Source organism: Bacillus sp. AMCV2 (genome assembly GCF_056033925.1).
Genome location: NZ_JBVYIB010000002.1, coordinates 2210005 through 2267675, shown reverse-complemented (window position 1 = coordinate 2267675; position 57671 = coordinate 2210005). Strand labels below are relative to the sequence as shown.

The following is a 57671-nucleotide window of genomic DNA, read 5'->3' as shown; positions in this document are numbered from 1 at the left end:
AAGCGCATTGTATTTCTGAATGGGGACACGACTTCAGGCCTGATTATTCAAAGCTCGGACAGCTGAGAAAAAAACTTGGACACCCGCCCGTTCTGGCATTGACCGCCACGGCTACAAAGGAAACGCTGCAAGATGTCATGAACCTGCTGGATCTGCAGCATGCTGTACGCCATCTCAACTCAGTCAACCGCCCAAACATCGCACTGAGGGTTGAAAATGCGGCGGACACTGCCGAAAAAATAGATAGGGTCATTCAGCTGGTTGAAAACCTGCAAGGCCCGGGAATTGTTTATTGTCCGACACGGAAATGGGCTGAGGAATTAGCGGGTGAAATTAAAAGCAAAACGAGCAGCAGAGCCGACTTTTACCATGGCGGTTTGGAGTCAGGGGACAGGATTTTAATTCAGCAGCAGTTTATTCATAACCAGCTTGATGTGATATGTTGTACGAATGCGTTTGGAATGGGTGTCGATAAACCCGATATCAGATATGTGATTCATTTTCACCTCCCGCAGACGGCAGAAGCTTTTATGCAGGAAATCGGTAGAGCGGGCCGCGATGGAAAGCCGAGTGTCAGCATTTTGCTGCGGGCGCCAGGGGATTTTGAATTGCAGGAACAGATTATCCAGATGGAGAGTGTCACAGCTGAAGAAATCGCCGACGTGATCCGTGTGCTAGAGAAGACGGAGGAGCGGGATGAGAGAAGGCTGCGTGACGTATTACTTCAGTATGGCGTCGGAGAGACACAGGCCCGTATGATGATTCATCTCTTTATGCAGGGAAAAACATCAGTTGAACTGATGAAGAAAGAAATTTCATATCGCATGGAGCTGAAGCTGGAAAAAATGCACCGTGTATCATTTTTGCTTCAGCGTGACGGCTGTTTAAGGCAGGCACTGTTAACCTACTTTGATGAATCATACGAGCCTGATGACGGAAACCACCCGTGCTGTTCACATTGCGGTTTTGATTTATCCTTGTATGAACAAAAAGGGGAACGGAGTAAAATGGCGCCATTAGACAGCTGGAGTTCGGAATTGCACCGGATATTCAGCTTGCAGACTGTAGGTGAGCTGAACTGAAACAGCAAAAAGATTATATTCAGCATATGTCTGACCGTGATATGCTGAAGCAGTTATATTTGACGCAGCTACTCATCATCTTTGCCGCTGCTGCAGCAGGACTGTTCTTTTTTGAGGATGTACGGGACGTATTAAAGCTCTGGGACATTCGCGATATGCGAATCATCTGGTATGGTGTTTCTATAGCTGTTATTGTTATTTTAGCCGATATGGCAGTAATGAAATGGTTTCCGTCTCATTTATATGATGACGGCGGAATCAATAAAAAAATATTCAGTAAGAGGTCAATCCCTCATATTATATTTTTAACGCTTCTGATTGCTTTCGCGGAAGAAATGTTATTCAGAGGAGTGCTGCAGACTCATATCGGTTTATGGGCGGCCAGCCTTATATTTGCCGCTCTGCACTTTCGGTATTTGTCAAAATGGCTGTTATTTATTATGGTGACAGCAATCAGCTTTTTGCTCGGTCTGATGTATGAATGGACCGGCAACTTATTTGTTCCGATGACGGCGCATTTTATCATTGATGCCGTGTTTGCCTGTCAGATTCGTTTTGAACATGTGAGGAGGGATAAACATGACGAACATGTCGAGAGTAGAGAGAAGAAAGGCCCAGAATCTTTATGAAGATCAAAACGCCGCATTGGCGGACGATTATGTCGATGATGGAGAAAGCCTTCCGACAAGACAATCTGTAAAAAATCAAAGAGAACAGAAAAAAAAGCAAGGCAAAACAAAAACGCCATTATTCACAGTGCTCGCAGTAATATTTGTATTTGTGCCGGTTATCGTTTTAGTCACCTTATTTTATCTAAAGAGCCACCCGGATAATCATGACGATTATGAAGATGTCTTTATTGACAGCAGCCAAAGCAAATATGAGGTTGTCCCGAAATCAGAGGATAAAAACGATACCGCAGACACTAAAGAAACCGCACTGCAGAAGGAGTCAAAAAAAGAGCCAGAAGATTCCAAGCCAAAAGAGCCGGCAAAAACAGCTGCTGATAAGAAACAGACTGCTGTAGCGAAAAAAGAAGACTCGGCAAATAAGGAGGAAGCAACCGCCGCGGCTGCTTCCTCTTCCCAATCAACAGTACAACAGCAAGAACAGCAACAGCAGCCGGCTGAGCCAGTTCAAAATGTGCCGAATCGCGTTGTCAAGCACACCGTCCAAAAGAAAGAAACGCTATACCGCATTTCCATGAAGTATTATAAAAGCCGGACAGGAGAAGAAAAAATTCGAGCGTATAATCATCTGAATGGAAATGATGTTTACACCGGACAAGTTTTGGACATCCCCTTAATGGATGAATAGGGTATTATTTTTATTTTACGTTCATATATTGTAGCAATGAAAATGGACAAGGTGTGAAGCGTATGGAATCCTTATGGAATCAGCTGGATCAGTTTACAGACGCGCCGACCAAACAGATGCTCCAAGCGCTGGTAAAACGAAAACAAAAATTCGAAAATTATGCAGCACAATGCCGCAGATGGCGATGGGCTTCACTTATCTGCCTAGGCTTATTATGTGTTATGATCATGATCAAAAGCCCGGAGCCTCAGCTTATACTTCAAGAAATACTTAGCCATACCTTTTATTTATTTTGGATGCTGGCAACCGCTTTTGCCTACTGCACTTCATATTATTTCAAGAAAAAGGAAGAAAAATCCGAGATTGATTTCCATAAACTGAGATGTGAAATTATTCAGAAAAGCACTGATCTCTGGCCGCAGCCTGATAAATGGAAGGCGAGAGAGTCTGTTTTTCACATGATGAAGCACAAATATGACATTAATCTATATTTTGAAAGTAAATAAAATGGGGCGTTTTCTCAAACGATAGAAACGTCTTTTTTTTTATTGTCCGTCTTATTGATAAGTTCTAAAAAGAATGGAGAGTTTTTATGAAGCTATCAGTGAAAATTGCCGGTGTTCTAACTGTTGCGGCAGCGGCAATGACGGCAAAAATGTATGCAACAGCAAAAGGCAATCATTTGAAGACACATACGTTTCCTTTATCAAAGATGAAGGGCAAGCCGCCTCTGACAATCTTTTTTATTTCAGACATTCACAAACGTCTCATCGATCAAGACCTTTTAGAAAAAGCGCGAAGCCATGCCCCCCACTTGGTTATAATCGGCGGTGATTTAGCTGAGGGCGGGGTGCCCAGTGCGAGAATCGAGGAAAACATCAAAAGGCTCGTACATTTCGGGGTCCCTATCGTGTTTGTGTGGGGGAATAATGATTATGAAGTCAGGCAGCATAAGCTGTATTCCATATTTAAAGCGCACGGCGTCATCACTCTGAGAAATGAGTCAGTCCCGTTTTCATACAATGGACATACGATTGCGATTGCGGGGGTGGATGATATCAGGATGGAGATGGATCATTATGAGGAAGCCATCAAAGAACTTGATGAAAACCAGCTGAATATTCTGGTTTGCCATAATCCGGAGATTCATGAACAAATCAATGAAGATGACGGTATTGATGTGATATTCAGCGGACATACCCATGGAGGCCAGATTAGGTTTGGAAAATTCGGCCCTTATGAACTGGGGAAAACAGGTATTGTTAAAAATGCGGCATATCTGATCAGCAACGGCTACGGCACGACAAAAGTGCCTCTTCGTTTAGGTGCTGAGCCTGAAACACACATTGTGACTCTTTGCGCGCCAGAATAACTTCTAAAAAGCAAAAATCCATATGGCAATAAAAACTGCATTGTGCTTGTCTTACTAGTGAACTCAGTGTAAACTGATAACAATTAAGAACCTATGACTCATCATCTCATATAATGTGTTATATGATTTGTGTGCAAGTAGAGGCAGGAGGGAACGTTATGCGGCTTGAGCGTCTGAATTATAATAAGATCAAAATCTTTTTAACCCTCGATGATTTGACAGACCGGGGATTGACAAAAGAAGACCTCTGGAAGGACTCATTTAAAGTCCACCAGTTATTTAAAGATATGATGAATGAAGCAAATACAGAGCTCGGCTTTGAAGCGAATGGACCGATTGCAGTGGAAGTGTATTCTCTCCAAGCACAAGGGATGGTCGTGATTGTAACAAAGAACCAAGACGCCGATTCAGAAGACGATGAGTATGATGATGATTACATCGAAATGCAAGTCAAGCTTGATGAAAGCGCGGACATCATATATCAATTCCATTCCTTTGAAGATATCATTCAGCTTTCAGAAAGCTTACAGCGAATCGGTATCACAGGGGGAACTGTCTACCACTATGACGGGCAGTACTTTTTAAGCCTTGAAGATCTAGGGTCACATACGGCTGAAGGGGTTGTGGCGGTTCTGGCTGAATACGGCAATCCGACAACTTTAACGATTTATCGCCTGCAAGAGTATGGTAAGCTCATTATGGACGGTAATGCCGTAGAGACGATACAAACTCATTTTTCATAAGAATGCAACGGAAAACTGCTGATTTCAGCAGTTTTTTTTCGTTAAAAAACATGGAAAAACATAACGTTTATTCTATGCACAGATCATATGAAGGTGTATACTATTCTCTGAAAGGGAGCATGTGAGAAACAGAAGATTCTAGGAGGTTAACTCAAATGGCAGCCGATCGAAACACCGGTCATACAGAAGAGGACAAACTTGATGTATTAAAATCAACCCAAACCGTAATACATAAGGCTCTGGAAAAATTGGGATATCCCGAAGAGGTATACGAATTGTTAAAAGAGCCGATGAGATTATTAACGGTAAAAATACCTGTTCGTATGGACGACGGTTCAGTAAAGATTTTCACAGGATATCGTGCGCAGCACAATGACTCTGTCGGTCCAACGAAAGGCGGGATACGTTTTCACCCGAACGTAACAGAAAAAGAGGTGAAGGCGCTTTCAATTTGGATGAGTTTAAAATGCGGCATAATTGATCTTCCATATGGCGGTGGTAAAGGCGGAATTGTTTGTGATCCAAGGGATATGTCGTTTAGAGAGCTGGAGCGTCTGAGCAGAGGGTATGTCAGAGCGATCAGCCAAATTGTCGGCCCGACAAAAGACGTGCCGGCACCGGATGTATTTACAAACTCACAAATCATGGCTTGGATGATGGATGAGTATTCAAGAATTGATGAATTTAATTCGCCTGGATTTATTACAGGCAAACCGCTTGTGCTTGGCGGATCTCACGGGAGAGAATCTGCGACAGCAAAAGGTGTTACCATCTGTATTAAAGAAGCGGCTAAGAAGAGAGGCATCGATATTAAAGGTGCGCGTGTCGTTGTCCAAGGCTTCGGAAACGCGGGAAGCTATTTGGCAAAATTTATGCATGATGCGGGGGCAAAAGTTGTCGGCATCTCAGATGCGTATGGCGGACTTTATGATCCGGAAGGCCTTGATATCGATTATTTACTCGACCGACGCGACAGCTTCGGTACTGTAACAAAGCTTTTCAACGATACCATTACCAACCAAGAGCTGCTGGAGCTGGATTGTGATATTCTCGTTCCTGCTGCTATTGAAAATCAAATTACAGAAGAAAATGCCCATAATATCCGGGCTAAAATTGTCGTTGAAGCAGCGAACGGACCAACAACGCTTGAAGGAACAAAAATTCTTTCAGACCGGGACATTCTGCTTGTACCAGACGTGCTGGCAAGTGCCGGTGGCGTAACAGTTTCTTATTTTGAATGGGTTCAGAATAACCAAGGCTTCTACTGGAGTGAAGAAGAGGTAGAAGAAAAATTAGAAAAAATGATGGTCAAATCATTTAACAATATTTATGAAATGGCTAACAACCGAAGAATTGACATGAGGCTCGCTGCATATATGGTCGGCGTTCGCAAAATGGCTGAAGCTTCGCGTTTTAGAGGCTGGATATAAGTTGATGATTTGCATAAAAATAAAAAATCTCCTATGATAAAATAGGAGATTTTTTTATTCGGAAATAGAAAATATAAAGTGAAATGCCAATCGCAGGAGTTGACAGAAATGATTCAAGAAAAAGCAATTATTATAGGCGGAGGGCCTTGCGGACTATCTGCTGCCATTCACCTAAAACAAATTGGCATTGATGCCCTCGTCATCGAAAAAGGCAATGTCGTTAACAGTATTTACAATTATCCGACGCATCAAACCTTTTTCAGCTCTAGTGAAAAGCTCGAAATCGGAGATGTGGCATTTATTACGGAAAACAGGAAGCCTGTCAGAATTCAGGCTTTATCGTATTACCGGGAAGTCGTCAAACGGAAAAACATACGTGTTAACGCATTTGAAATGGTGCATAAAGTGACGAAAACGGAAAATGATACATTCGTTATTGAGACGTCAAAAGAGACCTACAAGACGCCATATTGTATCATCGCTACAGGCTATTATGATCATCCAAACTATATGAATGTACCCGGTGAGAATTTGCCGAAAGTATTTCATTATTTTAAAGAAGGCCACCCGTATTTTGATAAAGATGTTGTTGTCATCGGCGGGAAAAATTCAAGCGTGGATGCTGCCCTTGAACTCGTGAAATCTGGGGCGCGTGTCACAGTTTTATATAGGGGCAATGAGTATTCTCCAAGCATTAAGCCGTGGATTCTGCCGGAATTTGAAGCCCTCGTCAGAAACGGTACAATCCGTATGGAATTTGGCGCTTGTGTCGAAAAAATTACCGAGGATGAAGTTGTGTTTCGCTCCGGAGAGAAAGAACTCATTACCATTAAAAATGATTTTGTATTTGCCATGACAGGCTATCATCCCGATCATCAATTTCTTGAAAAAATTGGTGTTGAAATTGATAAAGAAACAGGGCGTCCATATTTCAACGAAGAAACGATGGAAACGAACGTTGAAGGAGTCTTTATTGCCGGTGTTATTGCTGCGGGAAACAATGCAAATGAAATATTTATTGAAAACGGCAGGTTTCACGGGGGGCATATCGCAGCGGAAATCGCCAAAAGAGAAAACCATTAAAGATAAGGAGCATATGATGCATTCGTATGCTCTTTTTGTTTTTTTAAGTGCAGACAGATGTAAAATTTTAAACAACATGGTAGGATAGACGTAGGAATATAAAGGAAAGAGGTTGCCTGATGTTTGCAATCATCTCTGCAGGAATTGCCCCCGGCATCGCGTTATTAAGTTATTTTTATTTAAAAGATCAGTATGATAATGAACCTGTACATATGGTGCTTCGGTCGTTTTTTCTCGGGGTTGTTCTTGTATTTCCCATAATGTTTATCCAGTATGTACTTGAAAAAGAGAATGTAGGAGGCGGAAGTTTTTTCGTTTCTTTTTTATCTTCGGGGTTTTTGGAGGAATCATTAAAATGGTTTATACTGATGATCAGTGTTTACCCGCACGCCCACTTTGATGAGCATTATGACGGGATTGTGTACGGTACAAGTGTATCACTCGGTTTTGCAACCCTCGAAAATATTCTTTACTTAATTGGCCACGGCGTGGAGCATGCGTTTGTCAGGGCGCTGCTGCCTGTTTCATGCCATGCCTTGATTGGCGTTATAATGGGATTTTACCTTGGAAAAGCCCGTTTTTCCGCTGATAAGGCGCGTGTAAAGTGGCTTACTCTTTCTTTAGTTGTCCCATCCCTTTTGCATGGATCATATGATTTTATCCTAACAGCGCTTAGCAATTGGATTTATTATATGCTTCCATTTATGGTATTTTTATGGTGGTTTGGTTTGCGTAAAGCGAAAAAAGCCCGTTCCGTTAATATGTTGCAAGTATAGAAGCCGCACAGCAACCGTGCGGCTTTTTTGTGTGCAGTTTTTATGTTCTGAGGGATAACAAGGAAAGAGTGTATAAAAATAACCTCGTTACAGAAAATACGATTACACTTAAAAATTTGCAGTAGGAGGCTTGAAAAGATGAAGTCCAAAGGATCGATTATGGCATGTATCATCCTTTTTTCCTTTACAATAACGACGTTTATTAATACTGAAACGATCTCTGCCTTTTCGAATCAGGTCATTCAAAGAGGGGCAACAGGGGATGATGTGGTCGAACTTCAGGCGCGTCTTCAATACAACGGATATTATAACGGAAAAATTGACGGGGTTTATGGATGGGGGACGTACTGGGCAGTTCGAAATTTTCAGGATCAATTCGGGTTAAAAGAGGTTGACGGCCTTGTAGGAGCTAAAACAAAGCAAACCTTAATATGTAAATCAAAATACTATCGTGAATATGTCATGGAACAGCTCAATAAAGGGAATACATTCACGCATTACGGAAAAATTCCGCTGAAGTATCAGACGAAACCGTCAAAAGCAGCAACACAAAAGGCAAGACAACAAGCAGAAGCACGGCAGAAACAGCCTGCTGAAAAAACAACGCAGCAGCCTAAAGCGAATGCGAATAAACAGCAAAACAATACACCAGCAAAAGCAAGAAAACAGGATGCGGTAGCAGCGAACATGCCTGGTGGATTTTCCAACAACGATATCAGGCTGCTTGCTCAAGCGGTTTATGGCGAAGCCCGGGGCGAGCCGTACGAGGGGCAGGTTGCTATTGCAGCAGTCATTTTAAACCGTTTGAACAGCCCGTTATTTCCAAATTCAGTAGCGGGGGTTATTTTTGAGCCGCTTGCCTTCACAGCAGTAGCCGACGGACAAATTTACATGCAGCCGAATGAAACGGCACGAGAAGCAGTGCTGGATGCCATCAATGGCTGGGACCCATCAGAGGAAGCACTTTACTACTTTAATCCGGATACGGCTACAAGTCCGTGGATTTGGGGGCGTCCGCAGATTAAAAGAATCGGTAAACACATTTTCTGTGAGTAGCAGATATGAGAAAGCATAAAAAGAGGTGTGATAAATGATCAGAGGAATTTTAATCGCCGTGCTTGGTATTGCAATAGTCGGTACAGGCTACTGGGGATACAAAGAACACCAGGAAAAAGACGCAGTTCTTCTTCATGCTGAAAATAACTATCAGCGGGCGTTTCATGAGCTTACCTATCAGGTGGATCAGCTTCATGATAAAATCGGAACAACACTTGCCATGAACAGCCAAAAATCACTGTCGCCTGCATTGATCGATGTGTGGAGGATTACATCAGAAGCTCATAACAGCGTCAGTCAGCTGCCGCTTACATTAATGCCGTTTAATAAAACTGAAGAGCTATTATCAAAGATCGGCGATTTCAGCTATAAAACGTCAGTCAGAGATTTGGACCAAAAGCCGCTTGATAAAAACGAGTATACATCACTAAATAAGCTATATCAGCAGTCCGAAGATATACAAAATGAATTGCGTCATGTTCAGCACCTTGTCATGAGCAAAAACCTTCGTTGGATGGACGTAGAAATGGCCCTGGCTTCTGACGAAAAACAAAGTGATAATACGATTATCAACAGCTTTAAAACAGTCGAAAAAAATGTTGGTGCATTCTCCACTGGCACTGATCTTGGCCCGAGTTTCACCAGCACGAAAAAAGAAGAGAAAGGCTTCAGCCATCTGAAGGGAAAACAAATTTCCGAACAGGAAGCAAAACAAATTGCTGAGCGCTTTGCCCCAGATGACAATTATTCAATTAAAGTGGTAAAGAGCGGAAAAAAAACAAATCGCGATGTATATAGCATCAGCATGAAAGATCCAGACCATAAAGCAGTGATTTATATGGATATTACGAAGAAGGGCGGGCATCCGGTATATTTGATCCAAAACAGAGAAGTGAAAGATCAGAAAATCAGTTTAAATGACGGATCGAACCGAGCGCTTGCATTTTTGAAGAAAAACGGATTTGAAACAGATGATTTGGAAATTGATGAAAGCGCCCAATATGATAAAATCGGTGTATTTTCATATGTTCCTGTTGAAAATAAAGTCCGGATGTACCCGGAGGCAATTCGTATAAAAGTGGCCTTGGATGACGGTGAGGTTGTCGGCTTTTCAGCAAGAGACTTCCTCACATCTCACAGAAAAAGAACCATACCTAAGCCTGCAATTACTGAAGCAGAGGCAAAGTCTAAATTAAATAAAAATGTACAAGTGAGAGAAACAAGGCTCGCTTTGATTACAAATGAACTAGGTCAAGAAGTGTTATGCTACGAAATGCTTGGAACAATTGAAAATGACACATTCAGAATGTATATCAATGCCAAAGACGGATCGGAAGAAAAGGTTGAAAAACTAAAAAATGCAGAACCTATATATAAAGACCTATAAAAAACAGGAGGAAAGGACTAAATGTCTTTTCCTTTTTTTCATTACGTGCTTTAATAAAAACGTGAGTATATTGAATGCGAAAGAGTGAAGTCAATGATAGAGATTGGAGAAAATGTACTTTTAGAATATATAGAAGAAAATGAATTGAAAAAGGCAAAAAGCAAGGCGGTCAGCATCGAAAACAATGAACTTTTGATCGCGTATCCTGTTGATGTAGTTACAGGGCGAACTGTGATTTTACATAACGATATGGAAGTAACGGTAGAGTTTGTGGGAAAAGACGAAGTTCCTTATCGCTTTACAAGCCGTATAAAAGGTAAAGTGAAGGACAAACTTCAAATGATCTGTCTTGAAGTGCCTCCCCGTGAAAAAATGAAAAGAATCCAGCGCCGCCAATATGTAAGAACTGATGCGGTATTAGATGTGCAAATTCAGCCGGGAAATGAAGAAGAGTTCCGCACACTATCCTATAACATCAGTGCAGGCGGCATCGCCGTGGTTTTAGCTCATGGCCTTTCTTTTCAATCGGGGGAATCATTGCGCCTGATCATCCGTCTTCCTGAAGAGGAGCACACACGTCAAATAGAAACAGAAGCAGTTGTCAGACGAATCTTTGATGACCCCAAGTCAGGAAAACGCAAAATGACTTTAGAGTATTCAGAAATTGCAGCAGGTGACCAGCAGGCTTTGCTTCAATACTGCATCCGGCGCCAGTTAAATAAGAGAAGAAAGGCCCGAATGGAATAAACATCGGCAAACACTTCCATACTATTTGTAATGGAGGTGCTCCAATGAAAACATTTGAACGGCTGCTGATCAAATTATTGTTCATTCAGGCCATCATTTTACTTGGTGTCCAATTTCTCTTTCACTATCAGCATATTGAACCATACGTATCAAAAGTGATTCAATATGAAGGGGTGGATAAAATGGAGGAAAACAATAGGATTGAAACCTTCAAACATTAATTATTCATCAATTTTTCACCCTTTTTCATAAAGTTCGTGATACAATCCATAGAGGAGAAAAGAGCAAGGAGAGGAATTATGGAAAAGAAATTATCGATTGCAATTGACGGCCCGGCAGCTGCGGGGAAAAGCACCGTTGCCAAAATTGTGGCTGAGAAAAAATCGTACATATATATTGATACAGGAGCAATGTATCGGGCGATAACATACGCGGCTTTACAGGAAAACGTTGAGCTTACAAATGAAGAAAAACTGGCTGAGCTGCTAAAGCGGACAGACATTGAGCTGATTACAACAAAAGATGGACAAAAAGTGCTTGTAAACGGCACCGATGTAACTGAGGCGATCAGAACAGATGAAGTCAGCAACCAAGTTTCAATTGCGGCCAAGCATAGAAGTGTCAGAGAAGAAATGGTGAAACGCCAGCAGCAGCTTGGGGAAAAAGGCGGCGTCGTCATGGATGGTCGTGACATCGGGACGCATGTGCTGCCAAATGCAGAAGTAAAGATCTTTCTTTTGGCATCTGTTGAAGAGAGAGCGAAACGCCGTTATGAAGAAAATGTGAAAAAAGGCTTTGATGTCAACTACGAAACATTAATTGAGGAAATTGCAAGAAGAGACAAGCTTGATTCAGAGCGTGAAGTATCTCCGCTGCGTAAAGCAGAAGATGCTCTTGAAATCGACACGACATCGCTTTCCATTCAAGAGGTAGCTGATAAAATCCTCGAGGCTGTGGAGCAAAAGTCCCGCTGAGGATGTCAAATGCCACTTTTTTTGAATTTTTCAACGAAGATAGAATGTTATTGCTTGACAAACCTGTCCTTTTATTAGAAGTTAATACTAATAAAACTTTTTATTGATCATTCAAAAAACTTTTTTGGATGATTCTTTAATACATATTCGGCTAAAAGCGGGCATGTTATATGTTCAGCTTTCAAACCGTTTTAATTAAGCTGTGTAGGTTTGGACCAAGGAGGTTATTCAAATGACAGAGGAAATGAATCAAATTGATGTTCAAGTGCCAGAGGTTGGAGATGTAGTTAAAGGGATTGTGACAAAGGTAGAAGACAAACATGTAGATGTAGAAATTATCAATGTCAAACAATCCGGTATTATTCCAATCAGTGAATTATCAAGTCTTCATGTAGAGAAAGCATCGGATGTTGTTAAAGTAGACGACGAGCTTGACCTGAAAGTAACAAAAGTGGAAGACGATGCTTTGATTTTATCTAAACGTGCTGTTGATGCAGACCGCGCTTGGGAAGACCTTGAGAAAAAATTTGAAACAAAAGAAGTGTTTGAAGCTGAAGTGAAAGATGTCGTGAAAGGCGGCCTTGTCGTTGATATCGGCGTTCGCGGTTTTATTCCGGCATCACTTGTTGAAGCACATTTCGTTGAAGACTTCACTGACTATAAAGGAAAAACACTGTCACTGCTCGTTGTAGAGCTTGACCGTGATAAAAACCGCGTGATCCTTTCACACCGTGCTGTTGTTGAAAGTGAACAAGCGAATAAAAAACAAGAATTTCTTCAGTCTCTTGAAGTTGGAAGTGTACTTGATGGCAAAGTACAGCGCCTGACTGACTTTGGCGCGTTTGTTGATATCGGCGGCATCGACGGACTTGTACACATTTCACAGCTTTCCCACTCTCATGTAGAGAAGCCGTCTGACGTTGTTGAAGAGGGACAAGAAGTAAAAGTGAAAGTGTTATCGGTTGACCGTGACAATGAACGTATTTCTTTATCAATCAAAGATACACTGCCTGGACCTTGGAGCCAAATCGGCGAAAAAGTGAAGCCTGGCGATGTGCTTGAAGGAACTGTACAGCGTCTTGTAAGCTTCGGTGCCTTTGTTGAAATCCTTCCAGGTGTTGAAGGTCTCGTTCATATTTCTCAAATTTCCAATAAACACATCGGCACGCCGCATGAAGTCCTTGAAGAAGGACAGACTGTAAAAGTGAAGGTTCTTGATGTGAATGAAAATGAGGAGCGCATTTCATTAAGCATGCGTGAACTTGAAGAAACGCCTAAAGCTGATCAGGAAGATTACCGTCAATATCAAGCGAAGGAAGAAACAAGCACTGGCTTCCAGCTTGGAGATCTGATCGGAGATAAGCTGAATAAACTAAAATAATTGGTGATAAACGTGACTCGAGCAGAACGAAAAAGACAACACATCAATCATGCCTTGTCCACCGGCCAGAAGCGGGAAACAGGTCTTGATGATATTACGTTTGTTCACGTCAGTCTGCCCGATCTTGCATTAGAACAAGTAGATATTTCCACAAAAATCGGCGAACTTTCAAGCAGTTCGCCGATTTTTATCAATGCAATGACTGGCGGCGGCGGAAAACTTACATATGAGATTAATAAATCGCTTGCGCGAGCGGCTTCTCAGGCTGGAATTCCCCTTGCTGTGGGATCGCAAATGTCAGCATTAAAAGATCCATCAGAGCGTCTTTCCTATGAAATTGTTCGAAAGGAAAACCCAAACGGGCTGATTTTTGCCAACCTGGGAAGCGAGGCAACGGCTGCTCAGGCAAAGGAAGCCGTTGAGATGATTGGAGCAAACGCACTGCAGATCCACCTCAATGTGATTCAGGAAATTGTGATGCCTGAAGGAGACAGAAGCTTTAGCGGCGCACTGGAACGTATTGAACAAATTTGCAGCCGGGTCAGTGTACCAGTCATTGTGAAAGAAGTCGGATTCGGTATGAGCAAAGAATCAGCAGGAAAGCTGTATGAAGCTGGTGCTGCAGCTGTTGACATTGGCGGTTACGGGGGAACAAATTTCTCGAAAATCGAAAATCTCCGAAGACAGCGGCAAATCTCCTTTTTTAACTCGTGGGGCATTTCGACAGCTGCAAGTTTGGCGGAAATCCGCTCTGAGTTTCCTGCAAGCACCATGATCGCCTCTGGCGGTCTGCAAGATGCACTTGACGTGGCAAAGGCAATTGCGCTTGGGGCCTCTTGCACCGGAATGGCAGGGCATTTTTTAAAAGCGCTGACTGACAGCGGTGAGGAAGGACTGCTTGAGGAGATTCAGCTGATCCTTGAGGAATTAAAGATGATTATGACCGTGCTGGGTGCCAGAACGATTGCCGATTTACAAAAGGCGCCCCTTGTGATCAAAGGTGAAACCCATCATTGGCTCACAGAGAGAGGGGTCAATACATCAAGCTATAGTGTGCGATAAATGATAAAAGCCCAAAACCATATGTGGTTTGGGCTTTTTGTATTATGATTTTCGCTTTTTGAATCTTCCGTTTTGTTCAAGGCTTGTCGCTCCGTCATAGTGAATGGACTGGTCGCGGTCTGATTCGACTCTGCCTGAAGCTTTGAGTTTTTTCTCTTGCCTGTCTTTTCCCATGATCATACTCCTTAATGTGAGATCGATTGTTTAAAAAATGTGCTTGAACTCCATACTGGGAATATGGAGGAAGTAAAATGGAACAATTTTATTACTATTGGTCAATGTGGTTTCTTTGGGTTTTGACAACATTTATTTTTGAAAAGACGAAAAGACGAATTGCCGTCTCTGTCTTTATTTTAACTAATATTATTCTAAGCATACATGACATCGTTTTATATTTTTCCCTGAATGCTGCATATATGATGTTTTTCGTTTGCGGATGTGTCTATGCCGCGTATTTGGGAATGTATCGTTTTCGTTACATCATGGTCTATCTGACGCTTGTTGCCGCGTATGCGTTTGTTTATCTTTTTGCATTATATGACCCTGTTTGGTTCATCATAAAACCTGAGTGGGCTGCTGTTATATTAATAGTGCTTTTAACAGCTTCTGTTGAAAGGAATTTTGAGAAGCAGCTTGTCTTATTTGTCCTAGGGATGTGCCAAGGCGAACTGGTGTATTCATTTGTGATCCAGAAGTTGGCCGGGGCTATGGCTGTCGGCGGCTTTCAATGGCTGAATGCGTGTTCTGCGGGGATGATATTGCTGTTTGGCATATCTAAATACGAACACCTCGCAAGCCAGATTGGTCAGAAAAGCAAAAGATCAAACAAAGGAGCTACCAAAATGTCATGAGTGATTACATCTATCCGATTATTGCTGGGGTCATTGCCGGAATTGCGACAAGGCTTTATATGCTGAAAACGGATTACCGCCAGTATCCGACCTATGTTCATGGGAAAGTGATTCACATCGCACTGGGGTTGATAGCGGCTGGTTTAGGTGCAATTATTATGCCGGCGCTTTTGCAGGAGGAATTTACGGCCATCACATTTTTAACATTGGCAGCGACGCAATTTAGAGATGTCCGAAACATGGAGCGGAACACATTGACGCAAATGGATTCGTATGAGCTTGTCTCAAGAGGAAGCACATATATTGAGGGGATTGCCATTGCGTTTGAAAGCAGAAATTATATTGTGATCTTTACAGCGCTTTTGACAACCTCTGCGTATGTGTTTTTATCCATCTGGGCTGCTGTCATAGCGGCTGTCGTTTGTTTTTTACTGGCCATGAAATTTATGTCGGGCAGTGTGTTGAAGGATATTGTAGACATCGAGTACATAAAGCCGCGCTTTGACGGTCCGGGACTGTTTGTTGATAATATTTATATGATGAATATCGGGCTTCCAGAGAAACAGGAACTGATTTTAAAGCATGGCATGGGCTTTATTTTAACGCCAAAAAACTTTAATTCAGCAGCGACGATAGCAAATTTAGGGCAGCGTCAGGCCATTTTATTTGATGTTTCCAATGTGCTCGGGGTTTATCGGGATTCAGGAGAGCCATCTTTGACACCAATTGCAAAACGGGATTTAAATGATGGAAGAGTGGCAGTATTTGTTCTCCCGCAAATTCACCATCCCGAAACGGCTGTTCAAATTATTAGCAATGTTCCAACCCTGGAAAATGCGATTAGAATGCCGACTGAATTTATCAAAAATCAGGATAAGGTGATAGGATGAGTGAATCTCTTACGAAAGTGATTTTGTCTGTAATCACGACAAATCGAAACCGGGTTGCAGGGGGAGCACCTGTCTTTTTTTGCAATGACCAAAAGGAGATGGAGCTTTTCGCTAAAAATCTTGAGGCGATCCTTGATGGAATAGCTCACAGAATCGGAGATGACGTGTATTTGATCGTGAAACATTTTTAAGAATAGTTGTGATCCCAGTAAAAACTGATATAATAAATGAGTTAAGCCCTTCCTCTGAAGGGTTTCTTTTCATAAAAGTGAATGAAATGATTTTAATAACCGGTTGAAAATTTATGTAAAAATGAAAGCGGCTGGATTGAAAGGAAGGGTACTATGGGTAAACCTGTCGTAGCCATTGTCGGGAGACCAAATGTAGGAAAATCCACAATCTTTAACCGGATTGCGGGAGAAAGAATTTCAATAGTAGAAGATACCCCTGGCGTGACAAGGGATCGGATATACAGCTCGGCTGAATGGCTGAATTATGATTTTAATTTGATTGATACGGGCGGTATTGATATCGGTGATGAGCCGTTCTTAGCGCAGATTCGCCAGCAGGCTGAAATCGCCATGGATGAAGCGGACGTGATTATTTTTATGGTGAACGGCCGTGAAGGCGTGACAGCTGCTGATGAAGAAGTGGCGAAAATTTTATACCGCACAAAAAAGCCTGTTGTTTTAGCGGTTAATAAACTGGATAACACAGAAATGAGAGCGAATATTTATGATTTTTATTCGCTAGGCTTTGGCGAGCCGTATCCAATTTCGGGAACACACGGACTCGGACTGGGTGATTTACTGGATGCCGTTGCAGAGCATTTTAAAAACATTCCAGAAACGAAATACAATGAGGAAGTTGTTCAATTCTGTCTGATCGGACGTCCGAATGTCGGAAAGTCCTCACTTGTGAATGCGATGCTCGGCGAAGAACGCGTTATTGTCAGCAACGTGGCTGGAACCACAAGAGATGCTGTTGATACGTCATTTACTTACAACCAGCAGGAGTTTGTCATTGTCGATACTGCAGGTATGCGAAAAAAAGGGAAAGTCTATGAAACGACTGAGAAGTATAGTGTACTGCGGGCGCTGAAAGCGATTGACCGCTCAGAAGTCGTGGCGGTTGTGCTGGATGGCGAAGAAGGCATTATTGAACAGGACAAGCGTATCGCCGGTTATGCACACGAAGCGGGCAAGGCCGTCGTCATCGTCGTAAACAAATGGGATGCTGTTGACAAAGATGAGAGCACGATGAAAGAATTTGAAGAAAATATTCGCGATCATTTTCAATTTCTGGATTATGCACCAATCCTATTTATGTCTGCCTTAACGAAAAAACGGATCCATACGCTGATGCCTGCGATTATCAAAGCAAGTGAAAATCATTCACTTCGAGTTCAAACGAACATCTTAAATGATGTCATCATGGATGCTGTGGCAATGAACCCGACACCGACTCATAACGGTTCTCGTTTGAAGATTTACTATGCGACTCAAGTGTCGGTAAAGCCGCCAAGCTTCGTTGTGTTTGTAAACGATCCGGAATTGATGCATTTTTCATACGAACGGTTTTTAGAAAACCGAATCAGAGACGCGTTCGGTTTTGAGGGGACACCAATCAAAATATTTGCAAGAGCTAGAAAATAAAAAGGTGTGAAGCAAATATGAAAAAAGTCACAATGCTCGGAGCAGGGAGCTGGGGAACAGCACTGGCTTTAGTGTTAGCTGATAATCATCACGATGTAACCATGTGGGGGCACCGTGCAGATCTGATCCATCAAATCAATGATCAGCATGAAAATAAAGATTATTTGCCGAACGTCAAGCTTCCAGAATCTATTGAGGCAACAACGGATATGAAGACAGCTGTTTCAGACGCGGATTTCATTATCGTTGCTGTTCCAACAAAAGCAATTCGGGAAGTGCTGAGACAGGCTGTCCCTTTTATAACGAAAAAAACAGTCTTTGTTCATGTCAGCAAGGGTATCGAGCCGGATTCACTTCTGCGCATTTCTGAAATTATGGAAATTGAGCTCCCGAGTGATGTCAGAAAAGATATCGTTGTCCTTTCCGGTCCGAGTCATGCGGAAGAAGTAGGGCTGCGGCACCCCACAACTGTTACTGCATCTTCAAAGAGCATGAGGGCAGCAGAAGAGGTGCAGGATCTATTTATTAATCACAATTTTCGGGTGTACACAAATCCTGACATTATCGGAGTTGAAATCGGAGGGGCTTTAAAGAATATTATTGCCCTTGCTGCAGGAATTACAGATGGTTTAGGGTACGGCGACAATGCCAAAGCTGCTTTGATTACACGCGGACTTGCCGAAATCGCGAGACTCGGAACGAAAATGGGCGGAAATCCCTTGACGTTCTCTGGATTGACAGGAGTAGGCGATCTGATTGTGACGTGCACAAGTGTTCATTCCAGAAACTGGCGTGCGGGCAATTTGCTCGGAAAAGGGTACAAGCTTGAAGATGTTCTTGAAGAGATGGGAATGGTAGTTGAAGGCGTCCGCACGACGAAAGCGGCTTACCAGCTTTCGAAGAAATATGATGTTAAAATGCCGATTACAGAAGCTCTCCATCAGGTCCTATTCAACGGACAAAAAGTGGAAACCGCTGTTGAATCTTTAATGGCGAGAGGGAAAACCCACGAGATGGAGGATTTGGTAAATACGTTTGAAAATCAAGTGAAGTAAAAGTGTCAATCGTATGGTGAAACGCATATCTTAATTGAACGAAAGCCCGAAAAACAGAAGAACACCCAAGTCTTGGGATCTCCTGAAACATTTTGCCGATTTAGGCAATAGAGGATGCATCTGTATGCCATGTCGCATACTATAGCATCGAAGTCCAAGAGAGTGTTTCTTAAACGTGCAGGTGAATATAGTCAATTTGACTGAAGCGAAGGTCCCCCTCTTTGCTTCAGTTTTTTTTGTTCTATCAAAGGATGGAAAATCTGGTTGATCTTTTCCGGCGCTGTATATTAAAATATAATATAACGCTTACATCATACATATCGGGGAGGCGCACGTCATTGAATCTGGCATTGATGAAAATGTGGTTTGCTCTAGGGTCCATGGGTCTGATGTTTCTGGCTGTAGCTTCCATCTATTTAAGCCGCTTTAAGTGCCAAAACCGTTTTTTGAAGATTGCGATTTCATCATTCGCATACATGTGTATGCTCATATCTGGAATTATTGTGTTTGTCGTGGTTTTTAGCGGCCCTGTCAATGAATAAAGCTGTAAAAGGAAGTGCTGTATGGGTAAACTGAAGTGCGCAATCATTTTTGCGGCAGTCGTGTTTTTATCCGGATGTTTATATCCAAATGAACGGAAAAGCAGTGTGCATGCCATTCCTTATCAAGACCAGCTAAAGCAGGTTCAATCTGCTGTTGATGAATTTCAAAAGGCAAATGGAGGGCTGCTTCCCATTCAAACCAAAGATATGTCGACACCGCTATATCAAAAATATCCGATAGACTTTAACCGGTTAGCGCCAAGATACATAGCTGAACCTCCAAGTACGGCATTTGAAAGCGGGGGAGACTATCAATACGTGCTTGTTGACGTAGAGAACGATCCGACTGTTAAATTAATTGATCTAAAGATGGCAGAAAAAATTCGCGATGTGAAATTGCGCATCCAAATGTATCGTCAGGAGCATCAATATCCGCCTTACAAGGATGTGCTATCTCGTGATTTATTTACACTCGATGAGAAGAAGCTTGGGGATGGAAGCTCTCTTGCAGTGACAAGCCCAATCTCAGGGAATTCCTTGCCGCTTATGATTGACGGAGACGGAGAAATATATGCTGATTACCGGACTGAGCTGGCTTCTTGCCTCAAAAAAAGCAAGAAAACGTTTAAACCCGGGACTGAAATCCAGGATATGATTTGGCAGGAAACCCCCTTTGTCCCCGCGTTTTCTGTAACATATACGGTAAATGACAAACAGGAACCTGTTTTTTTAGAAAATGATATGAAAAAGGAATGAACCTTTCTCCCTTGCATACAAATAGGGAGAAAGGTTTTTTTATATTAATAGATTGAGGATGAGAAATTTTCTAAAGATGTCATATTCAAATAGGACAACGTCATACACATATAGTGTCCTGTGTTTGATTGAAAGAGCTTAATAAAATTGAAAAGGATAGGAAGTCCGGGAGGGGATCACTTGGAAAAGGTCGATATTTTCAAGGATATCGCTGAACGAACAGGAGGCGATATATACTTAGGAGTCGTAGGTGCTGTCCGTACAGGAAAATCCACGTTCATTAAAAAATTTATGGAGCTTGTGGTGCTCCCGAATATCAGTAACGAAGCAGACCGGGCCCGAGCGCAGGATGAACTGCCGCAGAGCGCAGCCGGCAAAACCATTATGACTACAGAGCCTAAATTTGTTCCGAATCAGGCGATGTCTGTTCATGTGTCAGACGGACTCGATGTGAATATAAGATTAGTAGATTGTGTAGGTTACACAGTGCCCGGCGCTAAAGGATATGAAGATGAAAACGGGCCGCGGATGATCAATACGCCTTGGTACGAAGAACCGATCCCATTTCATGAGGCTGCTGAAATTGGCACTCGAAAAGTCATTCAAGAACACTCGACCATCGGAGTTGTCATTACGACAGACGGCACCATTGGAGATATCGCCAGAAGTGACTATATAGAGGCTGAAGAAAGAGTCATTGAAGAGCTGAAAGAGGTTGGCAAACCTTTTATTATGGTCATCAACTCAGTCAGGCCGTATCACCCGGAAACGGAAGCCATGCGCCAGGATTTAAGCGAAAAATATGATATCCCGGTATTGGCAATGAGTGTAGAGAGTATGCGTGAATCAGATGTGCTGAATGTGCTCAGAGAGGCCCTCTACGAGTTTCCGGTGCTAGAAGTGAATGTCAATCTCCCAAGCTGGGTAATGGTGCTGAAAGAAAACCATTGGCTGCGTGAAAGCTATCAGGAGTCCGTGAAGGAAACGGTTAAGGATATTAAACGGCTCCGGGACGTAGACAGGGTTGTCGGCCAATTCAGCGAGTTTGAATTCATTGAAAGTGCCGGATTAGCCGGAATTGAGCTGGGCCAAGGGGTGGCAGAAATTGATTTGTACGCGCCGGATCATCTATATGATCAAATCCTAAAAGAAGTTGTGGGCGTCGAAATCAGAGGAAGAGACCATCTGCTTGAGCTCATGCAAGACTTTGCCCATGCGAAAACAGAATATGATCAAGTGTCTGATGCCTTAAAAATGGTCAAACAGACGGGATACGGCATTGCAGCTCCTGCTTTAGCTGATATGAGTCTCGATGAGCCGGAAATTATAAGGCAGGGCTCGCGATTCGGTGTAAGGCTGAAAGCTGTCGCTCCGTCGATCCATATGATCAAAGTCGATGTCGAAAGCGAATTCGCCCCGATTATCGGAACGGAAAAACAAAGTGAAGAGCTTGTACGCTATTTAATGCAGGACTTTGAGGATGATCCGCTCTCCATCTGGAATTCCGATATTTTCGGAAGGTCGTTGAGCTCAATTGTGAGAGAAGGGATTCAGGCAAAGCTGTCATTAATGCCTGAAAACGCACGGTATAAATTAAAAGAAACATTAGAAAGAATCATAAACGAAGGCTCTGGCGGCTTAATCGCCATCATCCTGTAATACCGGTAGACCTCTTTATAGAATAGGAGGTCTTTTTTCTTTGCTCTTAATAATGGAAAAGGATCAAGGAATAGGATGAAAAAAGGAAAAAAAGGAATATTTGTTCGGTAAATCACCTTAAATCCTTGACGAGCAAGGGATTGACGCTTTAAAATGCTTGATATGGCTTTTTATATGTGTTACTCTACATACAGAAATTCTTCACTTTGTTGGACAAACATTCCTCAGAGTGCAGTTTTTCTTAAAAAGCCGTTTAATTGTCTTTCTCTTACTTGCTCTCATTTTTTTCTGAGACAGGTTTAGAATCAGACTGAACTGTGAAGAAATGATAATAAACGAACTGAATGTATCCTTTTGGGAGGAGGTGAAAGGCATGAACAAAACAGAACTTATCAATGCGGTTGCAGAAGCAAGCGAATTGTCTAAAAAAGACGCTACAAAAGCAGTTGACTCTGTTTTTGATACGATCTTAGATGCACTTAAAAACGGTGATAAAATCCAACTGATCGGTTTTGGTAACTTCGAGGTGCGTGAACGTTCTGCACGTAAAGGACGCAACCCTCAAACAGGTGAAGAAATCGAAATTCCAGCAAGCAAAGTACCTGCTTTCAAACCAGGTAAAGCGCTTAAAGACGCAGTTGCCGGAAAATAATTGTGAATATAGATCGTGTATGCATCTAGCTTACATACACTTTATTTCTTCACAGAAAAGCCCCTTTCTAAGGGGCTTTTCATATTTCAAGAGCATGGGCTTCCTGACAGGGCATTCACTTTGCTTTTAGCGGGGCATATGTGCTAGAATCGAAATTAAATGTATTCATTGGTGGAGGACATAGAACATGAAAGAAGTTAATAAAGAGCAAATCGAACAAGCTGTTCGTCAAATTTTAGAAGCGATCGGAGAAGACCCGAATAGAGAAGGGCTTCTTGATACTCCGAAAAGAGTCGCAAAGATGTATGCCGAAGTATTCTCCGGCTTGAATGAAGATCCAAAAGAACATTTCCAGACTATCTTCGGTGAAAACCATGAGGAGCTTGTTCTTGTAAAAGATATCGCGTTTCATTCTATGTGTGAGCATCACCTTGTTCCCTTTTATGGAAAAGCACATGTTGCATATATCCCGCGAGGCGGAAAGGTCACAGGACTCAGCAAACTGGCACGTGCCGTTGAAGCCGTTGCAAAGCGCCCGCAGCTTCAGGAACGCATCACTTCTACAATTGCAGAAAGCATCGTAGAAACGCTTGATCCGCATGGCGTAATGGTAGTGGTTGAAGCGGAACACATGTGCATGACGATGCGCGGTGTAAGAAAACCGGGTGCGAAAACTGTGACTTCAGCAGTCAGAGGCGTTTTTAAAGATGATGCCGCTGCCCGTGCAGAAGTATTGGAACATATTAAACGCCAGGACTAATAAAGATAGAGGGTGCTATAAATGAACCAAAAGCATTCAAGTGATTTTGTCGTCATTAAAGCCGTTGAGGACGGAGTGAATGTGATCGGCCTGACAAGAGGAACAGACACAAAGTTTCACCATTCTGAAAAACTCGACAAGGGAGAAGTGATCATCGCTCAGTTTACAGAGCATACTTCTGCCATTAAAGTCAGAGGAGAGGCACTGATTCAAACCGCGTACGGAGAAATGAAAAGCGAAAAAAAATAAGCTGGCTGTCCCCGCTGTTAAAAGCAAATGCTCGCAAACAGCGGGAGGATACAGCCAATTTCTTTTTTTTATGCTATAATGATACCTGCGTAAGCGAATGAAAAGATAAAACTCATACATAGATTAAGAAATAAATGTGAATTTGGGGACAAGGGTGATATTTTTGCAAGACATCTACGGAACTTTAGCCAATCTGAACACGAAATTAAAACAAAAGCTGTCTCATCCTTATTTAGCGAAGCATATTTCTGCGCCGAAAATTGATGAGGATAAGCTTCTTCTTTTTCATGCTTTATTTGAAGAAGCTGCCATAAAAAACAACGACAGAGAAAATTATATTGTAACAGCGATGCTTGTACAAAGCGCCCTTGATACCCATGATGAAGTGACGACAGCTAGAGTCATAAAACGAGACGAAAACAAAAACCGCCAATTGACTGTTCTCGCGGGCGATTATTTCAGCGGGCTGTACTACTCTTTACTATCTGAAATGAAGGATATCTACATGATTCGGACGCTTGCTACAGCCATTAAAGAAATCAACGAACATAAAATTCGTCTATATGACCGTTCTTTCAAGGACGAAAACGATTTTTTCGAAAGTGTCGGCATCGTTGAATCAGCTTTATTCCATCGTGTGGCGGAACACTTCAACCTCCCGCGCTGGAAAAAGCTGTCGAGTGATTTTTTTGTATTTAAGCGGCTTATGAACGGAAATGATGCATTTCTGGATGTGATCGGCAGTTTTATACAGCTGGGAAAAACAAAAGAAGAGATATTAGAAGATTGTTTTAAAAAAGCGAAAAACAGCATTGAGTCACTTCTGCCTCTAAATTCACCTATTCAGAACATTTTAATAAACCGTCTGAAGACAATCAGCCAAGATCAAACCTATCATCAGAAAGTGGAAGAAGGGTAAACCATTATGCAGGACTCAAAAGAACAGCGCGTACACGGAGTATTTGAAAAAATATATAAAAACTATGACCAAATGAACTCTGTCATCAGTTTTCAGCAGCATAAAAAATGGCGCGACAAAACGATGCGCATCATGAATGTAAAAGAAGGCGCAAAAGCACTTGATGTCTGCTGCGGAACGGCTGACTGGACGATCGCTCTTGCAAAAGCGGCCGGCAAAAGCGGCGAGATCAAGGGCTTGGATTTCAGTGAAAATATGCTGAGTGTCGGCGAGCAGAAAGTAAAAGACGGCGGATTCAGCCAAATTGAACTGCTGCACGGAAATGCGATGGAGCTTCCTTTTGATGATGATACATTTGATTATGTCACCATTGGCTTCGGACTCCGCAATGTCCCTGATTACTTGACTGTACTGAAAGAGATGAGACGTGTAGTGAAGCCGGGCGGGCAGGTGGTATGTCTGGAAACGTCCCAGCCGGAAATGTTCGGATTCAGACAGGCTTACTTTATGTACTTTAAGTACATTATGCCGTTTTTCGGGAAACTGTTTGCGAAGAGCTATAAAGAATATTCTTGGCTTCAAGAATCAGCCAGAGACTTCCCTGGAATGAAGGAACTGGCAGGCCTGTTTGAAGAGGCGGGCCTGAAAAATGTTAAATATCATTCGTTTACTGGCGGAGTCGCTGCCACGCATATCGGATGGAAATGAAAACACAGATGTTTGGGTGAATGATATGAAATTTAAAATGGCCTACTCTTTTTTAAATGACGATATTGATGTAATCGAGAGAGAACTTGAACAAACCGTACGTTCCGATTACCCGCTTTTAAGCGAGGCAGGTCTTCACTTGCTGCAGGCCGGAGGGAAACGTATTCGGCCTGTTTTCGTACTGCTTTCCGGCATGTTTGGCGATTACGATATTAATAAGATTAAATATGTCGCCGTCACTCTGGAAATGATTCACATGGCATCTTTGGTTCATGATGATGTTATTGATGATGCGGAGCTTCGCCGAGGGAAACCGACAATCAAAGCAAAGTGGGACAATCGTATTGCGATGTACACAGGCGATTATATGCTTGCGGGATCTCTTGAAATGATGACGAGAATTAACGAACCGAAAGCCCATAGGATTTTGTCACAGACGATCGTTGAAGTTTGTCTAGGGGAAATTGAGCAGATCAAAGACAAATACAACATGGAACAAAACCTCAGAACGTATCTCCGCCGTATCAAAAGAAAAACGGCTCTCTTGATCGCGGTCAGCTGCCAGCTCGGTGCTATTGCGTCTGGGGCTGATGAGAAGATTCATAAGGCATTGTACTGGTTTGGGTATTACGTCGGCATGTCTTATCAGATTATTGATGATATTCTTGATTTTACTTCAACTGAAGAAGAGCTGGGTAAACCCGTTGGAGGAGATTTGCTTCAAGGAAACGTCACATTGCCAGTGCTGTATGCCCTGAAAAATCCTGCATTAAAAAACCAGCTTAAATTGATTAACAGTGAGACAACGCAGGAACAGCTTGAACCAATCATTGAAGAAATCAAAAAAACAGATGCAATTGAAGCATCTATGGCAGTAAGCGAAATGTATCTGCAGAAAGCTTTTCAGAAATTAAACACGCTTCCTCGAGGGCGCGCACGCTCGTCTCTTGCAGCCATCGCAAAATATATCGGTAAAAGAAAATTTTAATTTTTGTAGATATTAAGAAATTTCTCCGCCCCGGATTGATTAATTATCAGAAAGATGTTACGATTTCGGTGTGCAGTGTGAAAGCCTATACATACATAATGATGGGGTGGAGAATATGATGGAAAAGACTTTTATCATGGTGAAACCAGACGGTGTCCAACGTCAGCTCATTGGGGACATTTTATCTAGATTCGAACGTAAGGGCTTACAATTAGCTGGCGCCAAGTTAATGAGAGTGACTGAACAAATGGCTGAGAAACACTACGCCGAACATCAAGGAAAGCCTTTCTTCGGAGAGCTCGTTGAGTTTATTACTTCAGGACCTGTATTCGCAATGGTGTGGGAAGGCGAAAATGTCATTGAAGTGACGAGACAGCTGATCGGGAAAACAAACCCTAAAGAAGCTTTACCTGGTACGATTCGTGGGGATTATGGCATGTTTGTCGGAAAAAACATCATCCACGGCTCTGATTCTCTCGAAAGTGCAGAACGCGAGATTAACATTTTCTTTAAGAATGAAGAATTAGTATCATATCAACAGCTTATGGCAGGCTGGATCTATTAATCATTGTGAAAATAAGTAACAGAGCCGGCATCATATAATGCCGCCGGTTTTTGATCTGTTTTGTAAAGGTTTACATTAAAGTGAATAAAGGGTTGAATGGCAGTGTGCATCAGACCTCTGCCTTTCCCAACGATCTAAAATCAGCTGAAAAGCTGATTTTTTTATTGAAACAATACAATTTCCTGATAAAACAAGCTATACTAGGACAAAAAGACAGCGAGACTGGGAGAGTAGAGATGGATACATACAGCGTATTTACAACGAAATGGAAACAATTAACCGGAGTCGATTTAACACTATATAAAGAAGCACAAATGAAGAGAAGGCTAACGTCACTTTATGAGAAAAAGGGGTTCCAAAGCTTTAAGGACTTTGCGGCGGCATTGGAAAAGGATCAAGCTCTCTTAAATGAAACATTGGACAGAATGACGATCAATGTTTCAGAATTTTATCGTAATTATAAAAGATGGGAAGTTCTTGAGACTGCAATTCTGCCGTTAATCAAGACCTCTAGGCCTTTAAAGATTTGGAGTGCCGCCTGCTCAACGGGGGAGGAGCCATACACGCTTGCCATGCTTTTGGACCAGCAAAAAGGTCTTCCGGGCTATCAGATTTTGGCGACGGATATTGATGAAAAAGCATTGGAAAAAGCGAAAAAAGGCGTTTATCAGGAGCGGTCTTTACAGGAAGTGCCGCTCTCTGTGAAAGATCGTTATTTTACGCAAAACGCAAATAGAAGTTATGAAGTGAAACCGGAAATCAAAAAGAATATTACATTCAAAAAGCACAATTTGCTGGCGGATCGTTATGAACAAGACTTTGATTTAATCGTGTGCCGCAATGTATTTATTTATTTTACAGAAAGCGCGAAGGAAGAGCTGTATTTAAAAATGGCACATAGCTTGAAGAAGAATGGAGTTCTTTTTGTCGGCAGCACCGAGCAAATCTTCAACCCCGAGAAATTTGGCCTAGTACCAGCCGATACATTCTTTTATCAAAAAAGATAGACTGACTTTTTGCTGAAAAATATGTTATAGTAGTCTTACTTAAAAGCGTTAATGCGATGAAGGGAGAAGAAGTCATGAGATATTTAACAGCCGGAGAATCACACGGCCCCCAACTGACAACCATTATTGAGGGTGTACCTGCCGGGCTTTACATAACGGAGGAAGATATCAATTTTGAGCTTGCCAGACGCCAAAAAGGACACGGCCGCGGCCGCCGCATGCAGATCGAAAAAGACCAGGCCAAAATTATGAGCGGGGTGCGCCATGCACGTACACTCGGTTCACCAATTGCTCTCGTAGTTGAAAATAACGATTGGAAGCATTGGACAAAAATCATGGGCGCCGCTCCGATTACAGAAGATGAAGAAAAGGAAATGAAGCGCCAGATTTCCAGACCGAGACCCGGGCACGCTGACTTAAACGGTGCAATTAAATATAATCATCGTGATATGAGAAATGTGCTTGAGCGTTCTTCAGCAAGGGAAACAACTGTCAGAGTGGCGGCAGGGGCTGTAGCTAAAAAGATTCTTTCTGAGCTTGGCATTAAGGTGGCGGGCCACGTGTTGCAAATTGGCGCTGTTAAAGCTGAAAAAACAGAATATACGTCGATTGAAGACCTGCAGCGCGTAACGGAAGAGTCTCCTGTCAGATGCTACGATGAAGAGGCAGGCAAAAAAATGATGGCTGCCATTGATGAAGCAAAGGCAAACGGAGATTCCATCGGCGGAATAGTAGAAGTCATTGTCGAGGGAATGCCGGTAGGCGTGGGCAGCTATGTCCATTATGACCGCAAGCTGGATAGCAAGCTTGCTGCCGCTGTTCTGTCAATTAACGCATTTAAAGGTGTGGAATTCGGCATCGGATTTGAGGCGGCAGGGCGAAATGGAAGCGAAGTCCATGACGAGATCATTTGGGACGAGGAAAAAGGATACACCCGTGCTACTAACAGACTTGGAGGACTGGAAGGCGGCATGACGACAGGAATGCCAATCGTTGTCCGCGGAGTCATGAAGCCGATTCCGACTTTGTATAAACCGCTGAAAAGTGTCGATATTGAAACGAAAGAACCGTTTTCCGCCAGCATAGAACGTTCAGACAGCTGTGCTGTTCCTGCGGCAAGTGTAGTCGCTGAAGCGGCTGTCGCTTGGGAAATTGCGAACGCAGTCGTTGAACAATTCGGATTAGATCAAATTGACCGCATTAAAGAAAATGTGGAGAATATGAGAAAACTGTCGAGGGAATTTTAATGAAGACACTGCATGTTCAAACTGCTTCCTCGTCATATCCTGTTTTTATCGGACAAGGTATCAGAAAAAAGGCTTGTGAACTATTAACCTCGCTAAACAGGCCATTAACACGCATTATGCTTGTTACCGATGAAGAAGTGGATCGCCTGTACGGTGATGAACTGCTTCACCTGCTCGAAGAAAAATGGCCTGTGAAAAAAGTGACGGTGCCGAGCGGAGAGCAGGCGAAATCAATGGATATGTACACGAAGCTGCAGAGTGAAGCGATTCGATTTCATATGGATCGCTCCTCATGCATCATCGCATTCGGTGGCGGTGTTGTAGGGGATCTTGCCGGTTTTGTGGCTGCCACTTTTATGCGGGGCATTGATTTCATTCAAATGCCTACGACGCTCTTGGCGCATGACAGCGCAGTCGGAGGAAAAGTAGCCGTGAACCATCCGCTTGGAAAAAATCTAATCGGTGCGTTTTATCAGCCGAAAGCCGTGCTCTATGATACAGATTTCCTGCGTTCTCTGCCTGAAAAAGAGCTTCGGTCCGGAATGGCAGAAGTGATCAAACACGCTTTTATCTATGACAGAGCGTTTCTGGAGGAGCTGCTGAATATCCACTCACTGCGTGATATCACAAGTGATCAGCTGAATGACATGATTTTTAAAGGTATTTCAATTAAAGCGTCTGTCGTTCAGCAGGATGAAAAAGAAGAGGGGATAAGAGCTTACTTAAACTTCGGGCATACGCTCGGTCATGCCGTTGAGGCGGAATATGGATACGGGCAGATCACTCACGGTGATGCCGTAGCCCTCGGAATGCAGTTTGCTTTATATATAAGCGAAAAGACTGTAGGCTGTGAAATGGACAGAAAACGTTTGGTCAGCTGGCTAAAAAGCCTGGGTTATCCAAGTCAAATCAGAAAAGAGACGGAAACTTCGGTTCTCTTGGACCGTATGATGAATGATAAGAAAACCCGTGGCGGGAAGATTCAGTTTATTGTGCTCAACGAATTAGGGAAAGTTGCTGATCATACCTTTTCCAGAAATGAACTTGAGTGCTGGCTGAACAAATGGCGATTGGAGGAGACATCATGATGATTCGCGGAATTCGCGGAGCAACTACAGTTGAACGGGATACTGAAGAAGAAATTTTACAAAAAACAAAACAGCTGTTAGAGAAAATCATAGAAGAAAATCATACAAAACCGGAAGATGTTGTTCAAATCCTTCTTTCGGCTACACCTGACTTGCACGCTGTTTTCCCGGCAAAAGCTGTTCGCGAGCTTTCAGGATGGCAGTATGTACCGGTAACATGTATGCAGGAAATGGACGTAACAGGCGGTCTGAAAAAGTGCATAAGAGTCATGATGACGGTCCAGACAGATGTCCCTCAGGATCAGATCAGACATGTATATTTAGAAAAAGCCATCGTATTGAGGCCCGATTTATCATTGACAAAAAATACTGAATTGTAATACGATAAGAATAGCTTAGAAATACACAAGAGTGTGTATAAAGCGATTAGAATGAGTTGAGTTAGAGAATAGGGTAGCAGAGAATGAGTTTAGTTGAGCTGAGACATGTATGTTTATTCTACCCAAAAGAAGTCTTTCTTTTGGGTTTATTTGTTATATAGTATTTTATCCTCTCATGCCATCTTCTCATTCTCCTTGCCATAAGGAGTGAGAGCAATGAATTTCCAATCAAACATTTCCGCATTTTTAGAGGACAGCTTGTCCCACCACACGATACCGATTGTGGAGACCTTCACAGTCGATACACTGACACCCATTCAAATGATAGAGAAGCTTGACAGGGAGATTACGTATCTTCTTGAAAGCAAGGACGATACATCCACTTGGTCCAGATATTCGTTTATCGGCCTGAATCCATTTCTCACAATTAAAGAAGAGCAGGGCCGTTTTTCGGCCGCTGATCAGGACAGCAAATCTCTTTACACAGGAAATGAACTAAAAGAAGTGCTGAACTGGATGAATACCACATACAAAATCAAAACACCTCAGCTTGGCATTCCTTTTGTCGGCGGAGCTGTCGGGTACTTAAGCTATGATATGATCCCGCTGATTGAGCCTTCTGTTCCTTCGCATACAAAAGAAACAGACATGGAAAAGTGTATGCTGTTTGTTTGCCGGACATTAATTGCGTATGATCATGAAACCAAAAACGTCCACTTTATCCAATATGCAAGACTCACTGGAGAGGAAACAGAAAACGAAAAAATGGATGTGTTCCATCAAAATCATCTAGAGCTTCAAAATCTCATTGAAAAAATGATGGACCAAAAAAACATAAAAGAGCTGTTTCTCTCTGCTGATTCATACAAGACGCCCAGCTTTGAGACGGTATCTTCTAATTATGAAAAATCGGCTTTTATGGCTGATGTAGAAAAAATCAAAAGCTATATAAAAGCAGGCGATATCTTTCAGGGCGTTTTGTCACAAAAATTTGAGGTTCCGATAAAAGCAGATGCTTTTGAGTTATACCGAGTGCTTAGGATCATCAATCCTTCTCCGTATATGTATTATATGAAACTGCAAGACAGAGAAATAGTCGGCAGCTCTCCGGAACGGTTAATACACGTTCAAGACGGGCACTTAGAAATCCACCCGATTGCCGGTACGAGAAAACGCGGTGCAGACAAAGCTGAAGATGAGAGACTGAAGGTTGAGCTCATGAAGGATGAAAAAGAAAAAGCGGAGCATTACATGCTCGTTGATCTTGCCCGAAACGATATCGGCAGAGTAGCAGAGTATGGTTCTGTTTCTGTGCCGGAGTTCACAAAAATTGTTTCCTTTTCACATGTCATGCACATTATCTCGGTGGTTACAGGCCGATTGAAAAAAGGGGTTCATCCTGTCGATGCACTGATGTCTGCTTTCCCGGCGGGGACCTTAACAGGCGCACCCAAAATCCGTGCCATGCAGCTTTTGCAAGAGCTCGAGCCAACACCGAGAGAGACATACGGAGGGTGTATTGCCTACATTGGGTTTGACGGGAATATCGACTCTTGTATAACGATTCGCACGATGAGTGTAAAGAACGGTGTTGCATCGATACAGGCAGGTGCTGGCATTGTTGCTGATTCTGTTCCGGAAGCCGAATACGAAGAAAGCTGTAATAAAGCCGGTGCGCTGCTGAAAACGATTCATATTGCAGAAGACATGTTTCATAGCAAGGAGGGTAAAGCTGATGAACAGATTTCTACAATTGTGCGTTGACGGAAAAACCCTTACTGCCGGTGAGGCTGAAACGCTGATGAATATGATGATGGCAGCGGAAATGACTCCTTCTGAAATGGGTGGTATATTGTCTATTCTTGCTCATCGGGGAGAGACGCCAGAAGAGCTTACAGGTTTTGTGAAGGCAATGCGGGCACACGCTCTTACAGTCGATGGACTTCCTGATATTGTTGATACATGCGGAACAGGGGGAGACGGTATTTCCACTTTTAATATCTCAACGGCCTCGGCAATTGTTGCCTCGGCAGCTGGCGCGAAAATCGCTAAGCATGGCAATCGCTCTGTCTCTTCTAAAAGCGGAAGCGCTGATGTTTTAGAGGAGCTAGAGGTTTCTATTCAAACCACTCCCGAAAAGGTCAAAAGCAGCATTGAAACAAACAATATGGGATTTCTTTTTGCGCCGCTTTACTATTCGTCTATGAAACATGTAGCAGGTACTAGAAAAGAGCTAGGTTTCAGAACGGTATTTAATCTGCTTGGACCGCTCAGCAATCCTTTACAGGCGAAGCGTCAGGTGATTGGGGTCTATTCTGTTGAAAAAGCTGGACTGATGGCAAGCGCACTGGAGACGTTTCAGCCGAAGCACGTCATGTTTGTATCAAGCCGTGACGGTTTAGATGAGCTTTCAATTACAGCACCGACCGACGTGATTGAATTAAAGGACGGAGAGCGCCGGGAATATACCGTTTCACCCGAAGATTTCGGTTTCACAAATGGCAGACTTGAAGATTTACAGGTGCAGTCACCGAAAGAGAGCGCCTATCTCATTCAGAATATTTTTAAAAATAAAAGCAGCAGTTCCGCTTTATCTATTACGGCCTTTAATGCGGGTGCTGCGATTTACACGGCGGGAATTACCGCCTCATTGAAGGAAGGAACGGAGCTGGCGTTAGAGACGATTACAAGCGGAGGCGCTGCCGCGCAGCTTGAACGACTAAAGCAGAAAGAGGAAGAGATCTATGCTTGAAAAAATCATCAAACAAAAGAAAGAAGAAGTGAAAACACTGGTTCTGCCGGTAGAGCAGCCTTTCGAGAAACATTCATTTAAGGAGGCGCTGGCAAGCCCGAATCGGTTTATCGGGTTGATTGCCGAAGTGAAGAAAGCATCGCCGTCAAAGGGGCTTATTAAAGAGGATTTTGTGCCTGTGCAGATTGCAAAAGACTATGAGGATGCGAAGGCAGATGCGATTTCTGTTTTAACAGACACCCCGTTTTTTCAAGGGGAAAACAGCTATTTATCAGACGTAAAGCGTGCTGTTTCGATTCCTGTACTTAGAAAAGATTTTATTATTGATTCTCTTCAAGTAGAGGAATCAAGAAGAATCGGAGCGGATGCCATATTGTTAATCGGCGAGGTGCTTGATCCCTTACACCTGCATGAATTATATCTAGAAGCAGGTGAAAAGGGGATGGACGTGTTAGTCGAGGTTCATGATGCATCAACGCTAGAACAAATATTGAAAGTGTTCACACCCGACATTCTGGGCGTAAATAATCGAAACCTAAAAACGTTTAAAACATCTGTAAAGCAGACAGAACAAATCGCATCTCTCGTTCCGAAAGAATCCTTGCTTGTCAGCGAAAGCGGAATCGGTTCTTTAGAACATTTAACATTTGTCAATGAACATAGGGCAAGAGCTGTACTTATCGGTGAATCATTGATGAGACAAACTTCTCAGCGTAAAGCAATCCATGCTTTGTTTGGGGAGTGAGGTTGTGAAGAAACCGGCATTAAAATATTGCGGTATTCAGTCACTAAAGGATTTGCAGCTTGCGGCGGAATCACAGGCTGATTACCTAGGCTTTATTTTTGCTGAAAGCAAACGAAAAGTATCTCCGCAAGATGTGAAAAAATGGCTGAACCAAGTTCGTGTCGAAAAACAGGTTGCAGGTGTTTTTGTTAATGAATCAATAGAGACGATGTCACGTATTGCCAAGAGCTTGAAGCTCGACGTCATTCAGCTTCACGGTGATGAAAAACCGGCGGATGCTGATGCGCTTCGCAAGCTGACAGGCTGTGAAATATGGAAGGCGCTTCACCATCAGGATAACACAACTCAAGAAATAGCCCGCTTTAAAGATAATGTTGACGGCTTTGTGATTGATTCATCTGTAAAAGGGTCTAGAGGCGGAACTGGTGTTGCATTTTCTTGGGAATGTGTGCCGGAATATCAGCAGGCGGCTATTGGTAAACGCTGCTTTATCGCTGGCGGCGTGAATCCGGATAGCATCACAGGCCTATTGAAATGGCAGCCAGAAGGAATTGACCTTGCCAGCGGAATTGAAAAAAACGGACAAAAAGATCAGAATCTGATGAGGCTTTTAGAAGAAAGGATGAACCGATATGTATCCATATCCGAATGAAATAGGCAGATACGGTGATTTTGGCGGAAAGTTTGTTCCGGAAACACTCATGCAGCCGTTAGATGAAATAGAAACAGCATTTAAACAAATCAAGGATGATCCCGCTTTTCGTGAAGAGTATTATAAGCTGTTAAAGGACTATTCCGGACGGCCGACTGCATTAACATACGCTGATCGAGTCACTGAATACTTAGGCGGCGCGAAAATCTATTTGAAACGAGAAGATTTAAACCATACAGGTTCTCATAAAATCAATAATGCGCTAGGTCAAGCGCTGCTTGCTAAAAAAATGGGCAAAACGAAAATCATTGCTGAAACCGGTGCCGGCCAGCATGGCGTTGCCGCTGCAACAGTTGCAGCCAAATTCGGCTTTTCCTGTACTGTGTTTATGGGTGAAGAGGATGTTGCCCGCCAGTCTCTGAACGTTTTCCGCATGAAGCTTCTTGGAGCGGAGGTAGTGCCTGTAACAAGCGGAAACGGAACATTGAAGGATGCCACAAATGAGGCGATCCGGTACTGGGTTCAGCATTGTGAGGATCACTTTTATATGATTGGATCAGTTGTCGGCCCGCATCCTTATCCGCAAGTGGTCCGTGAATTTCAAAAAATGATCGGAGAGGAAGCGAAGGATCAGTTGAAACGTATTGAAGGCACTCTGCCTGATAAAGTAGTGGCATGTGTAGGCGGAGGAAGCAATGCGATGGGTATGTTTCAGGCATTTTTAAATGAAGATGTTGAACTGATCGGCGCTGAAGCAGCAGGAAAAGGAATTGATACGCCTCTTCATGCCGCCACTATTTCGAAAGGAACCGTAGGGGTTATTCACGGTTCATTGACTTATCTCATTCAGGATGAGTTCGGGCAAATTATTGAGCCCTACTCTATTTCAGCCGGTCTCGACTATCCTGGAATCGGTCCGGAGCACGCATACTTGCATAAAAGCGGCCGTGTCACTTATGACAGTATCACTGATGAAGAAGCGGTGGATGCATTAAAGCTTTTGTCAGAAAAAGAGGGGATTTTGCCGGCAATCGAATCTGCCCATGCGTTAGCGAAAGCATTCAAACTCGCCAAAGGAATGGATCGCGGTCAACTCATTCTCGTCTGTTTATCAGGCCGGGGAGACAAGGATGTCAACACATTAATGAAGGTATTGGAAGAAGAGGTGAAAGCCCATGTTTAAATTGGATCTTCAACCATCAGAAAAATTGTTTATCCCGTTTATTACGGCGGGCGATCCAGTTCCTGAGGTTTCGATTGAACTGGCGAAGTCACTCCAAAAAGCAGGCGCCACTGCATTGGAGCTTGGTGTTGCATACTCTGACCCGCTTGCAGACGGTCCGGTGATCCAGAGGGCTTCAAAGCGGGCACTTGATCAAGGAATGAATATTGTAAAGGCAATCGAATTAGGCGGAGAAATGAAAAAAAACGGAGTGAATATTCCGATTATCCTCTTTACGTATTATAATCCTGTGTTACAATTGAACAAAGAATACTTTTTCGCTTTACTGCGGGAAAATCATATTGACGGTCTGCTTGTTCCGGATCTGCCACTAGAAGAAAGCAACAGCCTTCAAGAGGAATGTAAAAGCCATGAGGTGACGTATATTTCTTTGGTTGCGCCGACAAGCGAAAGCCGTTTGAAAACCATTATTGAACAAGCCGAGGGCTTCGTCTACTGTGTGTCTTCTCTGGGTGTGACCGGTGTCCGCAATGAGTTCAATTCATCCGTGTACCCGTTCATTCGGACAGTGAAGAATCTCAGCACTGTTCCGGTTGCTGTAGGGTTCGGTATATCAAACCGTGAACAAGTCATAAAGATGAATGAAATTAGTGACGGTGTCGTAGTGGGAAGTGCGCTCGTCAGAAAAATAGAAGAATTAAAGGACCGGCTCATCAGCGCTGAAACGAGAAATCAGGCGCTGCAGGAGTTTGAGGATTACGCAATGGCGTTTGGCGGCTTGTACAGTTTAAAATGAGGTGACTGATTTGCGTATCAAAGAACATTTAAAACAGCTGAAGCCTTATCAGCCTGGAAAGCCGATTGAAGCAGTGAAATCAGAATATGGCTTGGATAAAGTGGTGAAGCTTGCTTCAAACGAGAATCCTTACGGCTGTTCAGAGGCTGCAAAAGAGGCGCTTCATCATGAGATTCAACAGCTAGCCCTTTACCCGGATGGGTATAGCGCCGCTTTGCGGACAAGGCTCAGTAAGCACCTCAATGTCAGCGAAACATCACTTATTTTCGGCAACGGTTCTGATGAAATCATTCAGATCATCTGCCGGGCATTTTTAAACGATAAAACAAACACGGTTACTGCTGCCCCCACTTTTCCGCAATATAAACATAATGCGGTCATTGAAGGTGCTGAAGTACGTGAAATTGCACTTCGTCCCGACGGCTCACATGATTTAGACGCCATGTTAGAAGCCATCGACGAACAGACACAAGTCGTTTGGATATGCAGCCCGAATAATCCGACTGGCACTTATACATCTGAAGGAGAATTACTCGCATTTCTGGAGCGCGTTCCTTCTCGTGTCCTTGTCGTTCTTGACGAAGCATATTATGAATATGTAACAGCAGAGGATTACCCGGAAACTGTGCCGCTCTTAAGCAAGTATTCGAATTTGATGATTTTGCGCACATTCTCAAAGGCATACGGTCTGGCAGCGCTCAGAGTCGGATACGGAATTGCTGACGAGAACCTGATTCGCCAGATTGAGCCGGCGAGAGAGCCGTTTAATACGAGCCGTCTGGGCCAGGCTGCGGCGATTGCCGCACTTGATGATCAAGCGTTTATTGCTTCCTGTGTCGAGCAAAATAATGCAGGCCTTCAGCAGTATTATGATTTTGCGAAAACTCATGGTTTAAAGTGCTACCCTTCACAGACAAATTTTGTGTTAATTGACTTTAAACGTCCTGCTGATGAACTGTTTCAGGCTCTGCTGGAAAAAGGCTATATCGTCCGGTCAGGAAATGCATTAGGTTTCCCAACATCACTCCGGATTACGATCGGAACAAAAGAGCAAAATGAAGAAATACTTGCAATTTTAGCTGAAATTTTATAAGAGGTGATCAAATATCACCTCTTTAGTCTATAAACCAGGTGATGACGTATGAATCAAATGAAAGATACAATATTGCTCGCCGGTCTCGGATTGATAGGCGGTTCGATTGCCCTAGCCATCAAAAAAAATCATCCCGGCAAACGGATTATCGGAATCGACATCTCTGATGAACAGGCGGTAGCGGCATTAAAATTAGGCGTGATAGACGATCGTGCTGATTCGTTTATTAGCGGTGCGAAAGAGGCAGCTACAGTAATCATTGCGACACCTGTCGAACAAACACTGGTTATGCTTGAAGAGCTGGCTCATTCAGGAATTGAACATGAGCTTTTGATTACGGATGTAGGAAGCACAAAGCAAAAAGTGGTTGATTACGCTGATCAAGTGCTGCCTAGCCGCTATCAATTTGTCGGAGGACATCCGATGGCGGGTTCACATAAATCAGGAGTGGCCGCTGCGAAGGAGTTCCTGTTTGAAAATGCATTTTATATTTTAACCCCAGGCCAGAAAACGGACAAACAAGCTGTGGAACAGTTAAAAAACCTGCTGAAGGGGACGAATGCCCATTTTGTGGAAATGTCGCCGGAGGAGCATGATGGCGTTACAAGTGTAATCAGTCATTTTCCGCATATTGTAGCAGCCAGTCTTGTTCACCAAACCCATCATTCGGAAAACCTGTATCCGCTTGTTAAGCGTTTTGCTGCCGGCGGGTTCAGAGATATTACAAGGATTGCATCAAGCAGCCCGGCAATGTGGCGGGATATTTTATTACATAATAAAGATAAAATCTTAGACCGTTTTGATGAGTGGATTCGTGAAATTGACAAGATCCGTACATATGTAGAACAAGAAGATGCGGAAAATCTATTTCGTTATTTTAAAACCGCCAAGGATTATCGTGACGGGCTGCCGCTTCGGCAGAAGGGAGCGATACCTGCATTTTATGATTTATACGTGGATGTACCCGATCATCCGGGTGTAATATCCGAGATAACAGCGATCTTAGCTGCGGAGCGCATCAGTATCACGAATATCCGCATTATCGAAACACGAGAAGATATTAACGGGATTTTAAGGATCAGTTTTCAGTCTGATGACGACCGCAAAAGGGCAGAACAATGCATTGAAGCCCGGGCGGAATATGAAACTTTTTATGCTGATTGAGGTGGAAAAAATGAAACGAGAAAAGGTGCAGGCCTTACATGGAGAAATACATATTCCCGGTGATAAATCCATTTCTCACCGCTCTGTTATGTTTGGCGCGCTAGCGGCAGGCACAACAACAGTTAAAAACTTTCTGCCGGGAGCAGATTGTCTGAGCACGATTGATTGCTTTAGAAAAATGGGTGTTCACATTGAGCAAAGCGGCAGCGATGTCGTGATTTACGGAAAAGGAATCGATGCCCTGAAAGAGCCAGAAAGCCTTTTAGATGTCGGAAATTCAGGTACAACGATTCGCCTGATGCTCGGAATATTGGCGGGCCGTCCTTTTTACAGCGCGGTAGCCGGAGATGAGAGCATTGCGAAGCGCCCAATGAAGCGTGTGACTGAGCCTTTGAAAAAAATGGGGGCTAAAATCGACGGCAGAGCCGGTGGAGAGTTTACACCGCTGTCAGTGAGCGGCGCCTCATTAAAAGGAATTGATTATGTATCACCTGTTGCAAGCGCGCAAATTAAATCTGCTGTTTTGCTGGCCGGATTACAGGCTGAGGGCACAACAACTGTCACAGAGCCCCATAAATCTCGGGACCACACTGAGCGGATGCTTTCTGCTTTTGGCGTTAAGCTTTCTGAAGATCAAACGAGTGTTTCCATTGCTGGTGGCCAGAAACTGACAGCTGCAGATATTTTTGTTCCTGGAGACATTTCTTCAGCCGCATTTTTTCTTGCTGCTGGCGCGATGGTTCCAAACAGCAGAATTGTATTGAAAAACGTAGGTTTAAATCCGACTCGGACAGGTATTATTGACGTCCTTCAAAACATGGGGGCAAAACTTGAAATCAAACCATCTGCTGATAGCGGTGCAGAGCCTTATGGAGATTTGATTATAGAAACATCATCTCTAAAAGCAGTTGAAATCGGAGGAGATATCATTCCGCGTTTAATTGATGAGATCCCTATCATCGCGCTTCTTGCGACTCAGGCGGAAGGAACCACCGTTATCAAGGACGCGGCAGAGCTAAAAGTGAAAGAAACAAACCGTATTGATACTGTTGTTTCTGAGCTTCGCAAGCTGGGTGCTGAAATTGATCCGACAGCAGATGGAATGAAGGTTTATGGCAAACAAACGTTGAAAGGCGGCGCTGCAGTGTCCAGCCACGGAGATCATCGAATCGGAATGATGCTTGGTATTGCTGCTTGTATAACGGAGGAGCCGATTGAAATCGAGCACACGGATGCCATTCACGTTTCTTATCCAACCTTCTTCGAGCATTTAAATAAGCTTTCGAAAAAATCCTGAAGTTTTACTTCAGGATTTTTTATGCAGATCATAATTCGAGGCGAAAAAACATAGCTTGTCTTATAGAGGGGATAGAAAAACGAAAAGGGGGGATGTGCTTTACTTACAAGCCGGCAGGTCAAAGAGCTGCTTTACTGTACAGAGGGCGATCTTCCTTTTTTCATTTTCTATCTCAAGATCTTTTGGTAAACTAATAAGACTCAATAATTCCCTTCCGTACAGAAGCATCTTATTTGCCGGGGGCATTCGTCTGAATTATGATAAGATTAACCCGAACAAATAAAGCTTTTTTGTATGGTTGATGTTGTATAGGAAAAGAAAGGACCGGTCCGATTTGAATACATTGATTCAAGAAGCCATAAAATTAGTTGAAGCAGGTGAAACAGAAAAAGGCCTCAACACGCTCTCGAAGGCTGAAAAACAGCTGCATGATGAAGATAAAGCCATTGCAGCCCAGCTTTATTACGAGTGGGGCGATGTAGAAAAAGCAATTTCACTGATTAGTGATCTACATGATTTATATCCAAATGAAACAGAACTGACGAATTTCTACGCTGAACTTTTAATAGATATTGACGAAGAAGAAAAAGCCCTCGCTGTGCTGGAGACTATTCCGGAAACAGATCCATCATATCCGGAAAGTTTGCTGCTTATGGCGGATCTTTATCAGATGCAGGGGTTATTCGAAGTCAGTGAACAAAAGCTTTTACAGGCAAAGTCCATTCTGGACAATGAACCGGTTATTGATTTTGCACTGGGAGAACTTTACTTTACACAGGGAGCCTATGCAAAAGCGGTTCAATATTTTAAAACAACGGCTGAGGAGCAGAGTGAGATCGGAGGCGTTAATGTCCATCAAAGACTGGCAGAATCGTTAAGCGCCTCAGGTGAATTTGAGGATGCCATTCCATGTTACGAGAAAGCTGTCGATGAGAATCCTGATCCTAATACGATTTTCGGCTATGGTTTTACAGCCTTACAGGCGGGGCTTGTGAAAACAGCTATTAAGCAGCTGTCTGATTTAAAGGAGCTTGATCCATCTTATACTTCACTTTATATGCCGCTCTCGAAAAGCTATGAAGCTGAAGGAATGTATGAAGAGGCATTAAAAACGGCAAAAGAGGGGATCAGATATGATGAATATAACAAAGAACTTTTCCTTTATGCCGCCAAAATGGCCTTAAAAATCGGGAAGTCAGAAGAGGGGAAAAAGCTGCTTCAGGAGGCGCTTGCGCTTGATCCGGGCTTTGTCGAGGCGCTTCATACACTTCTTGCCGTGTATCACAAAGAAGAGGATTATGATCAGATCATTGATCTTATTCAAGAGGTTCGAAGCTACGGTGAAGAAGATCCGAAATACAATTGGTATCTTGCAAGCGCATATACTGAATTAGAGCAATACGAGGAAGCAAAACAATCCTTTGAGGCTGCCTATCTTCATTACCGGGAGGATAGAGATTTCTTATATGAATACGCAAGCTTCCTATTAGAAGAAGGCCTTCAAAAAGAAGCGCTGCCGCTTTTGAAAAAGGTTCTTGAAATGGACGGAGCCAATGAAGAGCTGGAAGAAACGATTTTGCGAATCGAGGATGAATTTTCTAGATAAGCAGGAATATTAACCATTCATGTGGAACATATAAGTATATAGATTATACGAACGATAGAGGAGGGAATTACATGCAGACCCCTGTTTCTGTCAATGAGAAAAAAGATTTTATCCGTTGGTTTTTAAACCATTATCAGTTAAAGCGCCGAGAGTGCGTTTGGATCTTGAACTACTTAATGAGCCATGATTCTCTCATGGAGAAGGTTCATTTTGTGGAGCAGGCTGAATTTTGCCCGAGAGGCATTATAATGTCAACACATTGTGTTGAAGAAGTTCCGTTCCGGTTCTATAAAGAGAATGTCATGACTACCGACGCGGAAAAATCTTTTCATGATATTAGATTAAATAAACAGCAGGATTTGTTTATCCAGCTTAATTTCCGTTCGGCTTACAGCTCACCTGAATATGCGGCGGTGCTGGAGTCCAACCCGCATATTCCGAAAAACCTTTTTGAGAATAAAAAAGATCAGGGATTGGCGGAACAGATTTTAGAGCACGCTATTTCCACATTCCAAAGAGAAAAATTATTAAAAGACATTGACGACGCGTTAGATCGTCATGATAAAGAGGCATTTGAACAATTATCGCGCCAATTAAATCAGCTCACATAATATGACCAGCCTTGCAGTGAATTGCAAGGCTTGTTGCCGTAAAGGGGGAGAACGATGAGGTGGAGAATCACTGATGCCAAGGACTATTTACAAGCTAAGGATTACATTGATACCGCTGTCATTCCATTAATTAGCATAAGGGTTAATAACCATTTTAAAATGGCGGCGGAGAAAGGCGAGTTTACGCAGCTTCTCTCAGAAGAACTTGAAAGGCAGTTAAAGGGACGGGTATATTTACTTCCTCCTTATACATATGTTGATAGAAATGAAATAACCGTTCAAGGGCTTAAGGATTTGCGGGAAGAGCTGATAACGGAATTTCCGCATGTTGTCCTGCTCACATCTGACGAAAGTTGGAGAGCTGAGGATGCGTTAGGCAAAATGATTGTTACACCGTCTGTTCCATTAGAGCATTTAAATGACTCTTTAAAAAGAAAAATATTGGATGAACGCACTGCTGAAATTTTGAACGTTTTGTTACAGTTATGGAGCACTCCATAAAAACACTTACATTTCCTTATAAACAATATTTTGGCTATATTGACCTTGCTGAGAGATTCATATATTATGAGGGTGTCTAGAGTTATTGCAATATTTTCTATTTTAGTCAGTTTGCAGGGGTGACCTAGAGGGGGGAGAAGAGATGGGCGGAAAACATGATATATCCAGACGTCAATTTTTGAATTACACGCTCACAGGCGTAGGAGGTTTTATGGCGGCTAGTATGCTCATGCCTATGGTTCGCTTCGCACTCGACCCGGTATTAAAATCGACGGGGAAGCAGGATATGGTTCAGGTTGTCAGCGTTGATGAGTTGACAAAAGAGCCGCAGCGCTTTGATTTTAAAATTAATCAAGTCGATGCCTGGTATGAGTCAGAAGAGTCAAGATCAGCCTGGGTCTTCAAAAACGGGGATGAAATTGTAGCACTTTCGCCAATTTGTAAACATTTAGGGTGTACGGTGAACTGGAATAGTGATCCTAAAAACCCGAATAAATTCTTTTGTCCATGCCATTACGGACTCTATGAAAAGGACGGCACCAATGTCCCTGGCACGCCGCCGCTTGCGCCTCTTGATCATTATGAGCAAGAAGTAAAAGACGGCTTCCTGTATCTTGGAAAAGCAAAGCCTAAGGGGGAAGGGTGACATGCTGAACAAAATCTATGACTGGGTAGACGAGCGGCTTGATATTACACCGATGTGGAGGGATATTGCCGATCACGAAGTACCGGAACATGTGAATCCCGCCCATCATTTCTCTGCGTTTGTGTATTGCTTTGGGGGACTGACGTTTTTTGTAACCGTTATCCAAGTATTATCTGGAATGTTTTTAACGATGTATTATGTGCCTGATATCAAAAATGCCTGGGAATCGGTATATTATTTGCAAAATGAAGTGGCATTCGGCCAGATTGTCAGGGGGATGCACCACTGGGGTGCGAGCCTGGTCATTGTGATGATGTTTTTACATACGCTGAGGGTCTTTTTCCAAGGCGCGTATAAAAAACCGCGCGAGCTGAACTGGATTGTCGGTGTGCTGATCTTTTTTGTTATGCTCGGTCTTGGCTTTACAGGCTACTTGCTTCCTTGGGATATGAAGGCTCTGTTTGCAACAAAAGTCGGGCTGCAGATCGCCGAAGCCACGCCTTTGATCGGAACGCAAGTTAAAACGCTCCTTGCAGGGCATCCGGATATTGTAGGCGCCCAAACGCTGACTAGGTTTTTTGCGATCCATGTATTTTTTCTTCCTGCCGCATTGTTCGGGCTGATGGCTGCACATTTTATTATGATCCGGAAGCAGGGGATTTCAGGACCGCTTTAAACTCTTGATCTGCGAATAAAAGGGAGGGGATGACATGCACCGGGGCAAAGGGATGAAATTTGTAGGCGACTCAAGGATACCGGCTGAAAAAAAGCCGAATATACCGAAGGATTATTCGGAGTATCCCGGTAAAACAGAGGCTTTCTGGCCAAATTTCTTGTTAAAGGAATGGATGGTTGGAGCTGTCTTTCTCATCGGTTTTCTCGTTTTGACGATTGTGCATCAGCCGCCTTTGGAGCGAATGGCGGACCCGACTGATACTGGTTATATTCCGCTGCCGGATTGGTATTTTCTTTTCTTATACCAGCTGTTGAAGTATGAATACGCCGCCGGAAGCTTTACAGTGGTCGGCGCCATGATTATGCCAGGTCTCGCTTTTGGGGCCCTGCTTTTGGCTCCATTCCTAGACAGAGGGACAGAAAGAAGGCCGTGGAAGCGTCCGATCGCTGTCGGTATGATGCTTCTGGCCATTTCCGCTGCTGTATTTTTGACGTGGCAGTCAGTTGCTACTCATGACTGGGCCAAGGCAGAAGAACAGGGGAAAATCACAAAAGAAGCCGACATTGACACCAATGCAGAAGGATATAAGGTCTTTAAGGAACAGGGCTGTATTTCTTGCCATGGGGATAACCTTCAGGGAGGAGCGGCTGGGCCTTCATTGGTTGACAGCGGGCTGAAACCGGAAGAAATCAAAAAAATCGCTGTAGAAGGGAAAGGCAAAATGCCGGCGGGTGTGTTCAAAGGAAATGATAAGCAGCTCGAAGAACTTGCAAAATTTATTTCTGAAACAACCGCAAAATAACGTATTGTGAATTGTCAAATGGAAGGATATACTTTTATTATCAAAAGCTGACCCGGCGTCAGCTTTTTTATATGGACATATTATTTTTACAGACTGAGAGTTGATTCGATGTGAAATGGTTTCAATATGTATTAGGGCAGCGGCCGATGCTTATTCTTGTCTTAGCCATTAATTTTCTGGGAACGGTTTACGGCTACTATTGGTACTTGCCGCAGCTTCTGGAGACACCGGCCCGTTTCCTGATTTTTGTTCCGGACAGTCCGACAGCAACGTTTTTCTTTCTGTTTGTGCTGCTTGCCTTTCTCATGAAACGGAATGCTCCGCTCTTTGAGGCGCTTGCGCTAGTTACCCTCGTAAAGTATGGCCTATGGGCGGTAGCTATGAATTTTCTTGTGCTTGCAGTAACTGGTGACTTGCCATGGGAGGGCTACATGCTAATTGCTTCGCATTTTGCAATGGCAGTTCAAGGCGTATTATACAGTCCGTATTTTCGTTTTTCATTTTGGCATCTTGCAATTGCTGCAGTTTGGACACTGCATAACGATGTCATTGACTACTTGTTTAATATGATGCCGCGGTATTCTATGCTTTCTGATTATATGACTGAAATAGGATACGGAACATTTTGGCTAAGCATCTTTTCAATCGCGCTCGCTTACTTTCTTGTGGTCTCGAAAAAGCAAACGAAGCTTGAGCTGATGTAAAGACAATGTTGGTCTATCCTTGTCCCTTTCTTCATATTCTGTAAGGAGAGAGAGTGGGAGGGACCTGCATGAAACGAAAGCTGACGATCTGTTTGTTGATTGCACTTATTTTTTATAATGGAAATGCCAAGGCTGCAGAGCGGGGAAGCCTCGAGGAATTGAATGATTTATCCGATACAGTCTTTCAAATGACCCGACAGGCGAAATATGAAGAGGCGCTACAAGTCTTGGAGTATTTTGAAAAAACATTAAAATCCGCTGAGAAAAAACAGCAAGACCCCATGCTAACGGGAGCCCAAATCCGTCAAATCACATTGGGCTATAATGATATGGTTCGGAGTTTAAAGCAAGCTGATACATCAGACACACAAAAACTCAGAGCAGCCGCGCAGTTCAGAATGCTGATGGATGCGGTTGACAATCGGTCTGACCCGCTTTGGGGCTCACTGGAAAAACCGATTATGGAAGCTTTTACTGAACTGAAGCGAGATGTCCAAAAGAATGGAAGCACAAGCTTTCATGAAAAATGGAATGAATTTATCAGTTTATATGACTTGATTTACCCCAGTCTTACAATCGATGTATCAGAGGATCAGCTTGAAACAGTCGGAAAACATATAGATGTTATTGAGCAAGAGGAATTTCAGCAAATGACAGAGAGCACGAAGCTTGAACGGCTTTCCCTTCTTCAGCATGACCTGAAAAATGTGTTTGACAGGGTGGAGGAGGATGATGCCGATCCGTCTTTACTCTGGGTGATCATTACAACCGGCAGTATCATCATTACTGCTCTCACCTATGTCGGTTACAGAAAGTACAAAGCGGAAAAAAACAAGCTGAAAAAAAGGGACTACCCTAAATAAGGATGAGGGGCGGCGGTCAGCCGCCTTTTTTCTATTACATGTCAGCGCGGAAGCGGATTTTTATTTTCATCAAGCGTAAATCCTTCTCCGAGCACATCGTGAACATCGCTTACCGCTACAAAGGCATGGGGATCAATGGAGTTAATCACGCTTTTCAGCATCACCAATTCGTTTTTCGGCACCACACAATAAAGTACATCTATATCCTCTTTTGTGTAGGAACCTTGTCCTTTCAAAATGGTGACGCCCCGTTCCATTTCTTCAAGAATCTTTTTCTGAATCAGGTCGTTTTTCGAAGAGATGATCGTAGCGCCTTTAGCAGCGTATCCGCCTTCCTGAATAAAATCGATTAATCTTGCCGCTACAAATACAGCTACCAGCGTATACATCGCTTCTTTATAGGAGAGATAAGTAAGCAAAGACAAAATGATGACGCAGGCATCGAAAGCAAACATCGTTCTGCCCATCGGGATCCCAAAATACTTATTCACTAAACGTGCGATGATATCGACACCGCCTGTCGTACCGCCGAACTTAAAAATAATACCCAGTCCGGCTCCGATGAATACGCCGGCAAATAAAGCGGCGAGCGCTAAGTCGTGCTGAAGGGGCATATGGATTTCATATCGCTGAAAGATGCTGAGGAACAAAGACAAGGCTACAGTGCCGACAAGGGTATAAACAAACATTGTCCTGCCGAGCAAACGCCAGCCAATAAAAAAAATCGGAATGTTCAACACCAGGTTCGAGATAGAGGGGCTGATGTGGAAAAGGGCATAAAGCAAAAGTGTAATACCTGTAAAACCGCCCTCAGCCAGATTGTTCTGCATATTGAAATGAACCAAGCCAAATGAAAAAATTGCCGCTCCGATTAAAATAAAAAATATGTTTTTTAATCTAATTTCTCCAAGCATCACACAAAACCCCTTTTCCTTCCATTAGATAGCGTTTATATTATAGTGGATGAAAAAGAAAACAGCAAACGTGCTTAAACATTTGTCAAACGTATCTGAATTAGCTAACATGTAAGAGGATGATAGGAGGTTTCGTTCAGTGAGTGATAAAACAATGAAAGACATACAGGCTGAAGTAGACCGTTACATCGGCCAATTTAAAGAAGGATATTTTAGCCCGCTGGCCATGATGGCGAGGCTGACTGAAGAACTGGGCGAGCTTGCCAGAGAAGTGAATCACCGTTATGGAGAAAAACCAAAAAAAGCGACTGAAGATGATAAAAGCATGGAAGAGGAAATGGGCGATGTGCTATTTGTATTGGTTTGTTTAGCCAACTCTCTTGATATCTCTTTAGAGGAAGCCCACGACAGAGTCATGCATAAATTTAATACAAGAGATAAAGATCGCTGGACCAGAAAAGAAGAAGGAAAGTAGAGGAGATCAAGATGTCAAACGAAACAATTAAAGTAGTCATTGCGGGACCGCGTGGAAGAATGGGGCAGGAAGCTGTTAAATTGGCAGAACGAACACCTCATTTTGACCTTGTCGGGGCCATAGACCATACATACGATCAGCAAAAATTATCTGATGTGATGCCTGTTGAGTCAGATGCTTTAATTTATACAGATATCCATACCTGCTTTACAGAAACACAACCGGATGTCTTGATTGATTTAACAACGCCCGAAATCGGAAAAGTACATACAAAAATTGCATTAGAGCACGGAGTCCGTCCAGTTGTCGGAACAACCGGCTTCTCAGAAGCTGATTTAAAAGAGCTCACGTCTTTAACAGAAGAAAAAGGGATCGGAGCCATCATCGCGCCAAATTTTGCGCTCGGTGCGATACTGATGATGAAATTTTCAAAAATGGCTGCCAACTATTTTGAGGATGTTGAGATTATTGAGCTTCATCATGACCAGAAGCTTGACGCACCAAGCGGAACTGCGCTTAAAACAGCGGAAATGATTTCAGAAGTCCGTAAAGAAAAGCAGCAAGGACATCCGGATGAAAAAGAAATTCTCCCAGGAGCAAGAGGAGCGGAGCAAAACGGCATTCGCTTGCACAGCGTCCGTCTTCCGGGCCTGATCGCGCATCAGGAGGTCATGTTCGGCATGGATGGCCAAACGCTTCAGATACGCCATGATTCTTATAACCGTGCTTCTTTCATGTCAGGCGTTAAACTGTCAGTCGAACAAGTCATGAAGATTGATCAGCTTGTGTACGGTTTAGAAAATATCATTGATTAGACGGGGGGATAAACAATGAAAATTGCTTTGATCGCGCATGACAAGAAAAAACAGGACATGGTTCAATTTACGACTGCCTATCGGGATATTTTAAAGAATCATGATTTATACGCAACCGGAACCACAGGGTTGAAAATTCAAGAGGCGACAGGTCTTCAAATTGAACGTTTTCAATCCGGTCCTTTAGGGGGAGACCAGCAAATCGGTGCACTGATCGCTGCCAATGCACTCGATCTTGTCATTTTTTTGCGCGACCCGCTGACCGCGCAGCCGCATGAACCGGATGTCTCGGCATTAATCCGGTTATGTGATGTGTATTCCATTCCGCTCGCCACAAATATGGGTACTGCGGAAATTCTCGTCCGTACACTTGATGAAGGTGTTTTCGAATTCCGTGACCTTCTTCGGGGAGAAGAGCCGAATGTATAATGCTGACGTTCTTGCTTTTGGCGCCCACAGTGATGATGTCGAGATCGGAATGGGCGGCACAATAGCGAAGTTTGTCAAACAGGAAAAAAAAGTAATGATATGCGATTTGACAGAAGCGGAACTCTCTTCTAACGGTACGGTCAGTTTACGTAAAGAAGAAGCAGCTGAAGCAGCCCGCATATTAGGCGCAGATAAAAGAATTCAGCTAACGCTTCCAGACCGCGGCCTAATAATGAGTGATCAGGCAATTCGGTCGATTGTCACTGTCATCAGAACCTGTCGGCCAAAAGCGGTTTTTATGCCGTATAAAAAGGATCGCCACCCGGATCACGGCAATGCGGCTGCACTGGTGGAAGAAGCGATCTTTTCCGCCGGAATCCATAAATATAAAGACGAAAAAAGCCTTCCGGCGCATAAAGTCAGCAAGGTTTACTATTATATGATAAATGGTTTTCATCAGCCGGATTTTGTCATTGATATCTCGGATACAATAGAGGCAAAGAAACAAAGCCTCAACGCCTACAAAAGCCAGTTTATCCCGTCAAAGGATTCCGTTTCTACTCCTCTGACGAATGGGTATATTGAGATCGTTGAAGCGAGAGAAAAGCTTTACGGTAAAGAAGCGGGCGTGGAGTATGCCGAAGGTTTCTTTTCCAAACGGATGCTGATGCTTGATCATGATGTGCTTGGGGGCGAACAATGAGAAAACTAAAAATAGGAATCACATGCTATCCGAGCGTTGGAGGCTCAGGTATCATTGCGACAGAACTGGGGAAGCAGCTTGCTGAAAAGGGACATGAAATCCATTTCATCACATCAAGCATTCCGTTTAGACTGAATACATATCATCCTAATATTCATTTTCATGAAGTTGAGGTTAATCAATATGCTGTTTTTAAGTATCCTCCGTATGATTTGACATTGGCAAGCAAAATCGCAGAGGTGGCGGAACGGGAGAATTTAAACATTATCCATGCTCACTATGCTCTCCCGCATGCCGTTTGCGCCTATCTTGCAAAACAAATGCTGAAACGCAATATCGGCATTGTTACAACTTTGCATGGCACGGATATCACAGTGTTAGGTTATGATCCGTCTCTAAAAGATCTGATCCGTTTTGCTATTGAGTCATCAGACAGGGTGACTGCCGTCTCCTCAGCGCTTGCGGCTGAAACGTACGATTTAATTAAACCGGAGAAAAAAATTGAAACGATTTATAACTTTATAGACGAGCGCGTGTATCTGAAGAAAAACACAGAGGCGATTAAAGAGAAACATGGAATTTTACCAGATGAAAAAGTCGTCATCCATGTGTCCAACTTCAGAAAGGTTAAACGCGTGCAGGATGTCATCCGTGTGTTCCGCAATATCGCTGGCAAAACGAAAGCGAAGCTGCTTTTAGTCGGAGACGGTCCGGAGAAATCGACAGCCTGCGAGCTTATCAGAAAATATGGCTTGGAAGACCAAGTCTTAATGCTTGGAAATCAAGACCGTGTTGAAGAGCTTTATTCTATTAGCGATTTGAAGCTGCTGCTATCTGAAAAAGAAAGTTTCGGCCTTGTCCTGCTTGAAGCGATGGCTTGCGGAGTGCCTTGTATCGGAACAAACATTGGCGGTATCCCTGAGGTTATTAAAAACAATGTGAGCGGATTTTTGGTGGACGTCGGTGATGTTGGGGCCGCAACAGCCCGCGCGATGAGCATTTTAGAAGATGAACAGCTAAGCAATCGTTTTACAAAGGCGGCAATAGAGATGCTTGAAAATGAATTTTCTTCCCAAAAAATTGTCAGCCAGTATGAACAGATTTATGCCGATTTAGCAGAACCGGAGTGATCACATGGAAAAAGTTTTTATCAAAGCACTTCCCGTGCTCCGCATCTTAATCGAAGCGGGCCATCAGGCTTATTTTGTCGGGGGCGCAGTTCGTGACAGCTATATGAAACGAACGATCGGAGATGTCGATATCGCGACAGATGCGGCACCTGATCAAGTAGAACGGCTGTTTCAGCGGACTGTTGATGTAGGCAAAGAGCACGGGACCATTATTGTGCTCTGGGAGGATGAAACCTATGAAGTCACGACATTCCGGACTGAATCTGATTATGTTGATTTCAGAAGACCGTCAGAAGTGCAATTTATCTCATCATTAGAAGAGGATCTAAAACGCAGAGATTTAACGATCAATGCGATGGCCATGACAGCGGATGGGAAGGTGCTTGATTATTTTGGCGGCAAGAAAGATATTGATCAGAAAGTGATTCGAACCGTTGGAAAGCCTGAGGATAGATTTCAAGAGGATGCGCTTCGTATGCTGAGAGCCGTACGCTTTATGAGCCAGCTTGGCTTTACGCTTTCACCGGAAACAGAAGAAGCCATTGCGAAAGAAAAATCACTCCTCTCCCATGTTTCAGTCGAACGAAAAACGATAGAGTTCGAGAAATTGCTGCAGGGAAGAGCTTCTCGCCAGGCGCTTCAAACGCTCATTCAAACGAGATTGTATGAAGAGCTTCCTGGTTTTTATCATAAACGAGAAAACCTGATTTCAACGAGTGAGTTTCCATTCTTCTCTTTAACATCCCGTGAGGAGCTTTGGGCTGCTCTTTTAATTAACCTTGGCATAGTTTTGAAAGACGCGCCCCTTTTCCTGAAAGCCTGGAAGCTCCCGGGAAAAGTGATCAAGGAAGCCATTCACATTGCCGGTACGTTTGGCCAGAGCCTTGACGCAATGACAATGTACAGAGCTGGGGAAAAAGCACTGCTCTCAGCGGCCAAAATATCGCAGCTTCGGCAAAACGAAAAACTGGATGAAAAGAAACTGAAGGACATTCAGTACACTTATCAAAACCTGCCGATCAAAAGCCTTAAGGACCTTGATATCACGGGTAAGGACTTGCTTGCGCTTCGAAACCGGCCGGCCGGAAAATGGGTGTCGGAAGAATTACAGCGGATCGAGCAGGCTGTTGTGACAGGGAAGCTCTCCAATCAAAAGAAACACATAGAGGAGTGGCTGAAGACATGCGGTCAACATTAAGAAAAGACCTTATTGAATTATTTTCTCAGGCCGGCAATGAATTTATTTCCGGCCAAAAAATCAGTGATGCTCTCGGCTGTTCAAGAACTGCTGTGTGGAAGCATATTGAAGAGCTTCGGAAAGAGGGTTATGAAGTAGAAGCCGTTAGAAGAAAAGGATATCGGCTCATCAAAAAGCCCGGAAAACTCAGTGAAAGCGAAATTCGTTTTGGATTAAAAACGGAAGTGATGGGCCAGCATCTTATTTACCATGACGTTCTTTCAAGCACGCAAAAAACGGCTCATGAGCTCGCGAATAATAACGCACCGGAAGGCACCCTCGTGGTAGCTGACAAACAAACAGCCGGAAGGGGCCGAATGTCTAGGGTATGGCATTCTCAAGAAGGAAACGGTGTTTGGATGAGCCTGATTTTGCGGCCTGACATTCCGCTCCAAAAAACACCGCAGCTGACTCTGCTTGCTGCAGTAGCTGTTGTGCAGGGAATAGAAGAGGCAGCAGGCATCCAAACGGATATTAAATGGCCAAATGATATTTTGATTAACGGAAAAAAAACAGTTGGCATCCTAACGGAAATGCAGGCTGAAGAAGACCGCGTACGTTCAGTGATCATTGGGATCGGCATTAACGTTAACCAGCAGCCTAATGATTTTCCAGATGAATTGAAGGACATCGCGACAAGCCTCAGCCAAGCTGCTGGGGAAAAAATTGATCGGGCCGGCGTCATCCAGCATATTTTACTATGCTTTGAGAAACGGTACCGGGATTATATGACGCACGGATTTACGCCGATTAAGCTTTTATGGGAAAGCTATGCGCTCGGTATTGGCACTAATATGAGAGCCAGAACGTTAAACGGAACCTTTTACGGTAAGGCGTTAGGTATAAATGATGAAGGCGTTCTGCTTTTAGAAACGAACGAAGGCATTAAAAAAATCTATTCTGCCGATATCGAATTGGGCTAATGTGTTGGTACAAGCCCGTTGATTTTGGTATACTTCCATTGGGCAGTATCGCCTGCGAACTGCACCTATTATTAAAATAGATAGACATTGCAGCAGTCTGCCTTGATCCAAAAAAGGACTGGGACAGAGGGATGAAACTCGCCGAACTTTAGAAAGTGAAGAATCCTTCTCGTTGTAACGGAAGGTTTTTTGGCTTGCAGAAGAAAACGGCAGATCATCTCCTCTAAACATGAGGAGGAGAAAACATGAAAACAAAACTGGATTTTCTAAAAATGAAGGAGTCTGAAGAACCGATTGTCATGCTGACCGCTTATGATTATCCGGCAGCTAAACTTGCTGAACAAGCGGGAGTTGACATGATTTTAGTCGGTGATTCACTCGGAATGGTCGTCCTCGGCCTTGATTCAACTGTCGGTGTGACAGTTGCGGACATGATCCATCATACAAAAGCCGTTAAAAGGGGTGCGCCGAATACCTTTATTGTGACAGATATGCCGTTTATGTCTTATCACCTGTCCAAGGAAGATACGCTAAAAAATGCAGCGGCTATCGTTCAGGAAAGCGGAGCTGACGCACTGAAGCTTGAGGGCGGAGAAGGCGTGTTTGAATCCATTCGCGCATTAACGCTTGGAGGCATTCCAGTAGTCAGTCACTTAGGTTTGACACCGCAGTCAGTCGGCGTACTGGGCGGCTATAAAGTACAGGGCAAAGACGAACAAAGCGCCAAAAAATTAATAGAAGACAGTATAAAATGCGAAGAAGCAGGAGCTATGATGCTTGTGCTGGAATGTGTGCCGGCAGAACTCACAGCCAAAATTGCCGAGACGCTAAGCATACCGGTCATTGGAATCGGGGCTGGTGTGAAAGCAGACGGACAAGTTCTCGTTTATCATGATATTATCGGCCACGGTGTTGAGAGAACACCTAAATTTGTAAAGCAATATACGCGCATTGATGAAACCATCGAAACAGCAATCAGCGGATATGTTCAGGATGTAAGACATCGTGCTTTCCCTGAACAAAAGCATTCCTTTCAAATGAACCAGACAGTGCTGGACGGCTTGTACGGGGGAAAATAAGATGAGACAGATTACTGATATTTCACAGCTGAAAGAAGCCATAAAACAATATCATTCAGAGGGCAAGTCAATCGGATTTGTTCCGACGATGGGGTTTCTGCATGAGGGGCATTTAACCTTAGCAGACAAAGCAAGACAAGAAAACGACGCCGTTATTATGAGCATTTTTGTGAATCCTGCACAATTCGGCCCTAATGAAGATTTTGAAGCATATCCGCGCGATATTGAGCGGGATGCAGCTCTTGCAGAAAACGCCGGAGTTGATATTCTTTTTACGCCAGATGCTAAGGATATGTATCCCGGTGAAAAGAATGTCACGATTCATGTAGAAAGACGCACAGACGTGTTATGCGGGCGCTCAAGAGAAGGACATTTTGACGGGGTCGCGATCGTACTGACGAAGCTTTTCAATCTAGTCAAGCCGACTCGTGCCTATTTCGGTTTAAAAGATGCGCAGCAGGTAGCTGTTGTTGATGGGTTAATCAGTGACTTCTTCATGGATATTGAATTGGTTCCTGTCGATACGGTCAGAGAGGAAGACGGCTTAGCCAAAAGCTCTCGCAATGTATACTTAACAGCTGAGGAAAGAAAAGAAGCGCCTAAGCTGTATCGGGCCCTTCAAACAAGTGCGGAGCTGATCCAAGCCGGTGAAAGAGATCCTGAAGCGGTGATAAAAGCTGCAAAAGAAATCATTGAAACGACTAGCGGAACCATAGACTATGTAGAGCTTTATTCCTATCCGGAACTCGAGCCTGTGAATGAAATTGCTGGAAAGATGATTCTCGCTGTTGCAGTTGCTTTTTCAAAAGCGCGTTTAATAGATAATATCATTATTGATATTCGAGAAATGGAGAGAATATAATATGTATCGAACAATGATGAGCGGCAAACTTCACAGGGCAACTGTTACGGAAGCAAACCTAAACTATGTGGGAAGCATTACAATTGATGAAGATCTCATTGATGCTGTGGGAATGCTTCCTAATGAAAAAGTACAAATTGTGAATAATAATAATGGAGCACGTCTTGAAACGTATATTATTCCTGGTAAACGGGGAAGCGGCGTCATATGCTTAAACGGTGCAGCCGCACGCCTTGTGCAGGAAGGAGATAAGGTCATTATTATTTCCTACAAAATGATGTCTGATCAAGAAGCGGCAAGCCACGAGCCGAAAGTGGCTGTTCTGAATGATCAAAACAAAATTGAACAAATGCTGGGGAACGAACCAGCCCGTACAATTTTGTAGAAGAAAAGCCCCCTTTATCGGGGGTTTTCTTTTAAGATTTTGAGAGTAAAACGGTTTTGCCGCTCCATTTCCGTACAAAACGTGTTACACTTTTGTCGTATGCAAGAATTGAGGTGTCCATTTTAATGAATAAGCAACGGTTCGTTGTTATAGATGTAGAGACAACAGGGAATTCGCCGAAGAAAGGCGATAAAATCATACAAATCGCAGCGGTTGTAATCGAAAATGGACAAATTACTGAGCGGTTTTCAAAATACATTAATCCAAATAAATCAATCCCTGCTTTTATTGAGCAGCTTACTGGAATCTCTAATCAAATGGTTGAGAATGAACAGCCATTTGAAGCAGTTGCTGAAGAAGTATTCCAATTGCTTGACGGCGCTTATTTTGTCGCCCACAATATCCATTTTGACCTTGGATTTGTCAAGTATGAGCTACATAAGGCGGGCTTTCAGCTCCCAGATTGTGAAGTGCTTGATACTGTCGAGCTCTCACGCATTGTTTTTCCGGGATTTGAAGGGTATAAGCTGACGGAATTAAGCGAGGAGCTTCAGCTGCGGCATGATCAGCCGCACCGGGCTGACAGCGATGCTGAAGTGACAGGGCTTATTTTTTTGGAAATCCTTGAAAAGCTGCGGCAGCTTCCTTATCCGACATTAAAGCAGTTAAGAAGGCTTTCGCAGCATTTCATCAGTGATCTGACGCATTTGTTGGATATGTTCATTAATGAAAACAGACATACCGAGATACCGGGCTATACGCGCTTTTCTTCGTTTTCTGTCAGAGAACCTGAAGCTATCGATGTTCGTATAAATGAGGACGAGAACTTCTCATTTGAGATCGAAAGCTGGGAAGCGGGAAATGAAAAAGCGCTGTCAGAGTTAATGCCTGGGTATGAAAAAAGAGACGGCCAAATGATGATGATGAGAGAGGTGGCTGATGCGTTTGCCAATCGTGAGCATGCGCTGATTGAAGCTCCTCCGGGCATCGGAAAAACGATTGGCTATCTTATTCCGGCTGCGCTTTTTGCCAAGAAATCAAAAAAGCCGGTCATAATCAGCACGTATTCGACGCTTTTACAGCAGCAGATTCTCACAAAGGATTTGCCGATTGTCCAAGATCTGTTTCCATTTCCGGTAACAGCGGCGATTTTAAAAGGGCAATCGCATTATTTATGCCTGTATAAATTTGAACAGGTGCTTCATGAAGAAGATGATAATTATGATGCCGTACTGACGAAGGCACAGCTTCTCGTTTGGCTGACAGAGACAGATACAGGAGATGTAGCGGAACTGAATTTGCCTTCAGGCGGAAAATTGCTGTGGGACAGATTGGCTTATGACGATGACTCCTATAAAAGAAGTCGCAGTGAGCATGTGATCGGTTTTTACGAGCGGGCCAAACAGATTGCTATGCGCTCCGATTTGGTGATCACTAATCACTCCCTTTTGCTGACCGATGAAGGCAGTCAGAAAAAAAGGCTTCCCGAAAGCGGCACATTTATTATTGATGAAGCACACCATTTTGAACGTGCGGCAAGCGAACATTTAGGGAAAAGAGCCACGTACATAGAATTGCATACGAAATTGAGCAGAATCGGCACTCTGAAGGAGCAGGGACTTCTAAAAAAGATGAGACAGCTATTCCAGCGAAACAGCCTGCCGGTTGATTCATTTTTCGAATTGGAAGAGTGGCTTCAGCACGTTCAAGCAGAAAGTGATGCTTTCTTCAGCTCTGTACATTCTTTTGTCAAACGAAGAAAACCTAAAGAAGACTTGAACCGTCTAGTGTTTAAGGTGAACAAAGAAAGCCAGGATAAAAGCTGGTCGATCTTAACGGATGGTGCGGAGAGGCTTTGTTCCATGCTGACACATTTGCAGCAGCTTTTTGAGGCGCAGTCATCTCTGATGGAAAAACATTTGAAGGGTATGAAGAGCAAAACCGTCTTTTTAGCCGATGAATACCAAAGAAGCATGAAAGGCTTGCAGCATTACTGTCAGACGTTGCAGAAGCTCTTCTTTAGGTCTGATGACGATGAAGCGGTTTGGATTGAAATAGATGCAAAGGGTGCGAAAAATGCAGTGGCCATTTACGCACAGCCTCTTGAACCTGGTGAACTTCTGGCTGATCAGTTTTTCGCGCGCAAAAATAGTGTGGTGCTGACATCTGCAACCCTTACAGTCGAAGGTTCTTTTCAATTTATGATTGAACGACTGGGACTGAGTGACTTTTTCCCGCGGACAATGA

General features: G+C 43.3%; 64 protein-coding genes and 1 pseudogene (2 of these 65 only partly in view). 63 read left to right on the top strand and 2 right to left on the bottom strand.

Going from position 1 to position 57671, the window contains the following annotated elements; translation table 11 throughout:
• From AC0OMA_RS11620 to fni, 16 genes are all read left to right on the top strand, one after another.
• On the top strand, window positions 1-1082 hold the 3' portion of the coding sequence (locus AC0OMA_RS11620) for a RecQ family ATP-dependent DNA helicase (RefSeq protein ID WP_309530256.1). The gene continues 409 nt to the left of window position 1, outside the view; the window shows 1082 of its 1491 coding nt (coding positions 410-1491); its start codon lies off the left edge, out of view; the stop codon is at window positions 1080-1082.
• A gap of 26 nt (window positions 1083-1108) precedes the next feature.
• On the top strand, window positions 1109-1711 hold the full coding sequence (locus AC0OMA_RS11615) for a CPBP family intramembrane glutamic endopeptidase (RefSeq protein ID WP_015483389.1): 603 nt from the start codon (window positions 1109-1111) through the stop codon (window positions 1709-1711).
• The gene (locus AC0OMA_RS11610) at window positions 1662-2399 is read left to right on the top strand and encodes a LysM peptidoglycan-binding domain-containing protein (protein ID WP_100506337.1); all 738 of its coding nucleotides are present in this window, start codon (window positions 1662-1664) and stop codon (window positions 2397-2399) included. Before AC0OMA_RS11615 ends, AC0OMA_RS11610 begins: the two co-directional genes overlap by 50 nt.
• 62 nt (window positions 2400-2461) lie before the next feature.
• On the top strand, window positions 2462-2905 hold the full coding sequence (locus AC0OMA_RS11605; protein WP_015383991.1) for a YpbF family protein: 444 nt from the start codon (window positions 2462-2464) through the stop codon (window positions 2903-2905).
• An 86-nt stretch (window positions 2906-2991) separates the two neighbouring features.
• Complete coding sequence (locus AC0OMA_RS11600; protein ID WP_015383990.1) at window positions 2992-3771, top strand: metallophosphoesterase; 780 nt, start codon at window positions 2992-2994, stop codon at window positions 3769-3771.
• Window positions 3772-3929: 158 nt separating this feature from the next.
• Entirely contained in the window at window positions 3930-4514 is a 585-nt protein-coding gene (locus tag AC0OMA_RS11595; RefSeq protein ID WP_003230533.1) for a genetic competence negative regulator, read from the top strand.
• A 155-nt stretch (window positions 4515-4669) separates the two neighbouring features.
• Window positions 4670-5944 carry an NAD-specific glutamate dehydrogenase gene (gudB, locus tag AC0OMA_RS11590; RefSeq protein ID WP_003230536.1) on the top strand — a complete coding sequence of 425 codons (1275 nt, stop codon included), beginning with the start codon at window positions 4670-4672 and terminating at the stop codon, window positions 5942-5944.
• A gap of 108 nt (window positions 5945-6052) precedes the next feature.
• Window positions 6053-7027 carry a YpdA family putative bacillithiol disulfide reductase gene (locus tag AC0OMA_RS11585; RefSeq protein WP_015483387.1) on the top strand — a complete coding sequence of 325 codons (975 nt, stop codon included), beginning with the start codon at window positions 6053-6055 and terminating at the stop codon, window positions 7025-7027.
• A 119-nt stretch (window positions 7028-7146) separates the two neighbouring features.
• Window positions 7147-7803, top strand: a complete 657-nt coding sequence (gene prsW, locus AC0OMA_RS11580) for a glutamic-type intramembrane protease PrsW (RefSeq protein ID WP_474222126.1) — start codon at window positions 7147-7149, stop codon at window positions 7801-7803.
• A gap of 138 nt (window positions 7804-7941) precedes the next feature.
• Window positions 7942-8859 carry a spore cortex-lytic enzyme gene (gene sleB, locus AC0OMA_RS11575; protein ID WP_015483386.1) on the top strand — a complete coding sequence of 306 codons (918 nt, stop codon included), beginning with the start codon at window positions 7942-7944 and terminating at the stop codon, window positions 8857-8859.
• 34 nt (window positions 8860-8893) lie between these two features.
• A complete protein-coding gene (ypeB, locus tag AC0OMA_RS11570) occupies window positions 8894-10246 on the top strand; it encodes a germination protein YpeB (RefSeq protein WP_015383986.1) in 1353 nt (450 codons plus the stop codon).
• A 93-nt stretch (window positions 10247-10339) separates the two neighbouring features.
• Window positions 10340-10993, top strand: a complete 654-nt coding sequence (gene dgrA, locus AC0OMA_RS11565) for a cyclic di-GMP receptor DgrA (RefSeq protein ID WP_047182813.1) — start codon at window positions 10340-10342, stop codon at window positions 10991-10993.
• A gap of 44 nt (window positions 10994-11037) precedes the next feature.
• Complete coding sequence (locus tag AC0OMA_RS11560; RefSeq protein ID WP_003230553.1) at window positions 11038-11214, top strand: YpfB family protein; 177 nt, start codon at window positions 11038-11040, stop codon at window positions 11212-11214.
• A 78-nt stretch (window positions 11215-11292) separates the two neighbouring features.
• A complete protein-coding gene (cmk, locus tag AC0OMA_RS11555) occupies window positions 11293-11967 on the top strand; it encodes a (d)CMP kinase (protein WP_015383984.1) in 675 nt (224 codons plus the stop codon).
• 232 nt (window positions 11968-12199) lie between these two features.
• Window positions 12200-13348, top strand: coding sequence for a 30S ribosomal protein S1 (rpsA, locus tag AC0OMA_RS11550; protein ID WP_015383983.1), 1149 nt, complete (start codon window positions 12200-12202; stop codon window positions 13346-13348).
• Between the two features lie 12 nt (window positions 13349-13360).
• Window positions 13361-14410 (top strand): type 2 isopentenyl-diphosphate Delta-isomerase, encoded by a 1050-nt coding sequence (gene fni, locus AC0OMA_RS11545; RefSeq protein WP_015483385.1) that lies wholly within the window; start codon window positions 13361-13363, stop codon window positions 14408-14410.
• A 42-nt stretch (window positions 14411-14452) separates the two neighbouring features.
• Here the strand turns inward: fni and AC0OMA_RS11540 are convergent, their stop codons facing one another.
• Entirely contained in the window at window positions 14453-14584 is a 132-nt protein-coding gene (locus AC0OMA_RS11540) for a YpzI family protein (protein WP_003225499.1), read from the bottom strand.
• Window positions 14585-14661: 77 nt separating this feature from the next.
• On the opposite strand from AC0OMA_RS11540, the gene AC0OMA_RS11535 reads away from it, so the two are divergent.
• The 36 genes from AC0OMA_RS11535 to ypjB all read left to right on the top strand — a co-directional run bounded on the left by AC0OMA_RS11535 (window position 14662) and on the right by ypjB (window position 46472).
• Window positions 14662-15261, top strand: coding sequence for a YphA family membrane protein (locus tag AC0OMA_RS11535; RefSeq protein ID WP_015383981.1), 600 nt, complete (start codon window positions 14662-14664; stop codon window positions 15259-15261).
• A complete protein-coding gene (locus tag AC0OMA_RS11530) occupies window positions 15258-16151 on the top strand; it encodes a YIEGIA family protein (protein ID WP_003230562.1) in 894 nt (297 codons plus the stop codon). Before AC0OMA_RS11535 ends, AC0OMA_RS11530 begins: the two co-directional genes overlap by 4 nt.
• On the top strand, window positions 16148-16342 hold the full coding sequence (locus AC0OMA_RS11525; RefSeq protein ID WP_003230563.1) for a capping complex subunit for YIEGIA: 195 nt from the start codon (window positions 16148-16150) through the stop codon (window positions 16340-16342). Before AC0OMA_RS11530 ends, AC0OMA_RS11525 begins: the two co-directional genes overlap by 4 nt.
• 153 nt (window positions 16343-16495) lie before the next feature.
• Window positions 16496-17806, top strand: a complete 1311-nt coding sequence (der, locus tag AC0OMA_RS11520) for a ribosome biogenesis GTPase Der (protein WP_015383980.1) — start codon at window positions 16496-16498, stop codon at window positions 17804-17806.
• 17 nt (window positions 17807-17823) lie between these two features.
• Entirely contained in the window at window positions 17824-18861 is a 1038-nt protein-coding gene (locus AC0OMA_RS11515; protein ID WP_047182812.1) for an NAD(P)H-dependent glycerol-3-phosphate dehydrogenase, read from the top strand.
• A gap of 338 nt (window positions 18862-19199) precedes the next feature.
• Window positions 19200-19403 carry a DUF2768 domain-containing protein gene (locus AC0OMA_RS11510; protein WP_004399143.1) on the top strand — a complete coding sequence of 68 codons (204 nt, stop codon included), beginning with the start codon at window positions 19200-19202 and terminating at the stop codon, window positions 19401-19403.
• 21 nt (window positions 19404-19424) lie between these two features.
• A complete protein-coding gene (locus AC0OMA_RS11505) occupies window positions 19425-20159 on the top strand; it encodes a hypothetical protein (protein ID WP_474222125.1) in 735 nt (244 codons plus the stop codon).
• Window positions 20160-20339: 180 nt separating this feature from the next.
• A complete protein-coding gene (gene spoIVA / locus AC0OMA_RS11500; protein WP_014480131.1) occupies window positions 20340-21818 on the top strand; it encodes a stage IV sporulation protein A in 1479 nt (492 codons plus the stop codon).
• 373 nt (window positions 21819-22191) lie between these two features.
• A complete protein-coding gene (gene hbs, locus AC0OMA_RS11495; RefSeq protein WP_003153447.1) occupies window positions 22192-22470 on the top strand; it encodes a non-specific DNA-binding protein Hbs in 279 nt (92 codons plus the stop codon).
• Window positions 22471-22657: 187 nt separating this feature from the next.
• Complete coding sequence (gene folE, locus AC0OMA_RS11490; protein ID WP_003225516.1) at window positions 22658-23230, top strand: GTP cyclohydrolase I FolE; 573 nt, start codon at window positions 22658-22660, stop codon at window positions 23228-23230.
• Window positions 23231-23251: 21 nt separating this feature from the next.
• The gene (gene mtrB / locus AC0OMA_RS11485) at window positions 23252-23479 is read left to right on the top strand and encodes a trp RNA-binding attenuation protein MtrB (protein WP_003230576.1); all 228 of its coding nucleotides are present in this window, start codon (window positions 23252-23254) and stop codon (window positions 23477-23479) included.
• Window positions 23480-23642: 163 nt separating this feature from the next.
• Complete coding sequence (gene hepS / locus AC0OMA_RS11480) at window positions 23643-24398, top strand: heptaprenyl diphosphate synthase component 1 (protein ID WP_015483384.1); 756 nt, start codon at window positions 23643-23645, stop codon at window positions 24396-24398.
• Between the two features lie 6 nt (window positions 24399-24404).
• A complete protein-coding gene (gene menG / locus AC0OMA_RS11475) occupies window positions 24405-25106 on the top strand; it encodes a demethylmenaquinone methyltransferase (RefSeq protein ID WP_003230580.1) in 702 nt (233 codons plus the stop codon).
• A gap of 25 nt (window positions 25107-25131) precedes the next feature.
• A complete protein-coding gene (hepT, locus tag AC0OMA_RS11470; RefSeq protein WP_003246013.1) occupies window positions 25132-26094 on the top strand; it encodes a heptaprenyl diphosphate synthase component II in 963 nt (320 codons plus the stop codon).
• Between the two features lie 115 nt (window positions 26095-26209).
• Window positions 26210-26659, top strand: a complete 450-nt coding sequence (gene ndk, locus AC0OMA_RS11465) for a nucleoside-diphosphate kinase (protein WP_010886554.1) — start codon at window positions 26210-26212, stop codon at window positions 26657-26659.
• Between the two features lie 236 nt (window positions 26660-26895).
• Window positions 26896-27666 carry a protein-glutamate O-methyltransferase CheR gene (gene cheR / locus AC0OMA_RS11460; protein ID WP_014477188.1) on the top strand — a complete coding sequence of 257 codons (771 nt, stop codon included), beginning with the start codon at window positions 26896-26898 and terminating at the stop codon, window positions 27664-27666.
• A 74-nt stretch (window positions 27667-27740) separates the two neighbouring features.
• Window positions 27741-28913 carry a chorismate synthase gene (gene aroC, locus AC0OMA_RS11455; protein ID WP_015483382.1) on the top strand — a complete coding sequence of 391 codons (1173 nt, stop codon included), beginning with the start codon at window positions 27741-27743 and terminating at the stop codon, window positions 28911-28913.
• Window positions 28913-30001, top strand: coding sequence for a 3-dehydroquinate synthase (gene aroB, locus AC0OMA_RS11450; RefSeq protein ID WP_015383974.1), 1089 nt, complete (start codon window positions 28913-28915; stop codon window positions 29999-30001). Before aroC ends, aroB begins: the two co-directional genes overlap by 1 nt.
• The gene (gene aroH / locus AC0OMA_RS11445) at window positions 29998-30381 is read left to right on the top strand and encodes a chorismate mutase (RefSeq protein ID WP_474222124.1); all 384 of its coding nucleotides are present in this window, start codon (window positions 29998-30000) and stop codon (window positions 30379-30381) included. Before aroB ends, aroH begins: the two co-directional genes overlap by 4 nt.
• Before the next feature lie 216 nt (window positions 30382-30597).
• Window positions 30598-32145 carry an anthranilate synthase component I gene (trpE, locus tag AC0OMA_RS11440; protein ID WP_046340247.1) on the top strand — a complete coding sequence of 516 codons (1548 nt, stop codon included), beginning with the start codon at window positions 30598-30600 and terminating at the stop codon, window positions 32143-32145.
• On the top strand, window positions 32117-33133 hold the full coding sequence (trpD, locus tag AC0OMA_RS11435; RefSeq protein WP_100506340.1) for an anthranilate phosphoribosyltransferase: 1017 nt from the start codon (window positions 32117-32119) through the stop codon (window positions 33131-33133). Before trpE ends, trpD begins: the two co-directional genes overlap by 29 nt.
• The gene (gene trpC, locus AC0OMA_RS11430; protein ID WP_474222123.1) at window positions 33126-33878 is read left to right on the top strand and encodes an indole-3-glycerol phosphate synthase TrpC; all 753 of its coding nucleotides are present in this window, start codon (window positions 33126-33128) and stop codon (window positions 33876-33878) included. Before trpD ends, trpC begins: the two co-directional genes overlap by 8 nt.
• 4 nt (window positions 33879-33882) lie before the next feature.
• A complete protein-coding gene (locus AC0OMA_RS11425) occupies window positions 33883-34530 on the top strand; it encodes a phosphoribosylanthranilate isomerase (protein ID WP_015383969.1) in 648 nt (215 codons plus the stop codon).
• Window positions 34511-35713 carry a tryptophan synthase subunit beta gene (gene trpB, locus AC0OMA_RS11420; RefSeq protein ID WP_015383968.1) on the top strand — a complete coding sequence of 401 codons (1203 nt, stop codon included), beginning with the start codon at window positions 34511-34513 and terminating at the stop codon, window positions 35711-35713. Before AC0OMA_RS11425 ends, trpB begins: the two co-directional genes overlap by 20 nt.
• Window positions 35706-36509, top strand: coding sequence for a tryptophan synthase subunit alpha (gene trpA, locus AC0OMA_RS11415; protein ID WP_021481539.1), 804 nt, complete (start codon window positions 35706-35708; stop codon window positions 36507-36509). The genes trpB and trpA overlap by 8 nt, the downstream gene beginning before the upstream one ends.
• A gap of 10 nt (window positions 36510-36519) precedes the next feature.
• Window positions 36520-37602: a histidinol-phosphate transaminase gene (gene hisC / locus AC0OMA_RS11410; RefSeq protein WP_004399129.1), complete on the top strand. Its 1083-nt coding sequence runs from the start codon at window positions 36520-36522 to the stop codon at window positions 37600-37602.
• A gap of 48 nt (window positions 37603-37650) precedes the next feature.
• Window positions 37651-38766: a prephenate dehydrogenase gene (locus tag AC0OMA_RS11405; protein ID WP_014480118.1), complete on the top strand. Its 1116-nt coding sequence runs from the start codon at window positions 37651-37653 to the stop codon at window positions 38764-38766.
• 10 nt (window positions 38767-38776) lie between these two features.
• Complete coding sequence (gene aroA, locus AC0OMA_RS11400) at window positions 38777-40063, top strand: 3-phosphoshikimate 1-carboxyvinyltransferase (protein WP_181219673.1); 1287 nt, start codon at window positions 38777-38779, stop codon at window positions 40061-40063.
• A gap of 334 nt (window positions 40064-40397) precedes the next feature.
• Window positions 40398-41669 carry a tetratricopeptide repeat protein gene (locus tag AC0OMA_RS11395; RefSeq protein WP_047182804.1) on the top strand — a complete coding sequence of 424 codons (1272 nt, stop codon included), beginning with the start codon at window positions 40398-40400 and terminating at the stop codon, window positions 41667-41669.
• A gap of 71 nt (window positions 41670-41740) precedes the next feature.
• On the top strand, window positions 41741-42280 hold the full coding sequence (locus tag AC0OMA_RS11390) for a ReoY family proteolytic degradation factor (RefSeq protein WP_004399171.1): 540 nt from the start codon (window positions 41741-41743) through the stop codon (window positions 42278-42280).
• A gap of 54 nt (window positions 42281-42334) precedes the next feature.
• The gene (locus tag AC0OMA_RS11385) at window positions 42335-42781 is read left to right on the top strand and encodes a YpiF family protein (RefSeq protein WP_015383963.1); all 447 of its coding nucleotides are present in this window, start codon (window positions 42335-42337) and stop codon (window positions 42779-42781) included.
• Between the two features lie 142 nt (window positions 42782-42923).
• A complete protein-coding gene (locus AC0OMA_RS11380; protein ID WP_003230627.1) occupies window positions 42924-43427 on the top strand; it encodes a Rieske (2Fe-2S) protein in 504 nt (167 codons plus the stop codon).
• A 1-nt stretch (window position 43428) separates the two neighbouring features.
• Window positions 43429-44103: a menaquinol-cytochrome c reductase cytochrome b subunit gene (gene qcrB, locus AC0OMA_RS11375; protein WP_003225560.1), complete on the top strand. Its 675-nt coding sequence runs from the start codon at window positions 43429-43431 to the stop codon at window positions 44101-44103.
• Between the two features lie 34 nt (window positions 44104-44137).
• Window positions 44138-44905 (top strand): menaquinol-cytochrome c reductase cytochrome b/c subunit, encoded by a 768-nt coding sequence (locus AC0OMA_RS11370; RefSeq protein WP_047182803.1) that lies wholly within the window; start codon window positions 44138-44140, stop codon window positions 44903-44905.
• Between the two features lie 110 nt (window positions 44906-45015).
• Window positions 45016-45609: a lipoprotein heptaprenylglyceryl N-acetyltransferase LhaT gene (gene lhaT, locus AC0OMA_RS11365; protein ID WP_047182802.1), complete on the top strand. Its 594-nt coding sequence runs from the start codon at window positions 45016-45018 to the stop codon at window positions 45607-45609.
• A 68-nt stretch (window positions 45610-45677) separates the two neighbouring features.
• Window positions 45678-46472, top strand: coding sequence for a sporulation protein YpjB (ypjB, locus tag AC0OMA_RS11360; RefSeq protein ID WP_003230633.1), 795 nt, complete (start codon window positions 45678-45680; stop codon window positions 46470-46472).
• Window positions 46473-46513: 41 nt separating this feature from the next.
• Here the strand turns inward: ypjB and AC0OMA_RS11355 are convergent, their stop codons facing one another.
• Complete coding sequence (locus tag AC0OMA_RS11355) at window positions 46514-47386, bottom strand: YitT family protein (RefSeq protein ID WP_003230635.1); 873 nt, start codon at window positions 47384-47386, stop codon at window positions 46514-46516.
• A 139-nt stretch (window positions 47387-47525) separates the two neighbouring features.
• Here AC0OMA_RS11355 and AC0OMA_RS11350 point away from each other — a divergent pair, with 139 nt between their 5' ends.
• The 11 genes and pseudogenes from AC0OMA_RS11350 to dinG all read left to right on the top strand — a co-directional run.
• Window positions 47526-47861 carry a nucleotide pyrophosphohydrolase gene (locus AC0OMA_RS11350; protein WP_004398044.1) on the top strand — a complete coding sequence of 112 codons (336 nt, stop codon included), beginning with the start codon at window positions 47526-47528 and terminating at the stop codon, window positions 47859-47861.
• 11 nt (window positions 47862-47872) lie between these two features.
• Window positions 47873-48676, top strand: coding sequence for a 4-hydroxy-tetrahydrodipicolinate reductase (gene dapB, locus AC0OMA_RS11345; RefSeq protein ID WP_015383959.1), 804 nt, complete (start codon window positions 47873-47875; stop codon window positions 48674-48676).
• A 15-nt stretch (window positions 48677-48691) separates the two neighbouring features.
• Window positions 48692-49105 (top strand): methylglyoxal synthase, encoded by a 414-nt coding sequence (mgsA, locus tag AC0OMA_RS11340; protein ID WP_014477171.1) that lies wholly within the window; start codon window positions 48692-48694, stop codon window positions 49103-49105.
• Complete coding sequence (gene bshB1, locus AC0OMA_RS11335; protein WP_015383958.1) at window positions 49098-49808, top strand: bacillithiol biosynthesis deacetylase BshB1; 711 nt, start codon at window positions 49098-49100, stop codon at window positions 49806-49808. The genes mgsA and bshB1 overlap by 8 nt, the downstream gene beginning before the upstream one ends.
• The gene (gene bshA / locus AC0OMA_RS11330) at window positions 49805-50938 is read left to right on the top strand and encodes an N-acetyl-alpha-D-glucosaminyl L-malate synthase BshA (RefSeq protein ID WP_181219671.1); all 1134 of its coding nucleotides are present in this window, start codon (window positions 49805-49807) and stop codon (window positions 50936-50938) included. Before bshB1 ends, bshA begins: the two co-directional genes overlap by 4 nt.
• Window positions 50939-50942: 4 nt before the next feature.
• Entirely contained in the window at window positions 50943-52136 is a 1194-nt protein-coding gene (locus AC0OMA_RS11325; RefSeq protein ID WP_015383956.1) for a CCA tRNA nucleotidyltransferase, read from the top strand.
• On the top strand, window positions 52121-53098 hold the full coding sequence (locus AC0OMA_RS11320) for a bifunctional biotin--[acetyl-CoA-carboxylase] synthetase/biotin operon repressor (protein ID WP_046340246.1): 978 nt from the start codon (window positions 52121-52123) through the stop codon (window positions 53096-53098). Before AC0OMA_RS11325 ends, AC0OMA_RS11320 begins: the two co-directional genes overlap by 16 nt.
• A 245-nt stretch (window positions 53099-53343) precedes the next feature.
• Entirely contained in the window at window positions 53344-54177 is an 834-nt protein-coding gene (gene panB, locus AC0OMA_RS11315; RefSeq protein ID WP_003230652.1) for a 3-methyl-2-oxobutanoate hydroxymethyltransferase, read from the top strand.
• 1 nt (window position 54178) lies between these two features.
• Complete coding sequence (panC, locus tag AC0OMA_RS11310; RefSeq protein WP_015383954.1) at window positions 54179-55039, top strand: pantoate--beta-alanine ligase; 861 nt, start codon at window positions 54179-54181, stop codon at window positions 55037-55039.
• 1 nt (window position 55040) lies between these two features.
• A complete protein-coding gene (gene panD / locus AC0OMA_RS11305; RefSeq protein ID WP_003225586.1) occupies window positions 55041-55424 on the top strand; it encodes an aspartate 1-decarboxylase in 384 nt (127 codons plus the stop codon).
• Window positions 55425-55549: 125 nt separating this feature from the next.
• Window positions 55550-57671: pseudogene (gene dinG, locus AC0OMA_RS11300) on the top strand (ATP-dependent DNA helicase DinG) (it continues 673 nt past the right edge of the window).

Coding starts and splice junctions, on each gene's coding strand:
- bshB1 (WP_015383958.1), top strand. CDS start 49,098: ATGTATAATGCTGACGTTCTTGCTTTTGGCGCCCACAGTGATGATGTC.
- gudB (WP_003230536.1), top strand. CDS start 4,670: ATGGCAGCCGATCGAAACACCGGTCATACAGAAGAGGACAAACTTGAT.
- aroC (WP_015483382.1), top strand. CDS start 27,741: ATGAGATATTTAACAGCCGGAGAATCACACGGCCCCCAACTGACAACC.
- prsW (WP_474222126.1), top strand. CDS start 7,147: ATGTTTGCAATCATCTCTGCAGGAATTGCCCCCGGCATCGCGTTATTA.
- qcrB (WP_003225560.1), top strand. CDS start 43,429: ATGCTGAACAAAATCTATGACTGGGTAGACGAGCGGCTTGATATTACA.
- aroA (WP_181219673.1), top strand. CDS start 38,777: ATGAAACGAGAAAAGGTGCAGGCCTTACATGGAGAAATACATATTCCC.
- der (WP_015383980.1), top strand. CDS start 16,496: ATGGGTAAACCTGTCGTAGCCATTGTCGGGAGACCAAATGTAGGAAAA.
- AC0OMA_RS11600 (WP_015383990.1), top strand. CDS start 2,992: ATGAAGCTATCAGTGAAAATTGCCGGTGTTCTAACTGTTGCGGCAGCG.
- AC0OMA_RS11515 (WP_047182812.1), top strand. CDS start 17,824: ATGAAAAAAGTCACAATGCTCGGAGCAGGGAGCTGGGGAACAGCACTG.
- AC0OMA_RS11325 (WP_015383956.1), top strand. CDS start 50,943: ATGGAAAAAGTTTTTATCAAAGCACTTCCCGTGCTCCGCATCTTAATC.
- AC0OMA_RS11355 (WP_003230635.1), bottom strand. CDS start 47,386: ATGCTTGGAGAAATTAGATTAAAAAACATATTTTTTATTTTAATCGGA.
- folE (WP_003225516.1), top strand. CDS start 22,658: ATGAAAGAAGTTAATAAAGAGCAAATCGAACAAGCTGTTCGTCAAATT.
- AC0OMA_RS11320 (WP_046340246.1), top strand. CDS start 52,121: ATGCGGTCAACATTAAGAAAAGACCTTATTGAATTATTTTCTCAGGCC.
- AC0OMA_RS11385 (WP_015383963.1), top strand. CDS start 42,335: ATGAGGTGGAGAATCACTGATGCCAAGGACTATTTACAAGCTAAGGAT.
- AC0OMA_RS11595 (WP_003230533.1), top strand. CDS start 3,930: ATGCGGCTTGAGCGTCTGAATTATAATAAGATCAAAATCTTTTTAACC.
- trpB (WP_015383968.1), top strand. CDS start 34,511: ATGTATCCATATCCGAATGAAATAGGCAGATACGGTGATTTTGGCGGA.
- ypeB (WP_015383986.1), top strand. CDS start 8,894: ATGATCAGAGGAATTTTAATCGCCGTGCTTGGTATTGCAATAGTCGGT.
- sleB (WP_015483386.1), top strand. CDS start 7,942: ATGAAGTCCAAAGGATCGATTATGGCATGTATCATCCTTTTTTCCTTT.
- trpA (WP_021481539.1), top strand. CDS start 35,706: ATGTTTAAATTGGATCTTCAACCATCAGAAAAATTGTTTATCCCGTTT.
- dapB (WP_015383959.1), top strand. CDS start 47,873: ATGTCAAACGAAACAATTAAAGTAGTCATTGCGGGACCGCGTGGAAGA.
- panB (WP_003230652.1), top strand. CDS start 53,344: ATGAAAACAAAACTGGATTTTCTAAAAATGAAGGAGTCTGAAGAACCG.
- panC (WP_015383954.1), top strand. CDS start 54,179: ATGAGACAGATTACTGATATTTCACAGCTGAAAGAAGCCATAAAACAA.
- trpE (WP_046340247.1), top strand. CDS start 30,598: ATGAATTTCCAATCAAACATTTCCGCATTTTTAGAGGACAGCTTGTCC.
- AC0OMA_RS11560 (WP_003230553.1), top strand. CDS start 11,038: ATGAAAACATTTGAACGGCTGCTGATCAAATTATTGTTCATTCAGGCC.
- AC0OMA_RS11530 (WP_003230562.1), top strand. CDS start 15,258: ATGAGTGATTACATCTATCCGATTATTGCTGGGGTCATTGCCGGAATT.
- hepT (WP_003246013.1), top strand. CDS start 25,132: ATGAAATTTAAAATGGCCTACTCTTTTTTAAATGACGATATTGATGTA.
- aroB (WP_015383974.1), top strand. CDS start 28,913: ATGAAGACACTGCATGTTCAAACTGCTTCCTCGTCATATCCTGTTTTT.
- trpD (WP_100506340.1), top strand. CDS start 32,117: ATGAACAGATTTCTACAATTGTGCGTTGACGGAAAAACCCTTACTGCC.
- menG (WP_003230580.1), top strand. CDS start 24,405: ATGCAGGACTCAAAAGAACAGCGCGTACACGGAGTATTTGAAAAAATA.
- AC0OMA_RS11610 (WP_100506337.1), top strand. CDS start 1,662: ATGACGAACATGTCGAGAGTAGAGAGAAGAAAGGCCCAGAATCTTTAT.
- cheR (WP_014477188.1), top strand. CDS start 26,896: ATGGATACATACAGCGTATTTACAACGAAATGGAAACAATTAACCGGA.
- AC0OMA_RS11390 (WP_004399171.1), top strand. CDS start 41,741: ATGCAGACCCCTGTTTCTGTCAATGAGAAAAAAGATTTTATCCGTTGG.
- mtrB (WP_003230576.1), top strand. CDS start 23,252: ATGAACCAAAAGCATTCAAGTGATTTTGTCGTCATTAAAGCCGTTGAG.
- AC0OMA_RS11370 (WP_047182803.1), top strand. CDS start 44,138: ATGCACCGGGGCAAAGGGATGAAATTTGTAGGCGACTCAAGGATACCG.
- hbs (WP_003153447.1), top strand. CDS start 22,192: ATGAACAAAACAGAACTTATCAATGCGGTTGCAGAAGCAAGCGAATTG.
- AC0OMA_RS11615 (WP_015483389.1), top strand. CDS start 1,109: ATGTCTGACCGTGATATGCTGAAGCAGTTATATTTGACGCAGCTACTC.
- cmk (WP_015383984.1), top strand. CDS start 11,293: ATGGAAAAGAAATTATCGATTGCAATTGACGGCCCGGCAGCTGCGGGG.
- rpsA (WP_015383983.1), top strand. CDS start 12,200: ATGACAGAGGAAATGAATCAAATTGATGTTCAAGTGCCAGAGGTTGGA.
- AC0OMA_RS11505 (WP_474222125.1), top strand. CDS start 19,425: ATGGGTAAACTGAAGTGCGCAATCATTTTTGCGGCAGTCGTGTTTTTA.
- AC0OMA_RS11605 (WP_015383991.1), top strand. CDS start 2,462: ATGGAATCCTTATGGAATCAGCTGGATCAGTTTACAGACGCGCCGACC.
- panD (WP_003225586.1), top strand. CDS start 55,041: ATGTATCGAACAATGATGAGCGGCAAACTTCACAGGGCAACTGTTACG.
- AC0OMA_RS11405 (WP_014480118.1), top strand. CDS start 37,651: ATGAATCAAATGAAAGATACAATATTGCTCGCCGGTCTCGGATTGATA.
- AC0OMA_RS11540 (WP_003225499.1), bottom strand. CDS start 14,584: ATGGGAAAAGACAGGCAAGAGAAAAAACTCAAAGCTTCAGGCAGAGTC.
- AC0OMA_RS11380 (WP_003230627.1), top strand. CDS start 42,924: ATGGGCGGAAAACATGATATATCCAGACGTCAATTTTTGAATTACACG.
- ypjB (WP_003230633.1), top strand. CDS start 45,678: ATGAAACGAAAGCTGACGATCTGTTTGTTGATTGCACTTATTTTTTAT.
- dgrA (WP_047182813.1), top strand. CDS start 10,340: ATGATAGAGATTGGAGAAAATGTACTTTTAGAATATATAGAAGAAAAT.
- AC0OMA_RS11535 (WP_015383981.1), top strand. CDS start 14,662: ATGGAACAATTTTATTACTATTGGTCAATGTGGTTTCTTTGGGTTTTG.
- mgsA (WP_014477171.1), top strand. CDS start 48,692: ATGAAAATTGCTTTGATCGCGCATGACAAGAAAAAACAGGACATGGTT.
- aroH (WP_474222124.1), top strand. CDS start 29,998: ATGATGATTCGCGGAATTCGCGGAGCAACTACAGTTGAACGGGATACT.
- ndk (WP_010886554.1), top strand. CDS start 26,210: ATGATGGAAAAGACTTTTATCATGGTGAAACCAGACGGTGTCCAACGT.
- trpC (WP_474222123.1), top strand. CDS start 33,126: ATGCTTGAAAAAATCATCAAACAAAAGAAAGAAGAAGTGAAAACACTG.
- bshA (WP_181219671.1), top strand. CDS start 49,805: ATGAGAAAACTAAAAATAGGAATCACATGCTATCCGAGCGTTGGAGGC.
- AC0OMA_RS11585 (WP_015483387.1), top strand. CDS start 6,053: ATGATTCAAGAAAAAGCAATTATTATAGGCGGAGGGCCTTGCGGACTA.
- AC0OMA_RS11525 (WP_003230563.1), top strand. CDS start 16,148: ATGAGTGAATCTCTTACGAAAGTGATTTTGTCTGTAATCACGACAAAT.